Here is a 57,283-nt window from a genome sequence, read left to right on the forward strand (position 1 = left end):
GCGCCGGTGTCCTCGGCGTCCTTCGCGGCGGCCTCGGCGGCATCGTCGAAGGTGTCCCCGACCTGGAGCAGCGTGACATGCTCGCCGCCCAGGGCCACGATCCGCTCCCGCTTCTGGCGGGGCGTGGTGCGCGGGACGTAGATGCGCCCTCGGATGCCGAGGGTCGCGCAGGCCGTGGCGACGCCCTGGGCGTGGTTGCCGGCGCTCGCGGCCACCACCCCGGAGGCCCGCTCGGGCTCGGTCAGGGCCGACAGGAACAGGGAGGCGCCCCGCAGCTTGTACGAGCGCACCGGCTGGAGGTCCTCGCGCTTGACCCACACGGGGACCCCGGCGATGTCCGAGAGCCGTGCGCTGCGGTGCACCGGGGTGCGGGCGGCGATGCCCGCCAGCCGCTCGGCGGCGCGGTCGACATCGGCGGCGGACAGCGGTCTGGGCGCGGTCATGCAGGTTCCTTCACGGCAGGGGGTCCTCGTCCCGGGACGGGGCCGGGTCAGCGGTCGCTCGGATCGAGCTGGTCCAGGTGATGCGCGATCTCCTCGAGGGTGCGATCCGGGGAGGTCTCCAGGACCAGCGGCATCCCCGAGACCACGGGCATCCCCAGGGAGGTGGGCAGCTCGAGGGTGGAGACCGCCACATCGGCGGAGACGTCCGTGGAGAGCAGATCCATCACGGTATACCGGTCGACCCGCACGTCCCGCCCCTGGTCCGCGAAATGGTCGCGGATACGCGCGGCGATCAGGGTCGAGGTCGTGGAGCCGACGGACGTGATCACGGCGATGGTGCGCATCGGACTCCTCGGTCCTCATCGGAGGCCGGGTGGTCGGTCCGGCCGGGGCCGGCACGCCGCAGAGTGATCTGCGACACGTCGGCGCCTGATTGTGGCACGGACCGGGCGGAAACGCCACGCCGGGCCGCCGGGGAAGCGGTGCGTCACCTCCCCGACGACCCCCGGACGCACCGATGCCCGCCGAGCACGGGCTCGGCGGGCATCGGCGGCGTGCGGCCCGGAGGGCCGGACGACGTCAGGAGGCGAGGACCTCGTCGAGGATCGACTCCGCGGAGGTCTCATCGGTCTTCTCCGCGAGGGCGAGCTCCGAGACGAGGATCTGCCGCGCCTTGGCCAGCATCCGCTTCTCGCCGGCCGAGAGGCCGCGATCCTTGTCGCGACGCCACAGGTCGCGCACGACCTCGGCGACCTTCTTCATATCGCCCGAGGCCAGCTTCTCGACGTTCGCCTTGTAGCGACGCGACCAGTTGGTGGGCTCTTCCGTGTACGGCTGGCGGAGGACGTCGAAGACCTCCTCGAGGCCTTCCTTGTCGACCACGTCGCGCACGCCGACCAGGTCGACGTTCTCTGCAGGCACCTCGATGGTGAGGTCGCCCTGCGCCACCTTCAGCTTGAGGTATGTCCGATCCTCTCCCTTGATGGTGCGCGTCTTCACCTCTTCGATAAGAGCTGCACCGTGATGCGGGTAGACGACGGTCTCGCCGATGGCAAAGTTCATGTGAGGGCTCCCCTTTCAGCCGTTATAGTCTATCACCACCCCTGTGTGCTATCCTACGCGGCTGCCCGCGCGGGCGCTCGGGTGCCCACGGGGTGAGCAGGTCGCGGGCAGGCGGTGGGCCCGGCGCGGGGGAGCGCTGCGGGGCCGCGCGGGCGAGGTGCGTCGGCATGCGGGGGGCTCCGCCCGTGCGATAGGCTGGCCCGGCCTGCGCGACCTGTGCGCGGCACCCCAGAAGCACGCAGCATGGCCGTCGCCGGTTCGTCCCCGGAGCGGTACCGAATAGGAGACTTCGTGAACACCGTGCGCCGTCCTCGTCGACTCGCCCTGGCGGTCGCCTCCCTCGGCCTCGCCCTCGCCGCGACGGGCTGCAGCTACATGAACCCGGTGCAGACGCACGACTTCTACCAGGCGGCCGATGGCACCAACGCCACGCTCGAGCGCGACGGCAAGGAGTTCGCCGGGGTGCGCAACGCGATCCTCGTGGAGGAGTCCGAGGGCAGCAGCGTGCTGTACGCGACGGCCGTGAACACGACGACGGAGCCGCTGCAGGTGCGCCTCGAGGGATCCGGCGAGAGCGGCGTGCTGTTCTCCACCTCCGTCACCGTGCCCGCGCAGAGCACCGTGAAGATCGGCCCCGACGAGGCGCAGACGGTCTCGGTCTCCCAGGACATCTCCACCGGCGACATCCTCACGCTCGCCGTGACCGCCGACGGCATCACCGAGGAGATCTCCCTGCCGACCACGGGCGTCTCCCTTGAGCACTACCAGCGCAGCGACGGCGGCGGGGACGCCTGACCCGCTCCGCCGGTCCAGGGCCGCGGCCGTCCCGAGGACCCGCCGCCGGCCCGCGCCCCCCGGGGCGCTCCCTCGACATCGCGAAGGCCCCGTCCCGCAGCCCCTCAGGGCGCGGACGGGGCCTTCGCCGTCGTCCCGGCGAGCTCAGCGGGCGGCGGACTCGAATTTGTAGCCCAGTCCCCGCACGGTCACCAGATGCACCGGATTGCGGGGATCCTCCTCGATCTTCGCGCGCAGGCGTTTGACGTGGACGTCGAGGGTCTTGGTGTCGCCGACGTAGTTGGCGCCCCACACGCGGTCGATGAGCTGGCCGCGGGTGAGGACCCGGTCGACGTTGCGCAGCAGCATCTCCAGCAGCTCGAACTCCTTCAGCGGCAGCGGGACCTCCTCGCCGCGCACGGACACGACGTGCCGCTCCACGTCCATGGTGATCCGGCCCGCCGAGAGGACCGTGTCCTCGGTCGACTCCGCCGAGTCCTGGCCGCGGCGCAGCACGGCCTTGATCCGGGCCAGCAGCTCGCGGGAGGAGTACGGCTTGGTGACGTAGTCGTCGGCGCCCAGCTCGAGGCCGAGCACCTTGTCGAACTCGTCGTCCTTGGCGGTGAGCATGATGACGGGCACGCTCGAGGTGCGCCGGATCTCGCGGCACACATCGGTCCCGCTCATGCCGGGCAGCATCAGGTCCAGCAGCACCAGGTCGGCGCCGTGCGCGGTGAAGATGCGCAGGCCGTCGGTGCCGTTGTCGGCGACCGCCACCTCGTACCCCTCCTTGCGCAGCGAGTACGACAGGGGGTCGGAGAACGACTCCTCGTCCTCGACGATCAGGATGCGGGCCATGGGATCAACCTCTTCCTCGTGCAGTCTCGTCGTCCGCCGGCGGGGCGTCGGAGCCCCGCACGGTGATCGCATCGGTGCGCCCCATCTCCGGGATGCGCAGCGTGAAGGTGGAGCCCTGGCCCTCGAGGGACCAGGCGGACACCTCGCCGCCGTGATCGGTGGCGATGTGCTTGACGATCGCGAGCCCCAGCCCGGAGCCGCCGGTCTCCCGCGAACGGGCGCGGTCCACGCGGAAGAACCGCTCGAAGACCCGCTCCAGGTTCTCCTTGGAGATGCCGATGCCCTCGTCCTTGACGGCGAGCTCGACGAAGCCCTCCTCCCGTCGCACGGAGACCCCCACCCGGGTCTCGGGATCGGAGTAGGAGATCGCGTTGGAGATGAGATTGGACAGCGCCGTGGTCAGCATCGCCTCGGAGCCGAAGACATGCAGGCCCGTGGCCCCGCCGACCTGCACCTCCACCCGCGAGCCGAGGGCGAAGTTGCGGTTCAGGGCGACGGCCTCGGCGACGACGTCGTCGATCTCGACCGGCTCGGCATCGGGCAGGGCGGAGGCTCCCTGGACGCGGGAGAGCTCGATGATCTCCTGCACCAGGTGCGAGAGCCGACGGGACTCCGTCTGCATGCGGTCGGCGAAGCGGCGCACGGCGTCCGGGTCCTCGGCGGCGTCCTGCATGGTCTCGGCCAGCAGGGTGATCGCCCCGACCGGGGTCTTCAGCTCGTGGGAGACGTTCGCGACGAAGTCGCGCCGCGTCTCCTCGACCCGCACGGCGCGCGAGAGGTCATCGGCCAGGAGCAGCACGCCGCGGGAGCCGAGGACGCCCATCCGCACGTCGATGACCGCATCGGACTCCTCGTTGCTGGTGCGGCGCAGGGTCATGCGCCGGTCGCGGTAGCCGCCGTTGCGGGCCACGTCCCCGGCCATCTCCATGAGCTCCTGGCTCGCCAGACGCGGGTACTCGTTGCCCTGGGCGCGGACGATGCCGTAGGAGTACGCGAGCGGGGAGGCGCGCAGCACGTCGCCGGCGGAGTCGAGGACCACATAGGCCTGCGAGAGGATCGCGAGGACCTCGGCCGCGGCCTCGGGGACGACGGGCGGCGGGACAGCGGCGGCGGAGGGCGCGGCGCGCTGGTCGAAGCGGTGCAGGGCGAGTGTTGCAGCGCACCCGATGACCAGGCCGATCGCCCCCGCGAGCAGGAGCAGGGCGGTGGTGGGCACCGTCCAACTCTAGGCCGTCCCGCAGGGCGCTCATGCAATCTTCGCGCGTTCAGGGGACACTGGACCCCAGGAGTTCACCCGGACTCCCACATCCATTCACGATCGGTTGGAAGGATCGTCGACGATCCATCCATACCGAGGAAGCGAGAGACAGCAATGCGCGAGGCTTACCAGAGCGATCTGCGACATGTGGTCGAGGACCTGGTGCACATGGCATCGCTCGTCGAGAACGCCATCCGAGACGCGTCCACGGCGCTCGCCACCGGCGATCTCGCGCTGGCGGAGCGCGTCATCGCTGCCGACATGACCATCGACCAGCGCCAGATCGACCTCGACGAGAAGATCGTCGAGATGCTGGCCCGCCAGTCGCCGGTCGCGACCGATCTGCGTCTGCTGGTCGCCGCGCTGCGCATGAGCTCCTCGCTCGAGCGCATGGGCGATCTCGCCGAGCACGTCGCGCTCTCCGCGCGCCGCCGCTACCCGGACCTCGTGGTCCCCGAGCAGCATCGCGAGGCGCTGGCCACCATGGCCGAGCTCGTCGTCCAAGGAGTCGTCGACGCCGCCACCGTCATCCAGGAGCGCGACCTCGCCCTCGCCGGCCTGGTCGAGCGCCGCGACTCCGACATCGACGCGATCCAGTCGGAGCTGTACCGCGCGGTGACCCGCGCGGACGATCTCGGCACCGAGCAGGTCATGGACCTGATCCTGCTGGGGCGCTACTACGAGCGCCTGGGCGACCACGCGGTCTCCCTGGTGCGCCGTGTGGCGTTCCTGGTGACCGGCGAGGCGATCGACGCCCACAGCCCCGTCACGGACGTCCCGGAGGTCTGAGACGTCCCTGAGGTCTGATCCGCGGCGCCCGGGCCCGCGGCGCCGGGCGCCGCGGGTGCGGGAGCCGCACGGGGACGGGCACATGCGACGAGCCGCGGCACAGTGATCTGTGCCGCGGCTCGTCGCATGCGGTGCGGGTCCCGCTGCGCGGGACCGCCCTGCCCGAGGGCGCCGGTGGGCGGGGCCCCTGCGCGGGGCGGTCAGCCGCGGTTCGCGCGGGGGCGCCGGGAGGTGAGGCGCTCGGCGCCGGAGCGGGCGCCCTTCTTGGCGAGCTCCTGCAGGGCCTTGATGGCCACGCCCGAGATGAGGATCCACAGCAGGCCCTTCCACACGGGCTGGTCCTGCTGCGGGTCGCGGATGTCGAGGATCTCGGCCTTGGAGAGCCCCGCCTTCTTCGCCTCCTTGCGGGCCGCCTTCGTCGCCTTGGCGCTGGCCTTGAGGGCCTTGGCGGTGGGTGCGTCCTCGCCGAACGCGGCATCCCAGCCGCGGGTGATGAGCTTGTTGCCGATCACTCCGGCGGCGATTCCGGCGCCGGTGACGGCGATCTTCACGAGGGGGTTTGCCACGAGGATCCTCCTGGGTGGGATGCGGTTCTCGGCCGGGCCGATCAGTACTTCCCGGCGTTCTCCGCGAAGTACGTGCCCATGGAGTCATTCTTCAGGGCCTCGCGCAGGACGTCCATTCCGTCCTCGTCCGTCGCGACGACGCTGGCGCCTCCGCTGGTCATGAACGGCTCCCCGTGGGGGACCGCCAGGAAGTGGAGGTCGGAGGTGCGCAGGTCCCGCAGGGACAGCCCGAGATCGACGATCGCGCTCGGGGTGAGCGCATCGTCGGTGGTGAGATACGGCGAGATGGACTCGACCGCCTCGGTGATCCTGCCCGGGCTCGAGAGCGTGTTGCTGCTGAGGAGCTCCTTGGCGATCCCGCGCAGCAGCGCCTGCTGGTTCCGGTTGCGCTGGAAGTCGCCGTCGACGAAGTTCTTGCGGGCCCGCACGAAGGCGAGCGCCTCCTCGCCGTTGACGTGCTGGGTGCCCTCGGTGAACTGGTGGCCGTCGATCTCGAAGTCCTGCGGGACCTCGACGTCGACGCCGCCCAGCGTGTCCACCAGGCCCTGGACGCCGTCGAAGTCGATCAGCGCCACATGGTCGATGGGCACGCCCGTGTAGTTCTCCACCGTCGTCACCGCGAGCGGGATCCCGCCGTAGGCCAGGGCCGCGTTGATGCGTCCCTTGCCGTGCCCGGGGATGTCGATGTACAGGTCGCGGGGGAAGGACATGAAGTACACCCCCGAGCGGTCGGCGGGGACGTGCACCAGCATCATCACGTCGGAGCGCTGCCCCGTGATGCCGGAGGCCGCCGCCTCCTCCTCGCTGCGCTTGTCCGACCCCAGCAGCAGGAAGTTCTGGCCCTCGGTGTCCTCCGGACGATCGCCGTCGGAGGGGCCGCGGGTCACCTGCACGACCGTGCGCTTCTCGTAGGCATCGCGCAGGTCGAACATGTACTTCGCCGCGATCACGCCGGCGGCCGCGACGATGGCGGCGAGGACGATCAGCCCGACGAGGGCGATCTTGAATCCCCGTCGCCGGCGCGGCGGTTCGTCGGGGTCGATCTCGCCGGGCAGATCGATGGAGTCGGAAGTCGTCATGGGTGTTCACTCTCATCCGGGGAGGGGGCCACGGACGCTGCGGCCCCCCGGAACGCAATATCCCATACTAGTCGGCCGGCATCGCCGGCCTTCCGCTCGAAGCTGGTCAGCACCCGTCCCTCGTACCGCGGCGCCCAGCCGAGCTCGGGAAGATCCTCCGGGACCTGGTCCGTCGTCGTGCCCGCGGGGCGTGGGGAGTCGTTGTGAAGATTCTGCAGGCGCGGCTCGGCGTCCAGCACGGACCGCATGTGCCCGGCGTACTCCGCCCAGTCCGTGGCCAGGCGCAGCACCCCGCCGGGGGCCAGGAGCGGCAGCACGACCTCCAGCAGCGGCGGGTTCACCAGGCGGCGCTTGTGGTGGCGGGACTTGTGCCAGGGATCGGGGAAGTAGATCCACAGCTCGTGGATCGACCGCTCGGGCAGGAGGGTCGCCAGGGAGTGCAGGGCATCCAGCGGGACGAGGCGCACGTTGTCGGGGCTGCCGGCGCGCTCGATGCGGTCCAGCGTCTGGGCGATGCCGGGGATGTACACCTCGAAGGCGAGGTGGTCGCGCTCGGGGTGGGCCGCCGCGGCGGCGGCGATGTTCTCGCCCTGACCGCTGCCGATCTCCACGACCAGCGGGGCGGTGCGGCCGAATACGGCGGCAGGGTCGATGCGGGCGGCAGGGTCCGGGACCGTGTCGCGCTCTCCGCGCGGGAGGTCCAGCACGTAGCGGCGGGCCAGGCGGTCCCAGGCGTCCTGCCGGCTGCGGCTGAGCCGGGACCCGCGGCGCACGAAGGAGACGATCTCGCGCTGCGGCCGGGAGGCGTCGCTCGGCTCAGGCACGGCGGACGACCCCGTCCTCGACGACGATCTCGACGTCGGGGAGGTTCTCGGTGGCCGGTCCGCTGAGCACGTCGCCGGTGGCGGCGTCGAACCGCGAGCCGTGGCAGGGGCAGTCCAGCTCGGTCTCGGCGAGCTGCACGGCGCACCCGTGGTGGGTGCAGTAGCCGCTGAACGCGGTGAGCTCATCGCCGGTGCCGCGGACGATCGCGACGAAGGGCCGCTGGCCGCCGAAGTTCACCAGGGTGGTGGCGTTCTCGGGGAGGTCCTCGAGGGCGATCGCGCCGTCCTCGGCGGGCAGGGGCGCGGCGGTGCCGAAGCCCTCGTCCTCCGGGCCGCAGGCGGCGAGGGTGCCGACCCCGGCCGCGGAGACGGAGAGCAGGCCGAGGGCATGACGACGGGAGAGGCAGGGGGGAATCACCCCCACAGGATAGACGCGCTCCCTGGCCGCGAGCCCGCGCCGGCCCGGCTCACACCTCCTCCTGCGTGGTCGCCCCGGGATCCCAGCTCAGCAGCCCCTCGGCGCGCCAGCCGCGGGAGGTCACCGCGTCGAGGGCCTCGCGGCGCAGGGCCGGGGAGAGCCGGTCGATGTACAGCATGCCGTCGAGATGGTCGACCTCGTGCTGCAGGGCCCGGGCGAGCACGCCCCCGTCGTCCTCGACGAGGACATCGGCGCCCTCGAGGTCGGTGCCCCGCACCCGGGCGCCCCGGAACCGGGCGGTCGGGAAGCCCTCCCCGGGCACGGAGAGGCATCCCTCGAGCGTCTCCTCGTCGAGCTCGAGTCCGCCGAAGCGCTCCAGGCGGGGGTTGATGACGACGCCGCGGCGCAGGACCCCCGCGGCGTCGGGGCACGAGTAGACGAACAGGCGCCAGCGGGAACCGACCTGCGGTGCGGCCAGGCCCGCCCCATCGGCCGCGTCGTTGGTCTCGAACATGTCGGCGACCAGGGTGCGCAGCTCCGGGGTCACCTCGCGCACCTTCCGGGTGCGCTGCTCGAGGGCACGGTGGCCGATCATCGTGATGGGGCGGATGCTCACGGAGCAGCTCCTTCGTCGGGCGGGGGCGGGGTGTCGGGGCCGGGGGAGCCGACGGAGCGGCGGGAGGGGTTGACGGCCAGGGGATTGCGGGCGTCGACGATCATCACGGACCGCCGGTGACGGACCGGCCGTCCGGTGCGCGCCGCCTCGGCCACCACCCGGCTGATCTCCTCGGTGCGCTCCGCATCGGAGGCCAGGAAGTCCAGCGAGTGCGTCGACTGCGGGGTGAGGTCGATGTGGTTCCACGCCGGCAGGCCCAGGGCGATCTGCCGGGCGCGCAGGAACTCCGCGTCCAGCGCCGCCCCGGCCACGATCACGATGTTCGCCAGCCACAGCAGGAGCAGCAGGCCGATCAGGCCGTTCAGCGTCGTGATCAGCTCCGAGAAGCGCGTCGCGTAGCTCGCGAGGCGCCCGACGGCCAGCGCGGAGCCGAACAGCACCAGCACCGACACGACCGATCCCAGCGTCATCACCCGGTAGCGGGGCAGGCGCACGTTGGGGAAGAGGAAGTAGGCGAGCGAGACGCCGATGATGAGGATCGCCAGGAGGATCGGCCATTTCACGAGGTTCCACGCCTCGAAGGCGATCCGGGGGATGCCGATCAGCTCGCCCAGGCGCTGCGAGGCCTCGCCGCCGAGGATCACCATGAAGATCGCCAGCAGCACGATGGAGACGATCACCGTCGTCTCCCCGAGCACGATGGTGCGGAACCACAGGAAGGGACGGCCCTCGCGGGTGTCGTAGACCCGGTGCATCGCCCGATGGAACGCCGCCACCCCGTTGGAGGCGGAGACGAGCGCCCCCAGCGTGCCCAGCGCCAGGCCCAGGACGCCGCCGCGCGTCCCGGCGGCCGCGAGGATCGCGGACGCGTAAGGGCGCGGGTCCACCGCCGGGAAGATCTCCGTGACCAGACCGGAGAAGGTCTGCACGGTCCGCTCCTCGATGCCCAGCAGGGACACCATGGAGACCATCGCCACCGCCGCCGGGAACACCGACAGCAGCAGGTAGAAGGTCATGGTGCCGGCGACGTCCCACACCTGGATGTCGATCAGTCGGATCCGGACGCGGTTGAGCACGTGCAGGACGCTCAGGCGCGGATGCGCGATCTCGACCTCCGGCGGAGGACGGCGACGGCGGACAGGGTTCATGGTCGGGGAGCGTCGGGGTCGGGGCGGTGCGCGGCGCCGGCCTCAGGAGCCGGGAGCCGGTGCGGGAGCGGACTCCGAGGAGGGATCGGCGACGGGGAACTCCCACGGGGCGTCGGGGATCTGCGGGATCGACGAGGTGATGATGGAGCCGTCGGCCCGCTCGTCGCCCACGCCCTGCGGGGCCCCGAGCACGGCGTCGTCGAGCAGCGGGCCCTGATCGGCCAGCGGCACGGTGACGCCCTCGGCGGTGATCCGCACCCGCTGCCCGCGCACGGAGACCTCGAGCTCCGGGCCCGTCTCCAGGACGAGGGTGATCGCCTCGCGCACGATCCGCACGCGGAAGCGGGAGCCGCGCACCGTCAGCGGGAACACCAGCTCCGGCCACTGCCGCGGCAGCCGCGGGTCGAAGCTGATCTCGCCCTCCTCGTAGCGCATGCCGCCGAAGCCGTGCACCAGGCTCGCCCACACCCCGCCGGCGGAGGCGATGTGCACGCCGTCGGAGGTGTTGTGGTGCAGGTCCGCGAGGTCCACGAACAGGCCCGAGCGGAAGTAGTCCAGCGCGATGCCCTGGTGGCCCACCTCCGCGGCGATGATCGACTGCACCACGGCCGACAGCGAGGAGTCCCCGGTGGTCAGCGGATCGTAGTAGCGGAAGTCGGCCAGCTTCTCCTCGGGGGTGAAGTCCGAGCTGCGCAGGAACAGGGCCAGCACCACATCGGCCTGCTTGAGCACCTGGAAGCGGTAGATCACCAGCGGGTGGAAGTGCAGCAGCAGGGGGAAGGCCTCGTCGGGCGTGCGGGCGAGGTCCCAGACCTCCCGCTCGAGGAAGCGGTCCTCCTGCAGGTGGATGCCCAGCGCGTCGTCCTTGGGGATGAGCATCCCCTGGGCGCAGTCCTCCCACTCCTCCGGCTCGTCCGGGGTGAGCTCGAGATCGGCCACGAGCCGTTCGTAGGCGGCGCGGTCGCGGGCGGCGAGGTCGCGCACCGCCTGGGCGGCGCGACGCAGGTTGTAGCGGGCCATGACGTTCGTGTACAGGTTGTTGTTCACGACGGTCGTGTACTCGTCGGGGCCGGTCACCGCGTGGATGTGGAAGTGCCGCTCGCCCTCCCCGTGCACCCGCCAGAAGCCGAGGTCCGCCCACAGGCGCGCGGTCTCGACCATCACCTCGACGCCGTCGCGGTCGAAGAACTGCTGGTCGCCGGCGATGTCGCGGTAGGTCGCGAAGGCATGGGCGACGTCCGCGTCGATGTGGTACTGCGCCGTGCCCGCCGCGTAGTACGCCGAGGCCTCGTCGCCGTTGATGGTCCGCCACGGGAACAGGGCCCCGCGCTGGTTCATCTCCCGGGCGCGCTCGCGGGCCTTGGGCAGCAGGTTCACCCGGAAGCGCAGGGCGTTGCGCGCCCATGCCGGCGAGGTGAACGTGAGGAACGGCAGGACGTACACCTCGGTGTCCCAGAAGTAGTGCCCCTCGTAGCCGGAGCCGGTCAGGCCCTTGGCGGGGATGCCCCACTGGTCCGACCGGGCGGCGGCCTGCGCCAGCTGGAACAGGCACCAGCGGGTGGCCTGCTGCTCCGCCGGGAGGCCCGGCAGCTCGACGTCGCTGCGCTCCCAGAAGTCCTCGAGGTACTGGCGCTGCTCCTGCTCGAAGTGGGCGAAGCCCAGGTCCCGGACCCGGTCCAGGGTGCGGCGGCAGCGGTCGAACAGCTCGCGGTGCGGCACCGAGCGGGAGGAGTGGTAGGAGACGGACTTGGTCACCGTCAGGGTCTGCCCGGGCTCGAGATGCGCGCGGGAGACGTGGCGGCCCAGGTCGTCGTCGGTGCTGATGAGCTGCTCGACGTGCACGTCGCTGGAGACGGCGTGGTCGGCGCCGACGGCGAGGGTCATGCCCGAGGTCGCGACCCGGTAGCCCAGCAGCATGCGGCGCTCGCTGTGCCAGTTCTGCAGCGGCCGCAGCACGCGGTGCGCGAAGGCGGTGGTGCGCCGCGGATCGTCCTTGTTGGTGTCCGGGCCGACGCCGTGGCCGAAGTCGTCCTTGGCATCCTGGCGGTTGATGATCTGGGAGCTGATCACCACCGGCGCGGAGCCGGAGAGCATCTCGACGCTGAGCGTCATCAGCGCCAGGTGGCGGTCCGTGAAGGAGACCATGCGGGAGCTGATCACCCGCACCCGCTTGCCGGCGGGGGTGCGCCAGATCAGCTCGCGGCGCTGCACGCCGTCGCGGAAGTCGAGGGTGCGGCCGTACTCCTCGAGGTCGGCGATCGACAGCAGCAGCGGCTCGTCGTCCACGTACAGCTTCATCACCGTCGAGTCGGGGACGTTGATGATGGTCTGCCCGGTCTCGGCGAGGCCGTAGGCGTTCTCGGCGTGCTGGATGCGCCAGGTCTCGTGGAAGCCGTTGAGGAAGGTGCCGTGGTCCTGGGCGTCGCGGCCCTCCGGCGGCGTGCCGCGCATGCCCATGAAGCCGTTCGCCGTGGCGAACAGCGTCTCGAGCAGCCCCAGGTCCGCGCCGGGGCGGGACTCGACAAGCCGCCACTCGTCCACGGGCAGGTGCTGGCGATCCACCGGGTCCAACGGGATGTTGCGCAGTCGGGTCATGCCTGGTCCTCCGGGTCGTGCGAGGTCGTGTCCGTGCTCGGGTCCGGGTCGGGGCTCGCGCTCCGGCCCGGGGCCAGGAGCTCTTCGAGGTCGGAGACGACGAGGCTCGCCCCGGCCCCTGCCAAGGTCTCATGCCCCACGCCGCGGTCCACGCCGATCACGAGGCCGAACGCTCCGGCCGCCCCGGCGCTGACCCCGGCGACGGCGTCCTCGTAGACCACCGCCTGCGCGGGCTCGGCGTCCAGCAGCCGTGCGGCATGGACGAAGGTGTCGGGGGCGGGCTTGCCGGGGAGCCCCTCGGCGGCGGCGACGTTCCCGTCCACCACCACCTCGAAGCGGTCGCGCAGCCCGGCGCCGGCGAGCACCTCCTCCGCGTTGCGGGAGCTGGAGACCACGCCGAGCCGCGCGTCGGCGGGCAGGGAGTCGAGGAAGGCGACCGTGCCCGGGTAGGGGTCCACGCCGTCCTCCCGGATCATCGTCATGACCTCGTCGTTCTTCCGGTTCCCCAGGCCGCAGACGGTCTCCTGGCCGGGCTCCTGGTGGGCCGGATCGCCCGGCTCCCCGTAGGGCAGCTCGATGCCGCGGGAGCCGAGGAAGGAGGCGACCCCGTCGTAGCGGGGCTTGCCGTCGACGTAGGCGAAGTAGTCCGCGTCGGTGTACGGCTCCTGCACGCCGCGCGAGGCGAGGAAGGCGCTGAACATCGCCGTCCACGCGCGCATGTGCACGATGGCGGTCGGCGTGATCACGCCGTCGAGGTCGAAGAGGTGCACCGGGAACGACGCGGGCAGGGGCGAGGGCGGGGCGGCGGGCGGGGACTCGGGCAGAGCCGGGGTCCGGGACGTGGGGCGGGGGGATCCGGAATCGCTCACGGGCCCATGCTACGGGCCGGTCCGTCGACGCGTCGGGACCCGGGGGATGGTCACCGTGCCGTGATCCCGCCCGCCCCGGGGCAGGACCGGGGTGACACCGTGCGCAGGCGGCCAGTACTGTGCCTGTGACCCCGACGGTTCCTGGGATCGAGGAGAACGGATGACGATGGACGGGTCCATCCCGGCGATGGACGCGGTGCGCCGCAGCGTCGACATCGAGGCCGACGGCGAGACGGTCCACCTCCGCACGGAGCTCACCAGCAACCTCGCCGAGGCCCCGGCGCAGCTCTGGCCGCGCCTGACGGATCCCGCGGAGCTCTCGCGCTGGTACGGGCCCGTCACCGGGGACCTGCGCGAGGGCGGCCGCTACGCCGCCGCCGGCGGCGCCGGAGGCAGCATCCTCGAGGTGGCCGCGCCGCACAAGCTCTCCCTCACCTGGGAGTACGGGACGAACGTCGACGGCCTGCTGATCCGCCTGGACCCGGAGGACGACGGCACCACCGAGCTGTCCCTCGTCCACACCAGCGAGCTGCCCCGCGAGATCTTCGAGCAGTACGGCCCCGGCGCCTCGGCCCTCGGCTGGGAGATCGCCCTGCTGGGCCTGGCCTCCTACACCGGCGGCTGGGCCCGGAGCTGCCAGGACGAGGTCCCGCAGCCGGGGCCGCTGTGGCTGGCCGGGCCCGACGGCTCGCGCTTCGTCCGCGCCTGGTCGATCCGCTGGGCCGCGGCCTCCGTGGCCGCGGGCACCGACGAGGAGATCGCCCGTCGGGGCGAGCTCGCGACGGCCACCGCCTACGGCGCCGGCCCCGTGGACGCCCCCGTCGCCTGACGGTCCGCGCCGCAGGGCGCGGTCAGGAGCTCTCCGGGGCGTCCTGGTCCTCGGGCGTCGCCTCGGCCGCAGGATCCTCCGCGCCGAAGAGATCGCGGATGTCGGTCGCGGTGAGGTGCTTGCTGAAGGCGTCGCCGCCGTCGGTGAGGGCGTCGAACAGGGCCGCCTTCTTCTCCTGCAGCGCGAGCACCTTCTCCTCGATCGTCCCCTCCGCGACCAGGCGGTAGACCATCACGTTGCTGGTCTGGCCGATGCGGTGGGTGCGGTCGATGGCCTGGGCCTCGGCGGCCGGGTTCCACCACGGATCCAGCAGGAAGACGTAGTCCGCCTCGGTGAGGGTGAGGCCGAACCCGCCGGCCTTGAGCGAGATGAGGAAGACCGGGTCGTCCCCTCCGCGGAAGCCGTCGATCACCTGCGCGCGGTTCCGGGTCGAGCCGTCGAGGTAGGAGAAGGGCACGTCCCGGGAGAGCAGCTCGTCGCCGACGCGGCGCAGGAACGAGGTGAACTGGCTGAAGATCAGCACCCGGTGCCCCTCGGCGAGGACCTCGTCGAGCTTGCCCATCAGGGCGTTCATCTTCGAGGAGGGCACCTCGCCCCACTCGCCCTCGACGATCCGCGGATCCAGCGCCAGCATCCGCAGCAGGGTGAGGGACCGGAAGACGATGAACCGGTTGCGGTCCATGTCGTCGATCAGCCCCAGCACCTTCTTGCGCTCGCGCTGGAGCACCGAGTCGTACAGCTCGCGGTGCTCCGGCTCCAGCGGGATCCGGGCGACCTGCTCCTGCTTGGCCGGAAGGTCCGATGCCACCAGCTCCTTGGTGCGGCGCAGCACGAAGGGGCGGATCCGTCGGCGCAGCCGCGCCATCCGCGCCGGGTCCTCCCCGGACTCGATCGGCCGGACGAACTCGCGGGTGAAGCGCGAGGCGGAGGGGAACAGTCCCGGGACGGTGAGCGCGAGCAGCGACCACAGGTCGGTGAGGGAGTTCTCCAGCGGCGTGCCCGTGACCGCCAGGCGGAAGGGGGCGCGCAGCTTCCGGGCGGTGCGGTGCGCCGCGGTCGCCCGGTTCTTCACGAACTGCGCCTCGTCGAGGATGACGCCGTCCCACTCCTGGGCGATGAACTCCTCGCTGTCGATGCGCAGCAGGGTGTAGCTCGTCACCACGATGTCCGCGTCCTCGACGGCTCCGCGCAGCACGCGCCCGCGCGCCCGGGAGGTGCGGTCCACCACGCGCAGGTCCAGGTCGGGGGCGAAGCGGGCGGCCTCCGCCTCCCACACGCCGAGCACCGAGCTGGGGGCGACGACCAGGAAGGGATGGCGCGGCCCGGGCCCGGCGGCGTCCTGCTCGGCGCGGACGGTGGCGATGAGGGCGAGGGTCTGCAGGGTCTTGCCCAGGCCCATGTCGTCGGCCAGGATCCCGCCCAGGCCCTGGCCGTGCAGGAAGTGCAGCCAGGTCAGCCCGTCGAGCTGGTAGGGCCGCAGCTGCGCCCGGAAGCTCTCGGGCGGCTGCGGGGCCGGGACGTCCTGCAGGGAGCGCAGCGCGCCGACGCCGCGGGTGAAGGACGCGGCCTCGCGGGCCTCGTCGGCGAGGGCGGCGATGTCCTCCCAGAAGTCCAGGTGCACCCGGGAGATGCGCTGGTGGTCCGGCTCCCATTCGGCCAGGGCCTCGCCCTCGGCGATCAGCCGGCGCAGCCCGTCGAGGCTCTCTTGCTCGAGGGAGAAGTAGGTGCGGTCCGGCAGCAGCAGCTTCGAGCGGCCCTCGGCGAGGGCCCGGAACAGCTCCGGGAAGGGGATGGTGCGTCCCTCGATGGTCACCTCGAAGGCGAGGTCGAACCAGTCGTGCTTGCCGGCGCTCTCCTGCTGGGTGACCCGCACCTGCGGGGCGTCCAGCAGCTCGCGGTAGCGGTGGCGCTGCCCGCTCACCTCGACCTGCACATGGCGCAGGGAGCGCAGCGCGTCCAGGACCTGCTCGGTGAACAGGGCCGTGTCCACGCCGTGGAGGACCTCGAGGGGATCATGCGCGGCGGTGGGCCAGGAGGTGCGGACCTCGGCCAGCACCGCGTCCTCGTGGTCGAGGTCGCGGTGCCCGCCGCTGCGGCGGTCCACCGCGACGGTGCGCTCGGGGTCGTGGTAGCGCCAGGACCAGTGCAGCTCGACGGTGTCGTCGGGGGAGTAGACGGCGTCCAGGTGCAGGGAGGGCGGGGGGATCGAGGGCAGAGGGACCGAGGCGTCGGTGCTGGTGACGGTGATGTGCCGGCGCAGGCGGGGGTAGGCCTCGCGGAAGAACTCGGGGGCGTCGGCCCGGGGGACCAGCAGCGGGGCGCCGCGGTCCAGCAGCGAGCGGATCTGCTTGGGCAGCGGGATCTCGGCGGGGGCGAGCACCAGGTCGATCCGCTCGTTCGGGCTGCGACCGGAGCGCGGGCCGCGCGGCAGGCGCACGTCCATCACGGCGCTCTCGCCGATGGGACGGGGCAGCAGGGCGCGCGTGCCGTCGATGCTCACGGCCACGCGCAGCTCGAGGTCGGTGCCGTCCTCGGCCCCGGGCTCGTCGCCGGCCGCCTCGCCGACGGCCTCGAGGTCCAAGGAGACCCGCGCCTGGCCGGCGAGCTCGACCGAGCCGAGGTTCCCCTGGGGGATCAGCTCGACGCCCGCATCCCGGGCGGCGGAGAGGAACTCCCAGATCAGCGGGGTGCGGATCGTCTCCAGCCACAGGTGCTCGACCGGTCCGCGGGTGTAGCTGCGCTCGGACTCGGCGACGGTGAACAGCTGGGTGAGGGCGTCGGCGTGCGCGGAGACGTACTCCTGGTTCATGCCGCGGAACTCGAAGGTCCTCCAGGACAGGCCGGACTTGATCCAGTTCCCGCGCTTCCCGGCGCGCAGCGGCCGGATGCCCAGGTGCAGGGGGCGTCCGGCGTGGATGTGCCCGGGGGTGGCCGGCTCGTTGCCCCAGGCGTAGTGGGTGCGCTGGAGCGGCTCGGCCTGCAGCTCCACGCCGATCGCCAGCGGGAGGCGCGGGGCGTCCTGCGGGGTCTCGACCATCAGGGGGTCCAGCAGCTCGCGCCAGGCGGGGCGGCCGACGGTCGCCTCGGCCAGCTCGCCGCCGGCGCGGATCCGCGAGACGGCGTACAGCACGGCGGCGGCGTGCTCGCAGGAGGTGCCGGAGCTGCAGTCGCAGCGGGAGGCCACGGGGATCCACAGCTCGCCCTCGGGGCCGCGGTCGGCGGGATCCTCGGGGGAGAGCAGCTCGAGCTGGACCTGCACGTGCGCGGCGTCGCCGGGCCGGGGGCCCGAGCTCACCGACCCGGACAGCACGCCGGAGGCGAGGTCCCAGGTGAGGTCGTGGACGTCGCCCTCGCGCAGGTGGATCCGCCCGCTCTGCGCCGCCTCCACGCCGGTGAGACCGGCGATCTGGTGCTCGGGCAGGCGCGGCACGCGGGAGTCATGAGGCATCCCTCCAGCGTAACGCCTGCCGGGCTCGCGCAGAGGGGCCGGGCCCCGCGCCTCTCAGTCCGGGCGGGCGGGCACGACGGCGTAGACCGGCCGGGCCGAGGAGGCCTCGAGGGCCTGGTCGACCAGCGCCCGGGCGAGGTCCTCGAGCGGCAGCGGGGCGGCGACCGCCTCCTCGGGCGCGACGAGGCGGTAGGCCTTGGAGCCGAGCAGGTCGGTGAGGCGGCCGGCGCGCAGCACCGTGGTGGCCAGGCCGCTGGAGTCCAGCAGGTGCTCCATCCGGCGCATGTCCGCCATCGAGCCCTGGTGCAGGGCCGTGCGCAGGGGAGCGAGGGCGGTGCGCACCGCCCGCGGCGCCCGGGCGGGGCCGGCCAGGTCCACGTGGGAGGCGGCGACCAGGCGCGGCAGGCCCAGGGCGCGCATCGCCCGCACCAGCGCGACGGCCGTGTCGGTCCGGATCATCGTCGGCGGCGAGGACAGGCGGGTGCCGATGCCGAGCACGACCGCATCGGCCCCGGAGACCGCCTCCCGCAGGTCCTCCTCCGAGCGCTCCCGGGCGGGGCGGATCGCGAGGTCCGCGGTCACCCGGGCCACCCGCGAGGGATCCGGGGCGGTGGCCGTCACGGCGATGCCGCGCACCAGCGCCTCGCGGACCACCGCCTCGCCCAGCGGATCGTCGGCGCCGATCACGGCCAGTCGCGTCGAAGGAGCGCGTCGCACAGAGGTCATGGCTGAACGCTACCGGGATGCGGACCGCTTTGCCCCCGCGCCGGGGCGGTGGAAGACTGCCGGGAGTGACCACACCCCCGTCCGAGCCCCCGGAGCGCGGACCGGGGAGCACGCCCTCCGGTGCCTCCGGCGGGCGCAGCACGGCGCAGGTCCTGCGGGGCCTGGCCCCCTCGGTGTACATCCCCACCGTCCTCGAGTCCGCGGGGGAGACCGCCCTCCTCCCGGTCGTGCCGCTGATCGCGCTCCAGCTCGGCTTCGACGTGTCGCAGGCGGCGGCCCTCACGGTGATCTTCGGCCTCGCCTCGGTGCTCGGCCCGATCCCCGCAGGCCGCCTGATGGGCCGCGTGGGCGGGCGGCGGGCCATCGTCCTCGCCGGGATCCTGCTGGTCCTGGCCAACCTCATGGCCCTGGTCGTCATCGGCGCCGGCATGTCGGGGGAGCCGGGACCGGTGCATCGGGCCGCCCTGATCGTCCTGCTCGTGGTGATGGCGGGGGCCGGGCAGGTGTGGGCGCTGGGCCGGCAGTCGTACCTCGGCACCGCGCTGCCGGTGTCGATGCGCGCCCGCGGGATGACCCTGTACGGCGGCATGCTGCGCATCGGCCAGGTCGTCGGGCCGCTGCTGGGCGCGCTGGTCATGGCCGTCGGGCACGAGAGCTGGGTGTTCGGGCTGTTCGCGGTGATGACCGCGCTGGCCACCGCGTCGGTGGCCGTGTTCATGATCCCCGGGGAGGACCGCGCGGCCGCGCTCTCGCGCACCGGGGACCTGCCGCGCCGGGACCGGACCCCGGCCCGGACCCGCCTGGACCGGGCCGTGCTGCGACGCATGGTGATGGTCGGGATCGGCATCGCCCCGGTGATGATGGGCCGCGTCAACCGGCCGGTGATCGTCCCCCTGATCGGCGCGGCCCTGCACCTGGACGCGACGACGATCTCCGTGATCTTCGGGGCGACGGCGGTGATCGAGATCGCCCTGGTCGTCCCGGCCGGCGTGCTCATGGACCGCTTCGGCCGGGTCGCGGTGGCGGTGCCGTGCTCCGTGCTCATGGGGCTGGGCTTCGTGCTGCTGTCGGTCCTCGCGGTGACGATCGGGGACGCGGGCAGGGGCTCGGCGATGCTGGCCCTGCTGCTGCCCAGCATCCTCATCGCCGTCGGCAACGGCCTGGGCTCGGGGATCGTGATGACCCTGGGCATCGACACCTCCCCGGTGCACGGCCGCACCCGCTACCTGGCCTGGTGGAACACCCTGCTTGGGGCGGGACGCCTGGTGGCGCCGCTGATGGTCACGGCCATCACCCTGGTCGCGCCGGTCGCCGCGGCGGGCGCCGCCAGCGGCGTGCTGTGCCTGGCCGGCGCGGGCTGGCTGGCGAGGGTCCTGCCGACGATCACGCCGGCCGGCGGGACCCGCCGGCGCTGAGGCCCCGGCCGATGGTCCCGACGGCCTGCCGGTCCCGCGCCCCGGCCCCTACGATGGCGCCGTGGACCGGGCGCGCCGCGCTCGCACCGTCGGAGGGAGACTCCCATGTCCTACGCCCTGCACGCCTATGTCAGCTTTCCCGGCACCGCCCGTGAGGCGCTCGAGTTCTATCGCAGCATCTTCGGCGGCGAGCTGACGTTCACGACCTTCGGCGACTACCGCGCCGTGCCGGAGGGGTCCGATGCCGCGGACAGGATCATGCACGCCTCGCTGATCACCCAGCGCTTCTCGCTGTTCGCCTCCGACGAGGTCGAGGGGATGGCCCCGGTCCGCTACGGCGACAGCGTGAGCCTCGCGTTCATGGGCCGGGGCGTCGACGCCCTCGAGGAGCTCACCGTGGCCTTCGAGAAGCTGGCCGAGGGCGGCACGGTCACCACGGAGCTGGAGAAGCAGATGTGGGGGGACCACTACGGCGCCGTCGTCGACCGCTTCGGGGTGTCCTGGATGGTCGACGTGAGCGAGGTCGGGGACGAGACGGAACCGTCCGCGCGCTCCTGACCGTCCCCGGTCGTCGGGGCAGGATCCGACGGAGGTCGCTTGCGCCGCCCCTGCGCGGTCCGATGGAATCCTCGGGTGCCCCCGCGTCCTGCCGCCCCCGCCGTGTCCTTCGCCGATGTCGCCGTGCTGCGGGACGACGTGCTCATGCTCGACGGGGCCAGCGGCGGCGTGGCGCCGGGCCGCGCCCTCGCGCTGACCGGACGCAACGGCGCCGGGAAGACGACGCTCCTGCGGGTGCTCGCGGGGATGGTCGCGCCGACCGTCGGCAGCGTCTCGGTGATGGGGCGGGTCCCCGATGACCGCGACCGGCGCTTCCGGCGCAGCCTGGCGGCGCTGATCGGCCCGCCGCAGACGGCGCGGGACCTCACGGTGGAGGAGAACCTGCGGTTCGTCGCCGCCACCTGGGGCGCCCGCGCGGACGCGGCACGGGCGCACGGCCGGGCGCTGCTGGCGTCGCTGGCGCTGGAGCCCCTGGCCCGGAGGTACCCGCACGAGCTCTCGAGCGGGCAGGCGCAGCTGGTGGGGATCGCGATGACGCTCTCGCGCCCCTTCGACGTGCTCCTGCTGGACGAGCCGGAGCAGCGCCTGGACCCCGAGCGCCTCGGCCTCGTGATCGATGTGCTCGCCGCCCGGCGCGAGGAGGGCGCCGCGATCGTGCTGGCCAGCCACAGCCCCGTCCTCGTCGACGCCCTCGCCCAGGAGCGCGTGCACCTCGAGGCCGCGGCGTGAGCGCTCCCCGGTCCTCGGGTCCGGGCGCGCACGCCGACCTGTGGGAGCGGGCCGACGGCCGCAGCACCCTGGCCGCCGTGCAGGAGGCCTGGGGAGCCCGCCGCGGCACCCGGGGCGCGGGCGAGAAGGCCTACCTCGTCTACCTCGTGGTGATGAGCGTGCTGATCCTCGGGTACGTGCCCGCGCGCGCCGTGATGCAGGCGCTGGCCGGGCCCGAGCTGCTGCCGCTGATCGCCGCACCGCGCGCCCCGCAGCTGCTCACGACGCTCTGGCTGCTGGCCTGCGCGGGCGCCGCGCTCGCCGGCGGGCTGCGCGGTCCGGTGGTGCTCAGCCCGTTCTTCACCGCGACGATCGCCGCCTCGGCCATGCCCCGGCACATCGCGCTGCGATGGCCGCTGCTGCGCTGCGCGGCCCTGCTCGCCGGGACCGGCGCGACGGCGGGGGCGGTGATCGGCGGCGCCCGGGCGGTCGCCGGGATCGGCTCGGCCGGGGACGCGCTGCTGCTGTCCCTCGCCTGCCTGGGCGCGGGCCTCGTGGTCATCGGCCCGTGGATGCTCGGCGAGGTCCTCGCCCCCGCCGTCCCCGAGCCCGGCAGGCCGCGCCGGCGGATCCTCGGCGGCCCGCAGCTGGCGGCGGCGTTCGCGGCCGCCGCCGGCTGCGCCGCGGCGACCGCGACCCCCTGGGGGATCGGTGCGGTCCTGGACCCGGCCACCACGGCGCCGGAGGCCGCCGCCTGGGCCTTCGCGCTGGTGCTCGCGGGCGCATCCACGGTGGTGCTGTGCCTGACGGCGCTGGACCAGCTGCACGGACGGGTCCTCGCCGAGCAGGCCGCGCGCTGGAGCGCCGCCACCACCAGCGCCCTGACCGGGGACCTGGCGGCCGGCAGCGGAGCGTTCCGGATGCCGCCGCGGGCGGGGCGGCGGCTGCGCGCCGTCGAGCCGGTCCCCGCCGGACCCCTGACCCTCGTGCTGCTCTACCTGCGCCGCGATCTCGTGGCCCTGCTGCGCACGCCCGCCCGCCTGGTCACCGGGATGCTCACGAGCACGGCCGCCGCCGCGCTGCTGCTCGCCTCGGCCGCGCTGCCGGGCGTGCGGGGATGGCTGGGCGTGCTGACCGCCGCGGCGCTCGCCTGGGCCGCCTCGAGCGCGGTCACCGACGGGCTCCGGCATGCGGTCGCCACGCTCGGCGCCCCGCCGCTGCTGGGCCAGGGCGTGCGGGCGCAGCTCGCGCTGCACCTGACGGCGCCGCTGCTGGCCCTGCTGCTGGCGGGCGCCGCCGGCGGCGGGGCGGCGATCCTGGCCGGGGCCGATGCGGGAGGCCTGCTCCCGGTCCTGCTGCTGACGGCGGTGACGGTCCTCGGCCGTGCGCGGGACGCCGCCAAGGGGCCGATGCCGCTGCGCCTCGCGGCGCCGATGCCCACCGCGATGGGCGACGCCTCGGTGATCCCGATGCTGCTGTGGCAGGGCGACGCGCTGCTGCGGGCCCTCGGGGCGGCGGTGCTGGTCGTCCTCGCGAACACCGTGGCACCCTGGGGGAGCGTGCTCGCCGCGCTCGCCGTCCTCGTGCTGCTGACGCTCGAGCTCGCCCATCGGATCAGGGAGGCCACCCCATGACCACGCCCGCCGGCGCTGCGGAGCCCTTCGACCTGCGGACCACCCCGAACCCGCTGATCCGCACGGCAGGGCGCGCCCTGGGGGCCCTGAACGCTCGCCATCCCTGGGACCACAACCACCACTTCCACGGCTGGATCCTGCGCAGCCTCCCGCCCCGGGCCCAGCGCGCCCTGGACGTCGGCTGCGGGCGCGGGGACCTCGTGGCGGCGCTGCGCGGACGCGTCCCCGAGGTCGACGGGATCGACCCGGATCCGACGATGGCGGCCGCGGCCGCGGAGCGCTTCGCGCCCATCGGCCGGGTGCGGATCCGGTCGCTGCGGCTGGACGAGCTCGACCCCTCCCGGGAGCGCTACGACGTCGTCACGATGGTCGCGAGCCTGCACCACATGGACCTGGAGGAGGCGCTGACGCAGGTGCGCGCCCTGCTGCGGCCCGGCGGGCGCCTGCTCGTGGCCGCGCTGGTGCGCCCCGAGACCGCGGCGGACCACGCCTGGGACGTGGCCGGGGCGCTGAGCAACCCGGTGATCGGCCTGATCAAGCATCCCCGTCCGGCCCGCGGCGGGGGCGGGGACCCGCAGATGCCGGTGCGGGATCCCGCCACGGGGATCACCGAGCTGCGCCGCACGGCGCGCCGCATCCTCCCCGGGGCGCGGGTCCGTCGCCGGGAGGGCTTCCGCGTGACCCTGTTCTGGGAGGCGCCGCCCGCCGAGGGACGCTGAGCGCGTCCCCGTCAGCGGTTCGGGCGGGGGAGGGCGGCGAGCACCGCCGGCCACAGCCGGGCGAGGCGCCCCGTCCACGGACCGGCCATCTTGCCGGCCTCCAGCAGCTCGCGCACGCGGTCCGGGCTCGCCCAGGCGGCCTCGGCGACCTCGACCGGATCGATCCTCACGTCCGCATCCGCGGCGACGCGGGCGAGGAACAGGTCCACGTGCGCGTTCTGCTCGGTGTGCCGGCCGATCAGCTCCAGCTGCCCGGTCCCGACCTCCAGGCCGGTCTCCTCGGACAGCTCCCGGCGCGCGCCCTGCACGGCCGTCTCCCCGGCCAGGACGCTGCCGCCGGGAAGCTCCCACATCGAGGGCCAGCCCTCCTTCGCGGCGGAGCGACGGGTGAGCAGCACGGTCCCGTCCGCCCGGGCTGCGACGACGCAGGCCACCTGGTGGAAGCTCCCGGCCGGGAGCGGATCCCCGCGACGGTGCGTCCGGCCCAGCGACGCTCCGGCGCGGTCCACCAGGTCCCAGATCTCGTCGAGGTCCTCGGCCGGGCGCGGCGCGGAGGCCGGGTGCGGGCCGGGGATCAGGTGCGAGCCGGGGGCCGGAGCCGGGGAGGAGGCCGGGGCCGGGGCGGCCAGCGGGATCAGGCGCCGGTCGCCGGTCGCGGTGATCCGGTCGAGGAGGGCGCCGGCGAGCTGCAGGCGCCGGGCCCCGCCCGGGCGGCCCTCGGCGCGGGCCAGCACCGGGCCGAGCTCGCGGGCGAGGGCCGTGATCGCCCTCAGGGGGCGCATGGCCAGGGTGATCCTGTGGATCAGGCCGTCCTCGTCCAGCTCGAGATGCTGGAACTCCTGCAGGTCCACGCCGCGCACGCGAGCCCTCGCGATGAGCAGCGTCTCGCGGCCCTCGGAGATCTCGGTGACATAGCGGAAGCCGCTGACCACGGAGAACACGGAGGCCAGCACGACCTCGACCTGGTCGCGGCCGCGGAAGGCGAAGCGCTCGGTGATCGGGGAGATCAGCTCGACGTCCTTCGCGAGCACGGCCAGCGCCGCCCGATGGTCGCCGCTCTCGCCGGCGCTGCGCCAGGTCCGGATCGCCGTCGTGGTGTCCATGATGTCCTTCCGCTGTCGCCTGGCGGCCCGTGCCGCGACCGGGTGGCCCTGCCGGCCGTGCCGCGCCCGGGCGGCGTGCAGGCTCGCCGCCTACCCTCGCACAGGTGACCTCCTCCCTCGCCGCCATCTCCGCCCTCCTCCGCTCCGGGACCGTCCGCGCGGTGGTCAGCGACCTCGACGGGGTGCTGCGCGTGTTCGACCCGCAGCTGTGGGACGAGCTCGACGCCCGCCTGGGCACCCCGCCCGGCACCGCCTTCGGCGCGATCCTCGGCAGCCCCGTCCTGCACGAGGTGGTGCGCGGCCGGGCCACGCATGCGCAGTGGCGCGAGCGGGCCCGGGACGATCTCCGCACGGCGGGCGCGGAGCCCGGCGCCGCCGCCGCGGCCGTGGCGCGATGGGCCGATGCTCCCGCCGTCGTCGATCCGTCGGTGCGCCGCCTCCTGCGCGAGGCCCGATCCGCCGGGGCGACGGTGATGGTGCTGACCAACGGGACCGACCGGGTGCGCGAGGAGGTGGGCGCCCTGGGGCTGGCCGATGTCGTCTCCGAGGACGGCCGCCACCTGCTCAGCTCCCACGAGACCGGTCACGCCAAGCCCGAGCCGGAGGCCTACGCCGCCGCGCATCGGCGGCTCGAGGAGCTCGCCGGGGCCCGCCTCGCCCCGGCCGAGGTCGCCTTCCTCGACGACTCGCCCCGCAACGTCGCCGCCGCCGGGGTCTTCGGCTGGCGGGCCTTCCACCACCTCGGCTGATGCCCCGGGCGTCTCAGCCGTCCAGGCCGATGAGCCCGTCCGGGCCGACGAGCCCGCGCAGCTCCTGCACCGTGCCCGGGTGCCCCACCAGGACCAGCTCGCCGGTGCGATCGCGCAGGACATCGGCCCCCGCCTCCTCGGCGATGAGGATGCCGCCCAGGAGGTCCCAGATCTCGTTGCGGTAGGCCAGCAGCGCGCCGAGCCGGCCGGTGGCCAGCAGGACCCAGTCCGCCGACGGCGCCCACGTGCGCAGGACCCGCTTGGCCGAGCGCTCCAGGGCCCCGAAGATCGCGTTGCGGCGGGCGTCGTCGTGGCCGACCGCGTAGCCCTGCGTGAAGGAGACCGTGGTGTGCGCGAGGGGATCCGCCGCGTCCAGGCGCAGACGCCGCGGGCCCGATGCGCCGACGGACAGGTAGGCGCCCTCGCCGCGGATCGCCCAGCACGTGCGGCGGCGCGGCGAGTCGTGCACCACCGCGACCAGCGGCCCCTCCCGGTCGCACAGGGTGATGCACACGCCGTACACGTCCAGCCCCAGCACGTAGTTGTTGGTGCCGTCCAGCGGGTCGATGAGCCAGCGCAGCGGCGCATCGGCGCCCGCGCCCTGCTCGCCCTCCTCCTCGCCGAGGATCCCGTGCTCGGGATAGCGCTCGGCGATGCCGGCGGCGATCAGGCGCTCTGCCGCATGGTCGACGTGGGTGACCAGGTCCGCCCCGTCCCCCTTGCTGCGCACGCGGGCCGTCTCCCGCTCGGCGACGGCGAGGTCCCCGGCGCGGCGGGCGAGGGAGATGGCGAGGTCGGCGGCGCTGCGGAGGTCCATCGTCCGAGAGTAGGAGACGGCGGCCCGGAGCCGGCCGCGCCGCGCCGCGGCGGGGGTCAGCGGGCGCCGTGGGCGGCGATGACCTCGCCGAGCCGGGCGACGGCGCTCCCGATCACCTCGGGGGCGTGCGTCACGAAGCTCAGCCGCATGGTGGAGCGGTCGGGGTTGTCGGCGTAGAAGGACCAGCCGGGCAGGTAGGCGACCCCGGCCGCCACGGCGTCGGCCAGCATGGCCTGGGCGTCGTAGCCCTCGCCCAGGGCGGCCCACAGGAACATGCCGCCGTCGGGCAGGGTGACGTGCGCGCCCGGGGGCAGCAGCGGGGTCAGCGCCGCGGACAGGGCGTCGCGCCGGGTGCGGTACACGGCGCTGACCCGCGCGACGTGCGCGTCGAGGTCGCACACCTCGAGGTACCGGGCCACGGTGAGCTGGTCCACCACGGAGGACTGCATGGAGATCGCAGCCTTCGCCACGGCGAGGGTGTCCAGCACGCGGCCCTCCGCGCGGATCCAGCCGATGCGGACCCCCGGGCTCATCAGCTTGCTCATCGAGTTCATGAGCAGGGTCCGCTCGGACATGCCCGGCAGGGACGCGATCGGCGGGAAGGTGGTGCCGGTGAAGCTGAGCTCGCCGTACGGGTCGTCCTCCACGAGCGCCGTGCCGGTGCGCAGCAGCACCTCGGCGACCTCGCGGCGACGGTCCGTCCCCATCGTCCGGCCGGTCGGGTTCTGGAAGGTGGGGATGAGGTAGACGAACTTCGGGTGATGCTCGCGGATCGATCGCTCCAGGGCCTCGGGGATCACCCCGTGGTCGTCGGTCTCTACCCCGATCATGCGCGCGCCGTGCACCGCGAAGGCCTGCACGGCCGCGAGGTACGTCGGCGATTCGACGAGGACGACGTCACCGGGCTCGAGCATCGCCTGCGCGGCGACGAACAGCCCCTCCTGCGAGCCGGAGGTGATGCGGATCTGCCCGGCCGAGGTCGGCAGGTGCCGCGAGACCCGGCGGGCCGCCTGCTCGCGCAGCTCCGGCTCGCCCTCGCTCACGCCGTACTGGAGGGAGCGTGCGCCCTGATGGGTGAGCACCCAGTCGTAGGCGGCGCGGACGTCCTCGAGCTCGAACAGCGCCGGATCCGGGATCCCGCCCGCGAAGGACACCACATCGGGCCGTGCGGCGAGCGCGAAGATGTCCTTGAGCGGGGAGGACTCCATCCCGGCGTAGCGGGCGGCGACGGGGAAGCGGAACGGCTCGGGCGCGGTCATCCCCATATGGTGGCACGCACGGCCCGCCGTGCACGGTCAGGCCGAGGCCGCAGCGGCCGGTCGCGGCCAGGATCACGCCGCGGATCCGCGTGCGGGCGCCGCCGCCCCGGGGACGGGGCGCCCCGTCACTGCGGGAGCACGCCCTCCAGGGCCAGCAGCGCGCGCTTGGTCTCCACGCCGCCCGCATAGCCGGTCAGGGATCCGTCCGAGGCGAGCACCCGATGGCACGGCACCATGATCGAGATCGGGTTGGTGCCCACCGCCCGGCCCACCGCCTGCGCCGCGCGCGGGCGGCCGATGGCGCGGGCGATGGTGCCGTAGGTGGTGGTGCTGCCGCGCTCGATGGCGCGCAGCTGCTCCCACACCAGGTGCTGGAAGGCGGTGCCGCGGGGCGCCATGGGCAGGTCGAAGCGCTCGCGCTCGCCGGCGACGTAGGCCAGCAGCTGGTCGCGGGCCCGGCACAGGAGCGCGTCCTCGGGCGCCGCGGGGGAGCCCAGGCGCGGGGCCGCCGGGAAGTGCGCCTGCTCTTCGCGCCACACGCCGGTGACGGCATCGCCCTCCGCGGCGATGAGGTAGGTGCCCAGGGCCGTCGGGACCCGCAGGTGCCGGGCGGGGCCCGTCCCGGGGGCGACGGGCGTCGCGGGGTGGGTGTGGGGGCTCATGATGCGGTGTCCTTCCGTCGGGGCGACCGGGCGGGGAGCCCGGCCTGGTGGTGCCACAGGTGCAGGGTCGCGTAGGACCGCCAGGGGGAGGCGGCGTCCAGGAGCGCGGTGAGGGAGGGGTGGTCCTCGGCCAGGCCCAGATCGCGGGCCGCGGCGAGCAGGGCGACGTCGCGGGCGGGAGCGACATCGATCGCCCGCACCCCGCGCAGCAGCGCGTAGTCCGCGGTCCACGGGCCGACGCCGCGCAGCGCCAGGAGCTGCGCGCGCACCGCGCTCACCTCCGCCGCGGGATCGAGGTCCGCCTGCAGCGCGCCGATGAGGGCGGCACGCCGGGCGCCGGGGCCGCGGTACCACTGCTCCGCCGTCGCGGCGGCCTCGCGCGGGCGCAGGGGCAGGCGGTGCACGCCGCCGGTGCGCAGATGCTCCGGCAGCGGCTCCTCGCGGAGGTCGGTGGCGCGGGTGATCTGGTCGCGGGCCTGCACGGTGGTGATCTGCTGGCCGACGATCGCCCACAGCAGCGCCTCGGACAGGCTCGGGGTGCCCGGGATCCGCAGGCCCGGGCGGCGGGCCACCAGGTCGGCGAGCACGGGCTGGGCGGCCACGAGACCGGCATCGATCCCGTGCGGATCCGCGTCCAGGTCCAGCAGGCGGCGCACCAGGCCGATGGCCGCGGAGTAGTCGCGCAGGTCCGCCAGGCGCAGCACCAGCGTCAGCGGCCCGTCCTCGGCGCCGAGGTCGACCTGGAGCACGCCCGGGCCGTGGGCCAGGCGGACCGCGCGGGTCCAGACGGTGCCGACGACCTCCTCGACCCCCGGCACGGCGCGCACCGCGAACCACGCCGCGAGTCCGGCGCCGTCGAAGGGGCGCCGCACCGCCAGGCGCGCGGTGAGCACGGCGGCGCTCCCGTCGGCGCCATGGCCGGCGTCCTCGGGGCCGGCGGCTGCCGGCCCGGCCCCCTCGGGGGCGGCCCCGGGGCGACCGGCGCCGCGGCGCCGGGGGACGGCGCGCTCGCGCACCACCGACGGGGCGTGCCCGAAGATCTGCGTGAACGTCTCGTGGAACTGCCGTTCGCTGCCGAACCCCGCGGCATGGGCGATCTGCGCGAGCGGGAGCTGCGAGCCGGCGACCAGGTCGTGGGCGCGGCGCGCCCGTCGGATCCGGGCGTGGGCCAGGGCTCCGGCGCCGGTGCGGCGCACCAGGGCGCGGTGCAGGGTCCGCTCCGAGACCGCCAGGCGCGCGGCGAGGGCGGGGACGCTGCCCCCGTCGTCCAGCGCCCCCTCGTCGATGAGGCGCAGGGCGCGCTCGGCGAGGCTCCCGGCGGGGTCGTCGTCGGGGCTGCCGGGCGGGGCCATCGGCCCGCACCGCTTGCAGGCGCGATAGCCGGCCGCGACCGCGGCCGCGGCGGAGGGCGCGAACTCCACCCCGGTGCGCTGCGGGGTGCGCGCAGGACAGGAGGGGCGGCAGAAGATCCCCGTCGACCGGACGCAGGTGAAGAACATGCCGTCGAACCGCGTGTCGCGGCTGCGGATCGCGGCGTAGCGTTCGTCATCGGTCATCGGGTGCATGGCACCAGTGAACCCCGCTGCGGCCTCCGGCACCAGCGGGATTCGGACAGGGTGGCCGGTCACCCTCGATACGGGCGACCGGGGCGCGGATCAGCGGCGGGCGGCCTGCGCGTCCTCGACGACCTGCAGCGCGAGCTCGCAGAACATCGAGTCCGCCCACGAGAACCAGGGGCGGGAGAACTTCGTGGGGTCCGAGGCGTGGAAGGACTCGTGGATGTTGCCGGTGCCGGCATCGGTCGCGGCGATCAGCTCGAGCGTGCGCGGCCGCTCCTCGGGCGCCCCGGTGAGCGCCTCGATCGCCAGGGCGATCGGCCAGACGTAGCCGGGCAGGGTGTGCGGGCTGCCGACGCCCGAGGCGACGGTGCCCTCGACGTAGAACGGGTTCGCCGGGCTGAGGATGAAGCGGCGCGTGGCCTCCCACACCGGTGCATCCATCACGTCGGGCGCGAACAGGGGCAGCGCCAGCAGCGAGGGCGTGTTGGCGTCGTCCATCAGCAGCGTGCCGCCCAGGCCGTCGACCTCGTAGGCGTAGATCCGCTCCCCGGCCGGGCCCCCGACCACGCCGTGCTGCGCGACGCCGTCGACCAGCTCCTGCGAGAGGGCGCGGGCATCGGCCGCCAGGGCGGCATCGGCCAGGGCCTCCTCGGCGATCTCCGCGATCCCGCGCAGCGCCTGCGCGGCCAGGAGGTTGCCGGGGATGTTGTAGTGGAAGGTGCAGGCGTCGTCCGAGGGCCGGAAGCCGCTCCAGGTCATGCCGGTGAAGGCCGTCGGCGTGCCCCGGCCCTCGCGGGTGAGGGACTCGGTGGGCAGCGGGGAGGGGCGCACGAAGCGGTAGGAGGAGTCCTCGTGCCGCTGCTCCCGGCGCAGCTGCGCGACGATCCGGGCCAGCACCTCGTGCACGGGGCCCTCGAGCACGTCGGTGCGGCCCGTGGCGCGCCAGATCCCATGGGCCAGGACCACCGGGTAGGCGAGGGAGTCGATCTCGTACTTCTGCTCCCACACGTGCGGGTCGGTGCACAGGTCCCGCGGCTCGTGGTGCCCGCCGGTGGGCCCGTCGTTGAAGGCGTTCGCGTAGGTGTCGTGGGACAGGCACGCGAACTGGCGGCGCACCACCGCGGCGACCAGGTCGGCCAGCGGCGCGCAGCCCTCCAGCAGGCGCAGGTACGGGGTGAGCTGGGTGGTCGAGTCGCGCAGCCACATCGCCGGGATGTCACCGGTGATCACGAAGGCGCTGCCGTCCTCGCCGAGGGTGATGGTGTCGGTGAGGGTGCGCAGCAGGGCGCGCTCGACCATGTCGCCGATCCGCTGCCCGCTCACCTCCCGGACCTGCGCGGCGGCCTCGCGGACCACCTCGAGGATCTGCGGATCGACGGAATACGGGGTGCGCGGGGCGGCGGTGCTCTGCGAGGTCACGGAAGACATCCTGGAAGTCGGGGCTGGATGCGAAAAACGCCCTGTGACCAGGGCGTTCGCAGAGCGGATGACGGGAATCGAACCCGCGTAATCAGTTTGGAAGACTGAGGCTCTACCATTGAGCTACATCCGCGCGGGCGCTTCGGACCGGTCGATGCCCCACGGGCGGGACTTCTCGCGGCGAGGACGCCAGCGACCATTCAACCAGATCATCGGCGGGAAGGCACCTCCGCGCGGCGCCGATGGACATGGTGCCTGTCACACGGGGCGGACTGTCCTGCGTGCCCCCGAGCCGGTGCGGGTAAGCTCTGGTGGGTTGCCCTACGGGGTGTAGCTCAGTTTGGTAGAGCACCCGCTTTGGGAGCGGGAAGTCGCAGGTTCAAATCCTGTCACCCCGACTCGCGACCGGGACCGCGTGCCCGTCTCCCCCCTCGCGACAACTGACCATCCGACAATCAACGTCACTCAGGAGACTTGCCAGTGAAGACCGCTGTCGAGAAGCTCAGCCCGACCCGCGTCAAGCTCAACGTCGAGGTCCCCTTCGACGAGCTGAAGCCGGCCATCGAGGCTGCCACCAAGAAGATCGCAGGCCAGGTGCAGATCCCGGGCTTCCGCAAGGGCAAGATCCCCGCCGCTGTCGTCGAGCAGCGCTTCGGCCGCCCGGCGATCCTGCAGGAGGCGGTCAACGACTCGCTGCCGACCTTCTACCAGCAGGCCGCCGCCGAGGCCGAGATCAAGCCCGCCGGCCGCCCCGAGGTCGAGGTCACCGAGGTTCCCGGCCTGGACGGCTCCGAGGACGGCAACCTCGTCTTCGTCGTCGAGCAGGACGTGCGCCCCAAGATCAGCCTCCCCGATTTCACCGACTACACCGTCGAGATCGAGGAGCCCGCGGTCGACGACGACGCCGTGCAGGTCCGTCTCGACCAGCTCCGCGAGCGCTTCGGCACCCTCGTGGGCGTGGACCGTCCGGCCGAGGACGGCGACTTCGTGTCCCTGGACATGAAGGCCGTCATCGGCGAGGAGGAGATCGAGTCCGTCGAGGGCGTCTCCTACCGCATCGGCGAGGGCAACATGCTCGAGGGCCTGGACGAGGCGCTCATCGGCCTCTCCGCCGGCGAGACCACCACCTTCGTCTCGAAGCTCGCCGGCGGCGAGCACCAGGGCGAGGAGGCCGACGTCACCGTCACGCCCCAGTCCGTGAAGGTCCGCGAGCTGCCCGAGGCCGACGACGAGTTCGCCGAGCTCGCCTCCGAGTTCGACACCATCGACGAGCTCAAGGCCGATCTGCGCGCCCAGGCCGAGAAGGACGCCGCGGGCAACCGCGTCTCCCTCGCCCGCAACGCCCTGCTCGAGAAGCTCCTCGAGGAGCTCGACGTGCCGGTGCCCGAGTCCCTCATCGAGGACGAGGTCAACTCCCACCTGGAGAACGAGGGCAAGGAGCCCGGCGATCCCCACGGCGAGGAGATCCGCGAGGACACCACCAAGGCGATCCGCGCGCAGTTCGTGCTCGACGCCCTGAACGAGACCCGCGAGGTCCAGGTCGGCCAGGACGACCTCATGAGCTACCTGAGCCAGCTCTCCGCGCAGTACGGCGTCGAGCCCAACCAGTTCATCCAGATGCTCGCGCAGTCCGGCCAGATCGAGCAGATCTTCGGCGAGGTGCAGCGCTCCAAGGCCCTCGAGGTCGCGCTCGCCGACGTCACCGTCAAGAACACCGACGGCGAGGTCCTCGACCTCGGCCTGACGACCGCGTCCGAGGAGTCCGAGGACGAGGACGCCGCGTCCGAGGCTCCCGCGGCCGATGAGGCCCCCGAGGCCGAGGCGGAGACCGCCGAGGTCGCCGAGGAGAAGCCGGCCGCCAAGAAGGCTCCGGCCAAGAAGTCGCCCGCCAAGAAGGCTCCGGCGAAGAAGGCCCCCGCCAAGAAGGCTCCGGCCAAGAAGACGGCTGCGGCGTCCGAGGACGCCCCGGCCGAGGAGACCCCCGAGGCCTGATCCCTCGAGCCGTTCCCGGGCCTCGCCCCGAGAACCCTCCGCGCGACGGCGCGGCGACCCCCGGGTCGCCGCGCCGTTCTGCATGGTCGGCCGGGTCGGGAGCGCGGGAGCGCGAGACCGCAGGTGCGGGAGCACGGGTGCGGGAGCGCGGGCGGCCGGGGCGCGGGCGGCCGGGGCGCGGCGGGCCGCACCATGGGCGGCCGCCCCGGCGGTGTGCGGGGGGACGGGGCTCCGAGGGCGGGACGCACGAAGGGCGCCCCTCCTGGAGGAGGGACGCCCTGTGCGTCGTGCTGGCGGTGCTGCGCCGGGGCGGCGACCGATCAGCGGTAGGTCACGAAGGAGGGGCTGCCCCAGATGGTGCGCTCGGAGACGGAGCCCTTGGAGGAGCCCGCGTCGACGACCTTGTTGTCGCCGGCGTAGATGCCCACGTGCCCGGACCACACCACGAGGTCGCCGGGGCGCGCCTCGGACTTCGAGATGCGGGTGCCGCCCGCGGCCTGGGCGCTGGAGGTGCGCGGCAGGTCGATGCCGACCTTGGAGTAGACGTAGCTGGTCAGGCCCGAGCAGTCGAAGCCGCTGGGGGAGCTGCCGGCGTAGCTGTAGTTCACGCCGATGTACTGGCGGGCGATGTTCACGATCGAGGAGCCGGAGGTGCTCGAGGAGGAGCTGGAGCTCGAGGTGGAGCCGGAGTCCGAGGAGCCGCCGTTGAGGGAGGCGCGGGTCTGGGGGCCGACGCGGCCGTCGACCTGCAGGCCGTTGTCGCGCTGGTAGTCGACGACGGCGGCGTGGGTGCGGGGGCCGAACTTGCCGTCGACCGCGAGGCCGGCGCCGTGGTCGTTGAGCAGCTGCTGCAGGTCCTCGACGCGATCGCCGCGCGAGCCCTGGTACAGGGTGCTGCCGGAGGAGAGGGAGGCCGTCGCGACCGGGGTCACGGGGGCGGCCGGGGTCACGGCGGTGACGTCCGCGGGAGCGGCGGGGGCCGCCGGGGCGGCGGAGGCGCCCTGCGCGGCGAAGGCGGAGCCGACGACCACGGTGCCCAGCATCGCCGCGCCGCCGATGCCCTTGTAGGCGAGGCGCGCGGCCCCGTTCACGGGCCGACCGGGAGCGCGGTGGGAGTTGTGCTTGGCCATGTTCGGATTCCTTCCATACCGTCCGCCGAGACGAACGGCGGTACCTCTTCACGATCTGTGTCCAGGGGGTCTGCGGCGCGGCCATCTGGTCCTGTGCGGCACCGGCTTACGCTCGACAACGCTAGGGGGAGGGGTGGGGACGGCCAATGGTCCTGAACAGAGACGGCAGGGATCTTGACCCTGTCTTGACCGCGTCGGGCAATCCCTTACCCAACGGCGGAGAGGCTTCACGTCACCTCGACCCTTTCGAGTGACCTGGGTCACGCCGTAGGCCCGCCGATGGGGGTGCCGCGGTGTGCGCCTGCGGCGAACAGGGCACCGGTGCGGTGCGCCGACCCCCTAGAGTCGAGGCATCGAGACACCTTCACTGAGGAGTGATCCATGACCTCGCAGCCTCGCAGCGCCTCCGGCGACACGCCGATGGGCCTCGACGACAACGTCTACCAGCGCCTGCTCAAGGAGCGCATCATCTGGCTCGGGTCGGAGGTCCGCGACGACAACGCCAACGCCATCTGCGCGAAGATGCTGCTGCTCGCGGCCGAGGACCCCGAGAAGGACATCTACCTCTACATCAACAGCCCCGGCGGCTCCATCACCGCGGGCATGGCCATCTACGACACGATGCAGTACATCCAGCCGGACGTCGTGACCGTGGCGATGGGCATGGCCGCCTCGATGGGCCAGTTCCTGCTGTCCTCGGGCACCAAGGGCAAGCGCTACGCCACCGCCAACGCGCGGGTGCTCATGCACCAGCCGCTGGGCGGCCTGGGCGGCACCGCGAGCGAGATCAAGATCCAGGCGGACCTGATCCTCTCCATGAAGCGCCAGCTGGCGAGCCTGATCGCGGAGCAGACGGGCAAGAGCGTCGAGCAGATCACCGCGGACTCGGACCGCGACAACTGGTTCACCGCGCAGGAGGCCCTCGAGTACGGCTTCATCGACAAGATCGTCGACACCGCCCACGACGTCACCGGCGGCGGCGGCACCGAGGACGGGCCGTCCGGCAGCGCCGGGTCCGGCGACGACGCATCCGGCAACTGAGCACGAAGCAGACCTGAGGAGACCTTCCATGACCTTCGACCCCCGCTTCGCCGCCGGATACGGCATGGCCGACCGCGCCATCGCCCCGTCGGCCCGCTACGTGCTCCCGCAGTACGAGGAGCGCACCGCCTACGGCTTCAAGCGCCAGGACCCCTACACCAAGCTGTTCGAGGACCGCATCATCTTCCTGGGCGTCCAGGTGGACGACGCCTCGGCCGACGATGTGATGGCCCAGCTGCTCGTGCTCGAGTCCCAGGACCCCGACCGCGACATCACGCTGTACATCAACAGCCCCGGCGGCTCCTTCACGGCGCTGACCGCCATCTACGACACGATGCAGTACATCAAGCCGGACATCACCACGGTGTGCCTGGGCCAGGCGGCCTCCGCCGCCGCCGTGCTGCTCGCGGCCGGCACCCCGGGCAAGCGCCTGGCGCTGCCCAACGCCCGCATCCTTATCCACCAGCCCGCCATGGGCGGCCAGGGCGGCGGCCAGGCCTCGGACATCGAGATCCAGGCCAACGAGATCATGCGCATGCGCGACTGGCTCGAGAGCACGCTCGCCTTCCACACCAGCCGCAGCAAGGAGGAGATCAGCCGCGACATCGAGCGCGACAAGATCCTCACCGCGAGCGCCGCGCTCGACTACGGGCTGGTCGACCAGGTGCTCGATTCCCGCAAGGGCGTCCGTCCCCAGCTGAACGGCTGATCCGCCGGTCGGCGGCGGTCCGGGATCCTGGGCCGCCGCCGCCCTGCGCTCCTGCCGGGACGGGCCTGCGCCGCGGCCGATGCTCATCGGTCCGGCGCAGGCCCGGTTCCGGTCCGGACCACGGCGAGGGTCCCCCATCGGCGGACCGGCTCGGGGTACCGTGAACGGTGCGGCCGCCGGTCGCCCGGCCCGCACCCGCACGACGACGAAGGATGGTCATGGCGCGCACGAACGACGGTTCCGACGTGTTCAAGTGCTCCTTCTGCGGCAAGTCGCAGAAGCAGGTCGAACGGCTGATCTCCGGCCCCGGTGTGTTCATCTGCGAGGAATGCATCGAGCTGTGCAACGAGATCATCGCGGAGGAGAACCAGGCGGCCCAGTCCACGGAGGACGAGCAGGTCGAGCTGCCCCGCCCGCAGGAGATCTACGAGCACCTCGAGCAGTACGTGATCGGCCAGGACGCCGCCAAGCGGGCGCTCTCGGTGGCCGTCTACAACCATTACAAGCGCGTGCGGGCGCGCGAGGAGGCCGAGCGCGGCCCCGTCGCCGCCGCCCCCGCCTCCCGCGGCTCCTCGGCGTCCCGCTCCGCCGAGGTCGCGGAGGCCGTCGCCTCCGTGGAGGACGTCGAGGTCTCCAAGTCCAACGTGATGATCGTGGGGCCCACCGGCTGCGGCAAGACCTACCTCGCCCAGACCCTGGCCCGCCTGCTGGACGTGCCCTTCGCCATGGCCGATGCCACCGCCCTGACCGAGGCCGGGTATGTCGGCGAGGACGTCGAGAACATCCTGCTCAAGCTGCTGCAGGCCGCGGACTACGACGTCAAGAAGGCCGAGCGCGGCATCATCTACATCGACGAGGTCGACAAGATCGGCCGCAAGGCGGAGAACCCGTCGATCACCCGCGACGTCTCCGGCGAGGGCGTGCAGCAGGCGCTGCTGAAGATCCTCGAGGGGACGGTCGCCGCGGTCCCTCCGCAGGGCGGGCGCAAGCATCCGCACCAGGAGTTCATCCAGATCGACACGACGAACGTCCTGTTCATCGTGGCCGGCGCCTTCGCCGGCATCGAGGACATCATCGGCTCGCGGATCGGCAAGCGCGGCATCGGCTTCGGCGCGGAGCTGCACACCCCCCTCGAGCAGGCCGAGATCTACTCCGAGCTGGTCCCCGAGGACCTGCTCAAGTTCGGGCTGATCCCGGAGTTCATCGGCCGCCTGCCCGTGCTGACCAACGTCGTGAACCTCGACCGCCCCGCGCTCATCCAGATCCTCACCGAGCCGCGCAACGCGCTGGTCAAGCAGTACCAGAAGATGTTCGCGCTGGACGGCGTCGAGCTCGACTTCGAGCGCAGCGCCCTCGAGGCGATCGCCGACCGCGCGATCGATCGCGGCACCGGCGCGCGCGGGCTGCGGGCCATCCTCGAGGACACCCTGCAGCCGGTCATGTTCGAGGTCCCCTCGCGAGAGGACATCGCCAAGGTCGTCATCACCGAGGGCGTGGTGCGCGAGGGCCGGGCCCCGCTGATGGTCACCCGCGAGTCCCCGTCCGCGGGGCGCCGCGAGCAGAGCGCCTGAGGCCGGGACGATGGACGACGTGGAGCGCGCGCGGCAGATCCTCGCCGAGGAGCGCCAGAGCATCGACAACATCGATGCGGCCCTGGTGAACCTCCTCGCCGAGCGCTTCCGGCACACCCAGCGGGTGGGCCGGCTGAAGGCGGAGCACGGGCTGCCGCCGGCGGATCCCGCCCGCGAGCAGGACCAGGTGGCGCGGCTGAAGGCGCTCGCGAAGGAATCGGGCCTGGACCCGGTCTTCGCCGAGGCCTTCCTGCGCTTCATCGTCACCGAGGTGATCCGCCATCATGAGCAGCTGCGCCGCGACGACGGGGCCTGAGCGCCTGCGCGCGGCCGGTCCCGGCGCGTAGGATCAGGGCATGTCCCGCTTCAGTCCCCTCGAGTGGCCCGTGCTGCGCCAGCTGCGCGGCGCGGATCCGCTGGGACGCGGCTCCGCGGTGACCTCGGCGAGGACCCGCGCGACCACCCCGCGCACCGCCACCGCGGATCGGGTCGTCCGCAGCATCTGCCCGTACTGCGCGGTGGGCTGCGGCCAGCGCATCTTCGTCAAGGACGACAAGGTCGTCCAGATCGAGGGGGACCCGGACTCGCCGATCTCCCGCGGCCGGCTCTGCCCGAAGGGCGCCGCCAGCGAGCAGCTCGTGAACTTCCCGAACCGCGTGACGACGGTGCGCTACCGCGCGCCCCACGCGACGGACTGGCAGGACCTCGACCTCGACACCGCGCTGGACATGATCGCCGACCGCTTCCTGGAGGCGCGCCGCGCCCACTGGGAGGATCTCGACGAGAAGGGCCACCCGCTGCGGCGGACGATGGGCATCGCCAGCCTCGGCGGGGCGACCATCGACAACGAGGAGAACTACCTCGCCAAGAAGCTGTTCACCGCCGCGGGCGCGATCCAGATGGAGAACCAGGCCCGCATATGACACTCCGCCACGGTTCCCAGTCTGGGAGCCTCGTTCGGACGCGGCGGCGCCACCCAGTCCCTCCAGGACATGGCCAATGCCGATTGCATCATCGTCCAGGGCTCGAACATGGCCGAGGCGCACCCCGTGGGCTTCCAGTGGGTGATGGAGGCGAAGGCGCGCGGTGCACGGATCATCCATGTGGACCCGCGCTTCACCCGCACCACCGCCAATGCGGACAAGCACGTGCCCATCCGCGCCGGCAGCGACGTGGTGCTGCTGGGCGCGCTGATCAACCATGTGCTGACCGAGGAGCTGTGGTTCCGGGAGTACGTCCAGGCGTTCACGAACGCCTCGACGATCATCGATGAGCGGTATCAGGACCCGGAGGATCTGGACGGGCTGTTCTCCGGCTTCGACCCGGAGACCGGCCGCTACGACCCGGCCTCCTGGGCGTATCGCACGGCCCAGCCTGCGGACCCCTCGCACGCCCATGACGACGCCTCCCGCGGGGAGACCGCCGGCGCCGGCGGACCGCCGCTGGAGCGCGAGCCCGTCCAGCGCGACGAGACCCTGCAGGATCCGCGCTGCGTGCTGCAGATCCTGCGGCGCCACTACGCCCGCTACACCCCCGAGATGGTCGAGGAGGCCTGCGGGATCTCCCGGGAGGACTTCGCGTACCTGGCGCGCTCGATCGTGGAGAACTCCGGCCGCGAGCGCACCACCTGCTTCGCCTACGCGGTGGGCTGGACCCAGCACACCGGAGGGGCGCAGTTCATCCGCGCCGCCGCGATCCTGCAGCTGCTGATGGGCAACATGGGCCGGCCCGGCGGGGGCGTGATGGCGCTGCGCGGCCACGCCACCATCCAGGGATCCACGGACATCCCGACCCTGTTCAACCTGCTGCCCGGCTACCTGCCGATGCCGATGGCCGGCACCCACGACCGCTTCGAGGACTACGTGGAGAGCATCGGCACGAAGACCCAGAAGGGCTTCTGGGCCGATGCCGAGACCTACGCCGTCAACCTGCTGAAGGCCTGGTGGGGCGATGCCGCCACGCCGGAGAACGACTGGGCCTTCGACTACCTGCCGCGCCTGACCGGCGCCCACGGCACCTATCAGACGATGATGGCGATGCTCGAGGGGAAGGTCGACGGGTTCTTCCTGCTGGGCCAGAACCCGGCGGTCGGCTCCGCCGACGGTCGCCTGCAGCGCCTCGCGATGAGCCACCTGAAGTGGATGGTCGTCCGCGACTTCTCGATGATCGAGTCGGCCACCTGGTGGAAGGAGGGGCCGGAGATCGAGAGCGGGGAGCTGCGCACCGAGGACATCGGCACCGAGGTCTTCTTCCTGCCCGCGGCCAACCACACGGAGAAGGCCGGCTCCTTCACGCAGACGCAGCGCCTGGTCCAATGGCGCCACCAGGCGGTGCCGCCGCCCGGGGACGCGGTCAGCGAGCTGCAGTTCCTCGTCGAGCTGGGGAACCGGATCCGCGAGCGCCTGGCCGGGTCCACCGATCCGCGGGATCGGCCGCTGCTGGATCTCACCTGGGACTACCCGATCGACGAGCACGGCGAGCCCGACCCCGAGTCGGTGCTGCGCGAGATCAACGGCTTCCACGTGAGCGGGCCCGACGCCGGCCGGCCGCTGAGCTCCTTCGCGCAGATGCGCCCGGACGGCTCGACCGCCGGCGGATGCTGGATCTACGCCGGCGTGTACGCCGACGGCGTCAACCAGGCCGCCCGGCGCCGGCCGGGGCAGGAGCAGGACGAGACCGCGGCCGAATGGGCGTGGGCATGGCCCGCCAACCGGCGGATCCTCTACAACCGGGCATCGGCCGATGCCGACGGCAGGCCCTGGTCCGAGCGCAAGAAGTACGTCTGGTGGGATGCGGAGCAGGGGCGCTGGACCGGCCGCGACGTGCCCGACTTCCCGGTGACGAAGGAGCCGCACGACGAGGGCGATCCCGAGGCGGGCGGCGCCGCGGGCCTCTCGGGCAGCGACGCGTTCATCATGCAGTCCGACGGTCGCGGCTGGCTGTTCGCGCCCTCCGGCCTGGTCGACGGCCCGCTGCCCACGCACTACGAGCCCGTCGAGTCCTCGATCCCGAACCCGCTCTACGACCAGCAGGCCAACCCCACCCGCGTCTCCTTCCGCAGCGACCTCGCGATGAACGCCCCGGGGGTGGACGGCCTGGGTGGGGCCGCGGAGGTGTACCCGTACGTGTTCACCACCTACCGCGTGACCGAGCACCACACCGCCGGAGGCATGAGCCGCTTCCTGCCCTACCTCTCCGAGCTGCAGCCCGAGCTGTTCTGCGAGGTCTCGCCGGAGCTCGCCGAGATCGTGGGCCTGGAGCCCTACGGCTGGGCGACCATCGTCTCGCCGCGCTCGGCGATCGAGGCGAGGGTGCTGGTCACCCGGCGCATGCGGCCGCTGCCGATCGCCGGGCGGACGGTCCACCAGATCGGCCTGCCCTACCACTGGGCCCGCGGCAGCGAGGCCGTGGTCGAGGGGGACAGCGTCAACGACCTGATCGGCCTGAACCTCGACGCGAACACGCAGATCCAGAACTCCAAGGTCACCGCGTGCGCGATCCGTCCCGGTCGCCGCCCGCGCGGCCCGGCGCTCGCCGAGCTCGTCGCCGAGCACCAGCGGCGCGCCGGGATCGATGCGGACACCGGAGATGAGAAGGTGACCATCCCGCCGCCCGCGCAGCGACGGGTGCACGTGCCGGGGGAGGCCCCGGCGCCGCCCACCGAAGACCCCACCGAGGAGGAGGACCGCTGATGGGACTGCCCTCCGAGCACGAGGACACCGGAGCCGGCGCCGGCTGGGGCCACAGCCACGAGCGCAAGGGCTTCTTCACCGACACGTCGATCTGCATCGGCTGCAAGGCCTGCGAGGTCGCCTGCAAGGAGTGGAACCGCAATCCCCAGGACGGCGACCTCGAGATCCTCGGCTCGTCGTACGACAACACCGGCTCCCTCGGCGCGAACACCTGGCGGCACGTGGCCTTCATCGAGCAGGACCAGGAGCGCATCGAGCAGGCCCGCGAATCCGGTCGCCGTCTGGTGGGCCTGGGCATGCCCGGCATCGGACCGAGGTCCGGGGCCGATGCCCCCGCCGGCGCAGGGGGCTGCGGGTCCGGCTGCGGCTCCCGCCCCGGGGCCGACGGCGAGCCGGGCGCGGCGGACCGCACCCCGCCGGACACCCCGGAGTTCCGCTGGCTCATGTCCTCGGACGTGTGCAAGCACTGCACCCGCGCCGGCTGCCTGGACGTCTGCCCCACCGGCGCGCTGATGCGCACCGAGTTCGGGACCGTGGTGGTGCAGTCGGACATCTGCAACGGGTGCGGGACCTGCGTGGGCGGCTGCCCCTTCGGCGTGATCGAGCGGCGCGACGACGGCACCATCTCCGCGAAGGGAGACCGCGGCCGCGTCGAGCAGGACGTCCCCCACCACGGCACCGCCAACAAGTGCACGCTCTGCTACGACCGTCTCGTGGACGGGCAGACCCCGGCCTGCGCGCAGACCTGCCCCACCACGTCCATCCGGTTCGGAGACCGCGCGGACATGGTCGACGAGGCCGCATCGCGGGTGCGCCAGCTGCACGATCGCGGCATGACCGAGGCCCGCCTGTACGGCGCCAACGGGAACGACGGCGTGGGCGGCACCGGGTCGGTGTTCCTGCTGCTGGACGAGCCGGAGGTCTACGGCCTCCCGCCGGACCCGCAGGTCCCCACCGCCCAGCTGCCGGCCATGTTCCGCACCGCGGGCATCGCCGCCGCCGGGATGATCGCCGCCACCGCCCTCGCCTTCCTCGGAGGACGCCGATGACCCACTCCGCCTTCGACGGCTACCGGCCGCCCGAGCCCCCGCGGGGCCGGCGCCGCCGCCGGCGCGACGGCGACCGGTCTCCGGCGCGCCGCCGCGGCCTCGGCGCCCTCGGAACCGGCGACGGCGGCCGCGAGATGCCGATGGTCGAGGACGTCGAGTTCTCCTCCTACTACGGCCGGCCCGTCGTCAAGGCCCCGCCGTGGGGCGCGCCCATCGGGCTGTACCTGTTCGTCGGCGGCGTCGCCGGGGCATCGGCCCTGCTGGGCGCCGGGGCGGCGCTCACCGATCGCCCGGCGCTGCGCCGCAACGCCCGCCTGACGGCGCTGGCGGCCGTCGCCGTGGGCACTCCCGCGCTCATCGAGGACCTCGGGCGTCCCGAGCGCTTCCTGCACATGCTGCGGGTGATCAAGCCGACCTCGCCGATGAGCCTGGGCACCTGGATCCTGTCCGGGTTCGCCTCCGGGGCCGGGGTCGCGGCCGCCGCGGAGATCGATCGTCTGCTGGGGGAGCGGCTGCCGCTGGGCCCCCTGCGCCCGGTGCTGCGCCGCGCCGAGGGCCCCGCGGCAGCGGTCTCCACCGTGCTCGGGGCGCCGCTGGCCGCGTACACCGCCGTGCTGCTGGGCGACACCGCCGTGCCCACCTGGCAGGGCGCCCGCCGAGGCCTGCCCTTCGTGTTCGTCTCCTCTGCGGCCCTCGCCGCGAGCGGGATCGCGATGATCACGACCCCTGTCGCGCAGGCGGGCCCGGCGCGCGTGCTCGCGGTCCTCGGGGTCGCCGGAGACGTCGTCGCCATGCACAGGACCAAGGAATCGATGCACCCGCTGGAGGCGGAGCCGCTGGAGACGGGCGCCGCGGGCCGCAAGCTGCGCTGGGCCGAGCGCCTGGCGGTCGCCGGCGGCGTCGCGACCCTCCTGGGCGGCCGCAACCGGTGGATCGCCGCGGCCGGCGGCGCCGCCGTCGCGACGGCCTCGGCCCTGACCCGCTTCGGCGTGCTCGAGGCCGGCATCGAATCGGTCAAGGATCCGCGCCGCGTCATGATCCCGCAGCGCGAGCGCCTCGAGAAGCGCCGCGCGGAGGGCATCACCGACGACTCCATCACCACCGGCCCCGAGAGCTGACCGCCGGGCGTCGGTGCCGGGCGGGGCTTCCGGAGCGTTGGGCCGGAATCGTCAGAACTCCATCGATCAGATCGTTCCTGCAGGGATAGTCAGCCACGCCCACCATCGCGGTCAGCGGCTGGAAGGAACGAGGCTTCGCCTCGTCGAGAACGGGCCGGAACGCACAAGGTACTGCAGTGCGCAGGATTCTCCCTGGCGGGCGTAGCAGGTGTCTCTTGGGAAATAACTCCAGGTTAAAGGCGAATTATCGCGGTCCGCCACGGACGGCATTACTCGGGGTGGTCTAGGGAATCGAAGTGCCCACCAACAACTCGCACGGAAAGCGCATAATTCGTCGAGCGCGTGGAACCCCTCATGACAGCGTCGATCTCGCCATGTGCATCACACCTGGGGGCAGTCCAGGACTAGACTCTCGAGCCCGGGGGCTGTAACGTGGGTCACGCCATCCCTCCGGTCCCTCCTCCATGAAAGGCGCAACTCTCATGTCTCACGCACTTCCTCGCCCCCGAGTACTAACGGCATTCACTGCTGCGTTGGCGTCAATAGTTCTTGTCTCGTCCGGCATGGCCGCACCGAATGCCGCGGCGGACCCCAGTAGCCCTGAGGACCCCAACTCGTCAAGGGCGGGAATACCTACTGCGGGTCTCGGAAAACAGTCTACCAAGGCCATTGAAGCCATTAGCATTGTTCCAGGGATCGGCGAGAACGTATCCGCGAACGCCGACAATGTTAAAGTGGATTCACAAGAGCAGAAGGTAACTATTAAGGCTTCCGACGCAAGCGTCGTGACACTGGATCGTCGCGGGGGGTCGGCAAGTCGGGTAGAGAGCTCGGATGGGAATCACATACTCCTCGGTTCCGGCGAAAATGCCGATACGGTAATTCAGTCTCTCGACGGTGGCGGGAGAATTATAGAGGTGATGCATTCGGCCGATTCTCCAACGAGTTTTGAGTACGATCTTAGAGTAGATCCTACACTAGATGTCATTCCTCAAAGTGATGGATCGCTCGTTATCGGCACAGAGAACGACGGTATCCTGGAAATCGAGGCTGTGATCGGCGCGCCGTGGGCGGTGGATGCTGACGCCCATCCGATCCCTGTGTCCTATAAGTACTCGGACGGGTTGCTGGTCATGGAAGTCTCGGTCCCAGACGGGGCTGCGTTCCCGATCGTAGCAGATCCCACCGTCTCGGCTGGCGGCTTTAAGGCGGTGATGCCCTCGGGGAATTCGATGTACCCGCTGTATGTCTATCTAAACAAGGCGCGGACTGCCGACGCCGAGGATGTTGGTGCGGCCATTTGCATTGGAATTGCGTTCGTTCCGGTTGTGGGAGCCGTTGCGGCGGCAGTGTGTGGGCTTCACAACGCCGCAATCAGGGCAACGTCGCGATACGGGTACTGTCAGCTCTGGAAGATCGACCCCGTTAACCGGCGCATGATTGTCAGCCTCCATAAAACGAGCTGGTGCAAGTGATGGCATTCATGCTCATGGGGGTTGGAGTTGCAATATCTTCTGCCGTGGCTATGGGGGTTTCGGGTCGCAGGATTGGCCTAGCGACGTTTATGCTCCTCGGGGCAATCGCTGCAACCGTAGGATTGATGATCGATGGCCGAGCCGCCTTGGGGGAGATGGCACTCGGTCTGCTGGTGGGATTGCCCGCCCTGATTGGTGTCGGGGTGCACCAGCTGTACGCGTCCCAGCGCACCCGATCCGCTGCTCCGCCCCACGTGGACCGCGCATAGTCTCGAGAGGCTTCGTCTCGAGAGGCTTCCCGGCCGCGAACCTCGGCTGAGGCCAGGACCGGGCCGGGCGGCGCAGTCAGCGGATGCTGATCCCGGAGCCCGCGACGATCTCGCCGATCACCGGATAGCCGGGGACCTCCCCGACCACGAGCAGGCCGCCGGAGGTCTGGGCGTCGGCCAGGACCAGCAGATCGTCGTCGTCGATGCCCGGCCCCGGCGTCAGGTGCGGCCGCACCCAGTCGAGGTTCCGGCGGGTGCCGCCGGAGACGTAGCCCGCCGCGAGGGCATCGGCCGCCCCGTCGACCAGAGGCACGGCCGCGCGGTCGATCACCGCCCCGACGCCGGAGGCGCGGGCCATCTTGTGCAGGTGCCCCAGCAGGCCGAACCCGGTGACGTCCGTGGCGGCACGGGCGCCGGCGGCGAGGGCCGCCTGCGCGGCATCGCGGTTCAGCGCCGTCATCGTCGCGATCGCGGCGGGGAAGACCTCGCCGGTGGCCTTGTGCCGGTTGTTCAGCAGGCCCACGCCGATCGGCTTGGTGAGGGTCAGCGGCAGGCCCGGCCGCGCGGCGTCGTTGCGCAGCAGACGGTCCGGATGGGCGGTGCCGGTGACGGCCATGCCGTACTTCGGCTCGGGATCGTCCACCGAGTGCCCGCCGATGACGGGGACGCCGGCCTCCTGCGCGACGGCGAGCCCGCCGCGCAGCACCTCCTGCAGCAGCGCGTACGGGAGCACGTCGCGTGGCCAGCCGACCAGGTTGATCGCGACCACCGGGGTCCCGCCCATCGCGTACACGTCGGACAGGGCGTTGGCCGCGGCGATGCGGCCCCAGTCGAAGGGGTCGTCGACCACGGGGGTGAAGAAGTCGGCGGTGGACAGCACGGCGAGGTCCTCGCGCACCCGCACCGCCGCGGCGTCGTCCCCGTCCTCCAGGCCGACGACCACGGAGTCGAAGCGCTGGCCGGACAGCGCCGCGACCGCCTCCTCGAGCTCGCCCGGCGGGATCTTGCAGGCGCAGCCGCCGCCGTGGGCCATGCCCGTCAGCCGCACCGGCGGCGCGCCGCCGGGCATCGGGTCCGAGGGCGGGACGGGAGCCGAGGGGGAGGAGGGCGACGTGGATTCCGGGGCCATGGCCGCGAGTCTAGGCCAGCGACCTGGCCCGGGTCGCCAGGTCAGCGCGGGGCGCGGTAGCCTCAGCGGTGCATGGAGGCGTCCGGGTCCTGGTGGGCCCCCCGGTCTTCAAAACCGGTGAAGCCGAGCATCTCGGCTTGGCGGGTTCGATTCCCGTCCGCCTCCGCCACATCCGATGAGGCCGCCGCACCCGACGAGGAGGACGTGAGCGTGCAGGACCCCCGCCGCCGGATCCCGCGCACCGACCGCCTGCTCGAGCTGCCGTCCGTGCGCGCGGCCGCCGCGGCCGTGGGAACGCGCGTGGTGAGGGACCTCGCCCGCGCCGTCCAGGACCGCGCCCGCCGCGGCGAGATCGCCCCCGAGCAGGTCGAGCCCCAGCTGGTGGAGGCCCTCGCGAGCCGCCGGCCGGGGTCCCTGCGCCCCGTCCTGAACGCCACCGGGGTGATCGTCCACACCAACCTCGGACGGGCGCCGCTGTCCGCGGCGGCCCGGACCGCGCTCGAGCGGGCCTCCGGCTACGCCGATGTCGAGTTCGATCTGGCCACGGGCGCGCGCTCGCGGCGCGGCGCCGGGGCCCGCGCCGCGCTGCTCGCCGCCTGCCCGGCCCGGCTCCCCTCCGGAGAGGACCTGGAAGCGCTCGTGGTCAACAACGGCGCCGCCGCCCTGCTGCTGGCGGCGACGGCGCTGGCCGGCGGCCGCGAGGTGATCCTCTCGCGCGGGGAGATGATCGAGATCGGCGCCGGGTTCCGCCTGGCCGAGCTCATCGCCTCCGCCGGGGCGAGCATCCGCGAGGTCGGCGCCACCAATCGCACCCACCGCGAGGACTACGCCGCCGCCATCGGCCCCGCGACGGGGGCGCTGCTCAGCGTCCACCCCAGCAACTACCGCATCCGCGGGTTCACCGCCGCCGTCGGCATCGCCGAGCTCGCCGATCTCGCCCACGAGCACGCCCTGCCGCTGGTCGCGGACCTCGGCAGCGGGCTGCTGGTCCCCGAACCCTCGCTGCCGGAGGAGCCCGATGCGACCGGCGCCCTCGAGGCCGGCGCCGACGTCGTCATCACCAGCGGCGACAAGCTCCTCGGCGGCCCCCAGGCCGGGATCATCCTGGGGCGGGCACCGATCATCGCCCGACTGGCCCGCCACCCCATGGCCCGCGCGGTGCGGGCCGACAAGCTCGCCCTCGCCGCGCTCGAGGCCACCCTCACCGGCCCCGTCCCGCCGGTCCTCGCCGCCCTGCGGCTCGATCCCGAGCAGCTGCGCGGGCGCACCGAGGCCCTCGCGCAGGCGCTGCGCGCCGAGGGCATCGAGGCGGGCGTCGTCCCGCACGACGGGCGCGTCGGCGGGGGAGGGGGCGCCGAGGTGCCCCTGCCCGGATGGGCGCTGCGCCTGCCGGAGGCGTGGGCCGCGCCCCTGCGCGAGGGGGACCCCGCCATCGTGGGCACCGTCCGCGACGGCGCCTGCCTGCTGGACCTGCGCTGCGTGCCCGAGGAGTCCGATCCGCTGCTCCTCGACGCCCTGACGGCGGTCCGCCGGTGAGATCGCATGTCGTCGCGACCGCGGGGCACGTCGACCACGGCAAGTCCGCGCTGGTGCGGGCCCTGACCGGCATCGAACCGGACCGCTGGGAGGAGGAGCGTCGCCGCGGCCTGACCATCGACCTCGGCTTCGCCTGGACGACCCTGCCCAGCGGCCGCGAGGTCTCCTTCGTCGACGTCCCCGGCCATGAGCGGTTCCTCGGGAACATGCTCGCCGGCCTCGGACCGGCGCCGGTGGTCTGCTTCGTCGTCGCGGCCGATGCCGGCTGGCAGCCGCAGTCCTCCGACCATCGGGACGCGGTCGCGGCGCTCGGCATCGACCGCGGGCTGCTCCTGATCACCCGCGCCGACCTCGCCCTGGGCGGCACCGAGGCGGTGATCGCGCAGGCGCGGCGCGAGCTCGCGGGCACGGGGCTCGGCGAGGCCCCGGCGGTGGTCACCAGCGCCGTGCACGGCACCGGCCTGGAGGAGCTCGCCCAGGTGCTGGACCGCGTGCTGGCCGAGGCCGAGGCCTCCGACATCGACCTCGACGACATCGACCCCGCCGAGACCGACCGGGAGCCGGTCCCGCTGCGGCTGTGGATCGACCGTGCCTTCAGCATATCCGGGGCCGGGACGGTGGCGACCGGGACGCTGGGCGCCGGGAGCATCGGCCGCGGGGACCGCCTCACCCTGCACACGGCCGATGGCCCCCGCGAGGTGCAGGTCCGCGGCGTCCAGGGCCACGGCGCGTCGCAGGAGCGGATGGGCCCGGTCAGCCGCGTCGCGGTGAACCTGCGCGGCATCCCCGCCGACGCGGTGCGCCGGGGGGACGCCCTCGCCGCACCTGGCAGCTGGCACCTCCCACGTCACGTCGACGTGCGCCGATGCTCCGGAGCGTCCTTCGACGAGGCGCCGCGGGAAGTGACCGCGCATGTCGGCACCGCCGCCGTCCCCGCCCGCCTCCGGGTCTTCGACGCCGACCATGCGCGCCTGCAGCTGGACCGGCCGCTGCCGCTGCGCGTGGCCGACCGGATCGTGCTGCGCGCCGGTGGCCGCGCCGTCCTCGCCGGCGCGCAGGTCCTCGACGCCGATCCGCCCGCGCTGTCCCGCCGCGGGGACGGCGCCCGCCGGGCCCGGGCCCTTGCGGCCGCCCCGGCGGAGGGGGACCTGCTCGCGGAGGTGCTCCGGCGCCGCGCGGTGCAGGAGGCGCACCTGCGCCGGCTCGGTCTCACGGTTCCCGCGGCGCTGCCGGAGCCGCTGCGGGGCCACCGGGGGTGGCTCGTGGACGCGGCCGCCCTCGACGCCTGGGCGGCCCGGGTGCTCGAGTCCGTGATGGCGGGCCACCGGCAGGACCCGCTGTGGGAGGGGATGAGCCCGAAGGCCGCCGAGGACCTGCTGGGGCTGCCGGACGCCGCCCTGCTGCCGGCCGTCCTCGACGAGGCCCGGCGCCGCGACCCGCAGCTGCGCACAGAGGGCGGCAGGATCCGCCGCGGCGAGGAGGGACTGGGACCGGCGGAGCCGGCCGTCGCCGCTCTCGAGCTGCGGCTGGGGCGCGAGCCCTTCCGGGCACCTGAGGCGGAGGAGCTCTCCGCCGCGGGCCTGCACGACCCGCAGATCGCCGCGGCCGTGCGCCAGGGGAGGCTGCTGCGCCTGGACGGCGGGGTGGTCCTGCTGCCCTCCGCCCCGGCGCTCGCCATGCGCGAGCTCGCCGCCCTGGACCAGCCCTTCACCCTCAGTGCGGCGCGTCAGTCCCTCGGCACCACCCGCCGGGTCGCTGTGCCACTGCTCGAGCACCTCGATGCCCGCGGCTGGACGCGGCGGGTGGACGGGAGCCTGCGCGAGGTGGTGCGCTGAGCAGGTCTCTCCGCGGCGCCTGCCTCGGAGGACGCGGGTCAGCGGCGCCTGTCCTGGAGGACGCGGTTCAGCGGCGCCCCGCGAGCCACTGCCGATGCGCGGCGATCAGGGCGTTCTGCACGGCGGTGTGATCGGGACCGCCGCTGCTCAGGGAGGACGCCAGCGTCGCCGGCTCCCAGACGGCGCGCACGGGCACGGTCGTCCCGTCGTGCAGCTGGGCGAGCGCGACCAGCCGGGGGTCGCCGGGGGAGGGCGGGGCGATCCGCAGCAGCCTCTCCCACGGCACGGACCGCTCGGGTCCGAAGAAGCCCGCCCAGCGGAAGCCCTGCGCATCGATGCGCAGACGGGAGCGGAGCGCCCCGCGGAGCACGAGGGCCCCGCCGCCGAGGGCGAGCACGGCCGGGACGAGCAGGCCGAGGAATCCCGCGTGCCCGAGGGCGAACGTCAGCACCACGGCGGCGACGGCCGCGGCGACGCCGATGAGCATGACCATCGGCCCCACGATCTGGTTGATACGGGACCCGGCAGATCGGAAGGTCGTGTCCATGCCCGCCATCCTATGGGGACTTGTCCCCATGGCCGCATCGGCCCGAGCGCCCTACCGTCGGATGCAGGACAGGTCGGGCAGGTCGAGGACGGGACAGGACGGTGGCACCATGGCGGGCTTCTGCGGTGCGGACACGGATCAGCTGCGCGCGCAGGCGGAGGCCTGCCAGCGCGGGTCCGGGCAGCTGCGCGACCTGATCGGCGCCACCTCGGCGATGGTCGCGTCCGTGGAGTGGATCGGCCCGGACGCGGACGCCTTCCGCGACCGCTGGCAGTCCGAGGTGTCGCCCCGCCTCTCCGCGCGGGCCGAGGACCTGCGCGCCTGGGCGGACGAGCTCATCGCCCAGGCCGACGACCAGGACGCGACCTCCGCGGGCGACGGGGACGGCCCTTTCGGCCTGCCGATGCCGTTCCCCTTCCCGCTGCCGTTCCCGATGCCGGGGCCGTTGGGGGCGGGCGGCAGCCCCGGGACGCCGGGGATGCCTTTCTTCTACGGCGACTCCGGCTACGGCACGGGGAACGTGGCGAAGGACCCGCGGGCCGTCGGCTCCCATGAGGCGGGAGGCTCGCACTGGGACGGGCGCGAGATCGAGAACGAGCGCGGCTACATCGACGGCTACGCGAACACCCGCGCGAGCGCCGGCGTCACCACGACCGTCGACGCCTACGGGAACACCACGCATACGGCCGGAGCCCGCGCCGGTGCGGAGATCGGCTACACCGAGCAGCTGAACCTGCCCTTCGGGGGCGCGCTGTCCTCCCAGGGGCGCGTCGGAGCGGAGGCGTATGCCGAGGCGGGCGTCACCTACGGGGACGGCTTCAGCGCGGGCGCCTCGGCGGGCGCCGGCGTCTACGGGGACATCAGCGCCACCGCGACAGGGCCGTTCGGGTCGAGCAACATGGTGGGCCTGAGCGGCTACGCCGGGGCCGAGGCCCACGCGAACGTGTACTCCCACGCCACGCGCAACGAAGACGGCACCATCAACGGGTGGAGCGCCGGCTTCGATGCGGGGGCCTTCGCCGGAGCCAAGGGGAACGTCAACTTCTCCTCCACGTCACCGGGCGGCTGGTTCACCAGCTCCGCCTCGTTCGGCGGGGACGCCGGAGTGGGCATCGGCGGCGGGGCGGGCGCCGTCCTCTCCACGGACCAGGTGGGCTTCAGCCTCGGCGGCGACATCGCCGCCGAGCTCGGGATCAACGCCGACGTGTCCTTCGCGGTGAGCCCCAACAACATCGTCAACACCTTCACCCCGGGGGACTACGACATCGACGATGCGATCTCCGATGCGTCCGGCGCCTTCGAGGGGGCGAAGGACGTGGCCGGCGACGCCTTCAGCGCCGTCAACCCCTTCGACTGACGTGGAGGACCGGGTCCGCGAGCCCGCCGGCCCCGGAGCCGCCGCGAGGCAGACAAAACCCCGGGCGCGCGAGAGTGCGCGCCCGGGGTCCTGTCGGCCCGCAGCTCGCGGCCTCAGCCGCGCGGCTGCTTGACGGGCGGCTCGCCCAGCTCGACCGCGCTCGCGGCCGCGTCCTCGACCTCGCCGCCGATGATCTCGAGAGCCTCGACGCGGCCCAGCGCCATCAGGTCGGCGCGCCCGGCCTCGGCCTGCGCGGCGCGAGCGGCCGGGACCGTCAGGGTCAGGGAGAGGATCGGGGTCTTCTGCGAGACCTTGGCGTCGGACTTGATCCGGCGCACCACGATGACCAGGTCGGAGAGCGTCTCCAGCACGGAGGCGTCCTCCCCGGCGGCGGCCTCGCGCAGCGGCGCGGCCTCGGGCCAGGGCTGGGTGTGCACGCTGCCCTCGCGCCACCACGACCAGACCTCCTCGGTCGCGAAGACGATCACGGGGGCGAACAGGCGCAGCAGCACGTCCAGGGCGATGGCGAGCGCCGCCCGTGCCGACGCGGCCCCGGACTCGCCGGCGCTGCCGTGGGCACGGTCCTTGATCAGCTCGATGTAGTCGTCGCAGAAGGTCCAGAAGAACGGCTCGGTCACCTCGAGGGCGCGGGCGTAGTCCATCTCGTCCATCGCGGCGGTCGCCGCGTCGACGACCCGGGCCAGGGATGCGAGCAGCGCCCGGTCCAGGGCCTCGGTGACGGCCGCCGGGTCCGCGGCGAGACGGCCCGCGGGATCGGCGGGGGCCTGGCCGAATCCGAGCGCGAACTTGGAGGCGTTGAGGATCTTGATCGCCAGGCGGCGGCCGATCTTCATCTGCCCCTCGTCGAAGGCGGTGTCCACGCCCTGGCGGGCGCGGCCGGCCCAGTAGCGCACGCCGTCGGAGCCGTGCTGGTGCAGCAGGCCGATGGGGGTGACCACGTTGCCCTTGGACTTGGACATCTTCTTGCGGTCCGGGTCCAGGATCCAGCCGTTGATCGAGGCATGCTTCCACGGCAGCGAGTCCTGCTGCAGGTGGGAGCGGACGATCGTCGCGAACAGCCAGGTGCGGATGATGTCGTGGCCCTGGGGGCGCAGGTCCATCGGGTAGACCTTGGAGAACAGCTCCGGGTCCTCGTTCCAGCCGCCCGCCAGCTGCGGGGTCAGGGAGCTGGTGGCCCAGGTGTCCAGGATGTCGGGGTCGGCGACGAAGCCGCCGGCCCGGCCGCGCTGCTCCTCGGTGTAGCCGGCGGGGACGTCGATGGTCGGGTCGATGGGCAGGTCGGCGATCTCGGGGGTGAGGACCTGGTCGTAGGCGACCTCGCCGTCCTCGCCGACGGCGTACCAGACGGGGAAGGGCACGCCGAAGAAGCGCTGGCGGGAGATCAGCCAGTCGCCGGTGAGGCCCTCGACCCAGTTGCGGTAGCGCGACTCCATGTAGGCGGGGTGCCAGGTGACCTGGCGGCCGCGCTCGATGAGCTCGCGTCGCAGGCCGTCCTCGGACTGGTCGCGGCCGCCGTTGGTGAGGTACCACTGGCGGGAGGTGACGAACTCCAGCGGCTTGTCGCCGTTCTCGTAGAACTTCACCGGGTGGGTGATCCGCTTCGGCTCGCCGACGAGGTCACCGGTCTCGGCGGCCATCTCCACGACCGTCTTCTGCGCGCTGAACACGGTCAGGCCCGCGAGCTTCGCGTAGCGCTCCTGGCCCTCGGGGGAGGTGATCCAGGGGGCGTCGGCCACGAAGCGGCCGTCGCGGCCGATCACGCTGCGGGTGGGCAGCTCCAGCTCGCGCCACCAGGTGACGTCGTTGGCGTCGCCGAAGGTGCAGATCATGGCGATGCCCGCGCCCTTGTCGGCCTGGGCCAGGGGGTGCGGGTGCACGGGGACCTCGACGCCGAACAGGGGCGAGATCACGGTGGTGCCGAACAGGCCCTGGTAGCGCGGGTCGTCGGGGTGGGCGACGAGGGCCACGCAGGCGGGCAGCAGCTCGGGGCGGGTGGTCTCGATGTAGACCTTCTCGCCGGAGCCGTCGGCGCGCGTGAAGCCCAGACGGTGGTACGCGCCGTCCCGCTCGCGGTCCTCCTGCTCGGCCTGCGCGACCGCCGTGCGATAGGTGACGTCCCACATGGTGGGGGCCTCGGCCTGGTAGGCCTGGCCGGCGGCGAGGTTCTCCAGGAACGCGCGCTGGCTGGTCGCGCGCGAGCGCGCGTTGATGGTCTGGTAGCTGTGGTTCCAGTCGACGGACAGGCCCAGGGTGCGGAAGACCTCCTCGAAGGACTTCTCGTCGATCTCGGTGAGGCGCTCGCACAGCTCGATGAAGTTGCGGCGCGAGATCGGCAGCTGGTTCGCGGCCTTGGCGGACTTGTTGTCGCCGCCCTCCTGCGGGGGCGTGAAGTCCGGGTCGTAGGGCAGCGAGGGATCGCAGCGCACGCCGAAGTAGTTCTGCACCCGGCGCTCGGTGGGCAGGCCGTTGTCGTCCCAGCCCAGCGGGTAGAACACGTTCTTGCCGCGCATGCGCTGGTAGCGCACGATCATGTCGGCCTGCGAGTATCCGAACACATGGCCGATGTGCAGGGACCCCGAGGCCGTCGGCGGCGGGGTGTCCACGCTGAAGACCTCCTCGCGGGTGGTGTCCGCGTCGAAGGCGTATACCTGGGCATCGCTCCATACGCGATCCCACCGGGCCTCGAGGCCCTCGAGGGTGGGGCGGTCGGGGATGGTGGAGCCTGCATCGGGGCGCGCAGAGGTATCGGTCATGGCCGCCATTGTTCCAGGCGCGGCACGACGGTGCCCAATCCGTCCCCGTGATGGTGGGCATACCCGCGCCCCCGCCTCACGGGCGGCGGGCGAAGATCTCGCGGACCAGGTCCTCGATGGCCGGTTCTGCCATGGACAGGTCCGCGACCTCGGCCTGGGCGGTGATCCGGGCCAGCAGCGCGGCGGCAGAATGCTCGGCGGCGTGGAAGCGGATCCGGTGGCGGATCCCGCCGGCCTCGACCGCGACCGTCTGTGCGCCCTCGGGCAGCTCGAGCACGCCGAGGGGCGCAGCGAGGTCGACCACGAGCTCGCGGGGGGTGCGCAGGCTGTCCCGCAGCCCCGCGAGGGTGCCGTCATAGGCGGTGCGGCCGTCGCTGACCACGACGATCCGCTCGCACAGCCGCTCGACATCGGCCATGTCGTGGGTGGTCAGCAGCAGCGTGGTGCCGCGCTCGGCACGGTCCTCGACGAGGAAGCGGCGCAGCCCCTCCTTGGAGATCATGTCCAGGCCGATGGTCGGCTCGTCCAGCACGACCAGGCGCGGGGAGTGCAGCAGCGCCGCGGCGACCTCGCCGCGCATCCGCTGGCCCAGCGACAGCTGCCGCACCGGCTGGTCCAGGAAGGGTGCGAGGTCCAGGCCCTCGACCAGGCGCGCGAGCCGTGCCGCCTGCGCCGAGGGGGCCAGGCGGTGCATCGACCCGAGGATCGCGAAGGAGTCCCGTAGCGGCAGGTCCCACCACAGCTGGGAGCGCTGGCCGAACACGACCCCGATCTCCCGGGCCAGGTGGCGGCGCTCGGGCACGGGGCGCCGGCCCAGCACCCGTACCGTGCCGCGGGTCGGCATGAGGATCCCGGTGAGCATCTTGATGGTGGTCGACTTCCCCGCGCCGTTGGCGCCCACGAAGCCGACCGCCTCGCCGTCGGCGACCTGCAGGGTCAGGTCGTCCACGGCGCGCACCACCCGGCGCGGCCGGCGCACCGTGAACTCGCGGGTGATGTTCTGCAGGTCGATCGCCCAGGTCATGGCCGATGTCCTCTCGGGAGGGGGAGCGGGTGCGGGGGTCGGGGGCGGCGCGGGGGACCGGGGAGGGCGCTCATCCGCCGGCCCCCGTGTAGCGGCGCACGCCCGCGCGCCACAGCAGCAGCGCGAGCATCCAGGCCAGCAGCGCGACCGGCAGCCCCAGCCAGCCGGCCCACGTCGGCACGAGCATCGGCCCCGGCAGGTCCAGCAGGACCAGGGTCGGGGCGTAGGCGACCAGGGAGGCGGGGATGACGAAGGTGAACAGCGCCCGCATCGGCAGCGCGAACACCGCGGCGGGGTTCTGGGCGACGTAGTTGCCGCCGTAGGTGAAGGCGTTGGCGAACTCCCGGCCGTCGATCAGCCAGAACTGCAGCGCCCCGGCCATCACGAACAGGGCGGAGAAGATCCCGCCGCCGATCACCGGCGCGAGGATCGCGAGCACCATCGTCGCGGGGGTCGGGTCGAACCCCGCGAGGACCAGCGCCGTGATGTACATGGCGATGCCGACCACGAAGCGGCCCAGGCGGCGCAGGGACAGGTCCAGGCTCGAGATCTGCAGCAGCAGCGGCACCGGGCGCACCAGCAGCGTCTCCAGCTTCCCGGAGCGGATGTAGGTCGAGAGGCCGTCGATCTCCCCGAAGGCCAGGTCCGCGATGGCGAACGCGGCGGAGGCCAGCCCGAAGACCACCATCACCTGCACCAGTGTGAGCCCGCCGAAAGTGTCCACGTGCCCGAGGATCACCCACAGCTCGAGGAACTCGATGATCGACAGGAGCGCCTGGCTGCCGGCATCGGCCGCGAAGCTCGCGCGGTAGGAGAGCTGGGCGCGGATCCGCGAGCCGTACAGGGTGCGGACCATCGCCAGGGTGCTCGGCCGGAGGTCGTCGGCGGCCGCGGGGACGGGGGGAGCCGGACGCGGATCAGCCACCCTGCACCTCCAGCGAACGGGTGCCGGCCCGGACCATGGCCTGCGCGACGAGGGCGAGGATCCCGGCCCACAGGATCTGCAGGCCGATCCCGACCAGGGCCTCGGCCGGGGTGATGCGCCCCGAGAGCGCGTCGATCGGCGTCTGCACCATCGAGGGGAACGGGGTGATGCGGGCCAGGGACTCGAGCCAGGACGGGAACCAGGTGATGGGGATGAGGAAGCCCGACAGCAGGTTCATCACGACCATGTAGAGGGTCTGGAAGCCGCGCATCTCGACCAGCCAGAAGGCGGAGAGGTTCACGATCGCATCGGCCAGGAAGGACACCAGGATCGCCAGCGCCACCGAGAGGATCCCCAGCGGGTAGGACCATGGCGACTCCGGCAGGGCCAGCCCGGTCACGAGCACGCCCACCAGCAGCGGCGGCAGCCCCCGCCCGAGCAGCAGGAAGCCGGCGCGCCCGACCTTCTGGGCCAGGTGCACCGCCAGCAGGGGAGCGGGGCGCAGCAGGTCCACGGCGATCTCTCCGGTGCGCACGCGCTCGCCGATGGTGCGGGTCCCGAACGCCTCGATGGGGGCCAGCAGCGCCTGGCCCAGCCACACGTAGGTGGCGGCCTGCAGGGCGGTGTACCCGCCGATCTCCTGCCCGGACGCGTCCAGCGCGGCCAGCAGGATCGAGACGCGGATCAGCCCGAAGACGGAGTTCGTGAACACTCCCGCGGCGGTCGCGACGCGGTAGGTGGAGTACTGCCGGAAGGTCGCGGCGGCGAGGGTTCCGTAAGCAGGCACTCGTGCGACAGTACCGGCCGGGGAGGGGGCGCACAAGAGATGCGACGAATCCGTGCGACCTGGCCGCCCGGGAGGTCCGATGCGTCCTGATCGTCCTGTTCCGGGACCCGGCGCGCGGACCGGCGGCGCCCCGGGGCGGCCGGCGGCTCAGGGCACGCGGGCAGTCCATTCCGGGGTCGAGAACTTCGTGCGCACGAGCTCTTCGGCCCTCTCGAGCTCGGCGGCCGTGTACGCGGACTCGCGGGTGGCGTAGCGGGAGCGGAAATGGTCCAGGAACCCGGCGATGATCGCGTCCCGCGGCAGGCCCGTCTGCGAGCGCATCGGGTCGACCCGCTTGACGGCGCTGCGGGTGCCCTTGTCCGAGAGCTTCTCCTTGCCGGTGCGCAGCACCTCGCCCATCTTCTCCGCGTCGATGTCGT

General features: G+C 73.0%; 50 protein-coding genes and 3 tRNA genes (2 of these 53 running past the window's edge). 23 read left to right on the top strand and 30 right to left on the bottom strand.

Translation table 11 applies throughout. The features are described from left to right. From ilvA to BF93_RS09940, 3 genes are all read right to left on the bottom strand, one after another. Nucleotides 1–443, bottom strand: the beginning of a protein-coding gene (gene ilvA, locus BF93_RS09930) for a threonine ammonia-lyase IlvA (protein WP_038372353.1). Its footprint begins 826 nt before the window's first position; 443 of the gene's 1,269 nt are visible here — the first part of the coding sequence; the start codon lies at nt 441–443; the stop codon falls past the left edge of the window. 47 nt (nt 444–490) lie between these two features. Further along, nucleotides 491–787 carry a PTS sugar transporter subunit IIB gene (locus BF93_RS09935; protein ID WP_038372355.1) on the bottom strand — a complete coding sequence of 99 codons (297 nt, stop codon included), beginning with the start codon at nt 785–787 and terminating at the stop codon, nt 491–493. Nucleotides 788–1,022: 235 nt separating this feature from the next. Further along, nucleotides 1,023–1,505, bottom strand: a complete 483-nt coding sequence (locus BF93_RS09940) for a CarD family transcriptional regulator (protein WP_038372356.1) — start codon at nt 1,503–1,505, stop codon at nt 1,023–1,025. A 291-nt stretch (nt 1,506–1,796) separates the two neighbouring features. On the opposite strand from BF93_RS09940, the gene BF93_RS09945 reads away from it, so the two are divergent. Further along, entirely contained in the window at nt 1,797–2,300 is a 504-nt protein-coding gene (locus tag BF93_RS09945) for a hypothetical protein (RefSeq protein ID WP_232226309.1), read from the top strand. A gap of 144 nt (nt 2,301–2,444) precedes the next feature. Here the strand turns inward: BF93_RS09945 and BF93_RS09950 are convergent, their stop codons facing one another. Beyond that, entirely contained in the window at nt 2,445–3,137 is a 693-nt protein-coding gene (locus BF93_RS09950) for a response regulator transcription factor (RefSeq protein WP_038372357.1), read from the bottom strand. A 4-nt stretch (nt 3,138–3,141) separates the two neighbouring features. Then, nucleotides 3,142–4,353 carry a sensor histidine kinase gene (locus BF93_RS09955; RefSeq protein WP_038372358.1) on the bottom strand — a complete coding sequence of 404 codons (1,212 nt, stop codon included), beginning with the start codon at nt 4,351–4,353 and terminating at the stop codon, nt 3,142–3,144. 156 nt (nt 4,354–4,509) lie between these two features. Here BF93_RS09955 and phoU point away from each other — a divergent pair, with 156 nt between their 5' ends. After that, nucleotides 4,510–5,184: a phosphate signaling complex protein PhoU gene (gene phoU / locus BF93_RS09960; protein ID WP_038372359.1), complete on the top strand. Its 675-nt coding sequence runs from the start codon at nt 4,510–4,512 to the stop codon at nt 5,182–5,184. Nucleotides 5,185–5,384: 200 nt separating this feature from the next. On the opposite strand, the gene BF93_RS09965 is transcribed toward phoU, so the two are convergent. Genes BF93_RS09965 through BF93_RS10000 form a run of 8 tightly spaced genes read right to left on the bottom strand, consistent with a single transcriptional unit; the run spans nt 5,385 to nt 13,254 of the window. Beyond that, nucleotides 5,385–5,750, bottom strand: coding sequence for a DUF4235 domain-containing protein (locus BF93_RS09965; protein ID WP_038372360.1), 366 nt, complete (start codon nt 5,748–5,750; stop codon nt 5,385–5,387). Between the two features lie 41 nt (nt 5,751–5,791). Beyond that, nucleotides 5,792–6,829: an LCP family protein gene (locus tag BF93_RS09970; RefSeq protein WP_038372361.1), complete on the bottom strand. Its 1,038-nt coding sequence runs from the start codon at nt 6,827–6,829 to the stop codon at nt 5,792–5,794. Continuing rightward, on the bottom strand, nt 6,826–7,653 hold the full coding sequence (trmB, locus tag BF93_RS09975; RefSeq protein ID WP_051486814.1) for a tRNA (guanosine(46)-N7)-methyltransferase TrmB: 828 nt from the start codon (nt 7,651–7,653) through the stop codon (nt 6,826–6,828). The genes BF93_RS09970 and trmB overlap by 4 nt, the downstream gene beginning before the upstream one ends. After that, a complete protein-coding gene (locus tag BF93_RS20050; protein WP_038372569.1) occupies nt 7,646–8,071 on the bottom strand; it encodes a QcrA and Rieske domain-containing protein in 426 nt (141 codons plus the stop codon). Before BF93_RS20050 ends, trmB begins: the two co-directional genes overlap by 8 nt. Before the next feature lie 49 nt (nt 8,072–8,120). Then, complete coding sequence (def, locus tag BF93_RS09985; protein WP_038372362.1) at nt 8,121–8,687, bottom strand: peptide deformylase; 567 nt, start codon at nt 8,685–8,687, stop codon at nt 8,121–8,123. After that, on the bottom strand, nt 8,684–9,835 hold the full coding sequence (locus BF93_RS09990; protein ID WP_051486815.1) for a YihY/virulence factor BrkB family protein: 1,152 nt from the start codon (nt 9,833–9,835) through the stop codon (nt 8,684–8,686). The genes def and BF93_RS09990 overlap by 4 nt, the downstream gene beginning before the upstream one ends. A 42-nt stretch (nt 9,836–9,877) precedes the next feature. Further along, nucleotides 9,878–12,430, bottom strand: coding sequence for a glycoside hydrolase family 65 protein (locus BF93_RS09995; protein ID WP_038372363.1), 2,553 nt, complete (start codon nt 12,428–12,430; stop codon nt 9,878–9,880). Beyond that, nucleotides 12,427–13,254: an HAD-IA family hydrolase gene (locus tag BF93_RS10000; RefSeq protein WP_415749460.1), complete on the bottom strand. Its 828-nt coding sequence runs from the start codon at nt 13,252–13,254 to the stop codon at nt 12,427–12,429. The genes BF93_RS09995 and BF93_RS10000 overlap by 4 nt, the downstream gene beginning before the upstream one ends. A 205-nt stretch (nt 13,255–13,459) precedes the next feature. Here BF93_RS10000 and BF93_RS10005 point away from each other — a divergent pair, with 205 nt between their 5' ends. Then, on the top strand, nt 13,460–14,128 hold the full coding sequence (locus tag BF93_RS10005; protein WP_038372364.1) for an SRPBCC domain-containing protein: 669 nt from the start codon (nt 13,460–13,462) through the stop codon (nt 14,126–14,128). Between the two features lie 22 nt (nt 14,129–14,150). Here the strand turns inward: BF93_RS10005 and BF93_RS10010 are convergent, their stop codons facing one another. Together BF93_RS10010 and BF93_RS10015 are read right to left on the bottom strand one after the other, a co-directional pair. Then, nucleotides 14,151–17,576: a DEAD/DEAH box helicase gene (locus BF93_RS10010; RefSeq protein ID WP_084148443.1), complete on the bottom strand. Its 3,426-nt coding sequence runs from the start codon at nt 17,574–17,576 to the stop codon at nt 14,151–14,153. A gap of 54 nt (nt 17,577–17,630) precedes the next feature. Continuing rightward, nucleotides 17,631–18,302, bottom strand: a complete 672-nt coding sequence (locus tag BF93_RS10015; RefSeq protein WP_084148444.1) for an NAD(P)-dependent oxidoreductase — start codon at nt 18,300–18,302, stop codon at nt 17,631–17,633. A 65-nt stretch (nt 18,303–18,367) separates the two neighbouring features. Here BF93_RS10015 and BF93_RS10020 point away from each other — a divergent pair, with 65 nt between their 5' ends. From BF93_RS10020 to BF93_RS10040, 5 genes are all read left to right on the top strand, one after another. After that, on the top strand, nt 18,368–19,717 hold the full coding sequence (locus BF93_RS10020) for an MFS transporter (RefSeq protein WP_232226310.1): 1,350 nt from the start codon (nt 18,368–18,370) through the stop codon (nt 19,715–19,717). Between the two features lie 105 nt (nt 19,718–19,822). After that, nucleotides 19,823–20,275, top strand: a complete 453-nt coding sequence (locus BF93_RS10025) for a VOC family protein (protein ID WP_038372366.1) — start codon at nt 19,823–19,825, stop codon at nt 20,273–20,275. A gap of 75 nt (nt 20,276–20,350) precedes the next feature. Then, nucleotides 20,351–21,004, top strand: a complete 654-nt coding sequence (locus tag BF93_RS10030) for an ABC transporter ATP-binding protein (protein WP_038372367.1) — start codon at nt 20,351–20,353, stop codon at nt 21,002–21,004. Next, nucleotides 21,001–22,617 (top strand): hypothetical protein, encoded by a 1,617-nt coding sequence (locus BF93_RS10035; protein WP_051486816.1) that lies wholly within the window; start codon nt 21,001–21,003, stop codon nt 22,615–22,617. Before BF93_RS10030 ends, BF93_RS10035 begins: the two co-directional genes overlap by 4 nt. Continuing rightward, nucleotides 22,614–23,336 carry a class I SAM-dependent methyltransferase gene (locus BF93_RS10040; RefSeq protein WP_051486817.1) on the top strand — a complete coding sequence of 241 codons (723 nt, stop codon included), beginning with the start codon at nt 22,614–22,616 and terminating at the stop codon, nt 23,334–23,336. The genes BF93_RS10035 and BF93_RS10040 overlap by 4 nt, the downstream gene beginning before the upstream one ends. Before the next feature lie 11 nt (nt 23,337–23,347). On the opposite strand, the gene BF93_RS20055 is transcribed toward BF93_RS10040, so the two are convergent. After that, the gene (locus tag BF93_RS20055; RefSeq protein WP_051486818.1) at nt 23,348–24,439 is read right to left on the bottom strand and encodes an NUDIX hydrolase; all 1,092 of its coding nucleotides are present in this window, start codon (nt 24,437–24,439) and stop codon (nt 23,348–23,350) included. A gap of 104 nt (nt 24,440–24,543) precedes the next feature. On the opposite strand from BF93_RS20055, the gene BF93_RS10050 reads away from it, so the two are divergent. Then, nucleotides 24,544–25,188 carry an HAD-IA family hydrolase gene (locus tag BF93_RS10050; RefSeq protein WP_038372368.1) on the top strand — a complete coding sequence of 215 codons (645 nt, stop codon included), beginning with the start codon at nt 24,544–24,546 and terminating at the stop codon, nt 25,186–25,188. 13 nt (nt 25,189–25,201) lie between these two features. Here the strand turns inward: BF93_RS10050 and BF93_RS10055 are convergent, their stop codons facing one another. The 6 genes from BF93_RS10055 to BF93_RS10080 form a co-directional block, all read right to left on the bottom strand. Further along, a complete protein-coding gene (locus tag BF93_RS10055) occupies nt 25,202–26,005 on the bottom strand; it encodes an inositol monophosphatase family protein (RefSeq protein ID WP_051486819.1) in 804 nt (267 codons plus the stop codon). Between the two features lie 56 nt (nt 26,006–26,061). Beyond that, nucleotides 26,062–27,264, bottom strand: coding sequence for an aminotransferase-like domain-containing protein (locus tag BF93_RS10060; protein WP_038372369.1), 1,203 nt, complete (start codon nt 27,262–27,264; stop codon nt 26,062–26,064). A gap of 125 nt (nt 27,265–27,389) precedes the next feature. After that, on the bottom strand, nt 27,390–27,926 hold the full coding sequence (locus BF93_RS10065; RefSeq protein WP_038372370.1) for a methylated-DNA--[protein]-cysteine S-methyltransferase: 537 nt from the start codon (nt 27,924–27,926) through the stop codon (nt 27,390–27,392). Continuing rightward, on the bottom strand, nt 27,923–29,482 hold the full coding sequence (locus BF93_RS10070; RefSeq protein ID WP_232226311.1) for an AlkA N-terminal domain-containing protein: 1,560 nt from the start codon (nt 29,480–29,482) through the stop codon (nt 27,923–27,925). Before BF93_RS10070 ends, BF93_RS10065 begins: the two co-directional genes overlap by 4 nt. A gap of 99 nt (nt 29,483–29,581) precedes the next feature. Beyond that, nucleotides 29,582–30,904: a glycoside hydrolase family 125 protein gene (locus BF93_RS10075; RefSeq protein ID WP_232226312.1), complete on the bottom strand. Its 1,323-nt coding sequence runs from the start codon at nt 30,902–30,904 to the stop codon at nt 29,582–29,584. A 62-nt stretch (nt 30,905–30,966) separates the two neighbouring features. Further along, nucleotides 30,967–31,037: transfer RNA gene (locus BF93_RS10080), tRNA-Gly, on the bottom strand. A gap of 191 nt (nt 31,038–31,228) precedes the next feature. Here BF93_RS10080 and BF93_RS10085 point away from each other — a divergent pair. Then, nucleotides 31,229–31,302: transfer RNA gene (locus BF93_RS10085), tRNA-Pro, on the top strand. A gap of 82 nt (nt 31,303–31,384) precedes the next feature. Further along, nucleotides 31,385–32,896 (top strand): trigger factor, encoded by a 1,512-nt coding sequence (tig, locus tag BF93_RS10090; protein WP_038372373.1) that lies wholly within the window; start codon nt 31,385–31,387, stop codon nt 32,894–32,896. Between the two features lie 320 nt (nt 32,897–33,216). Here the strand turns inward: tig and BF93_RS10095 are convergent, their stop codons facing one another. After that, nucleotides 33,217–34,026 carry a C40 family peptidase gene (locus BF93_RS10095; RefSeq protein WP_038372374.1) on the bottom strand — a complete coding sequence of 270 codons (810 nt, stop codon included), beginning with the start codon at nt 34,024–34,026 and terminating at the stop codon, nt 33,217–33,219. Nucleotides 34,027–34,407: 381 nt separating this feature from the next. Here BF93_RS10095 and BF93_RS10100 point away from each other — a divergent pair, with 381 nt between their 5' ends. The 8 genes from BF93_RS10100 (at nt 34,408) to BF93_RS19595 (ending at nt 44,681) form a co-directional block, all read left to right on the top strand. Further along, nucleotides 34,408–35,067 carry an ATP-dependent Clp protease proteolytic subunit gene (locus BF93_RS10100; RefSeq protein ID WP_051486820.1) on the top strand — a complete coding sequence of 220 codons (660 nt, stop codon included), beginning with the start codon at nt 34,408–34,410 and terminating at the stop codon, nt 35,065–35,067. Between the two features lie 28 nt (nt 35,068–35,095). Beyond that, a complete protein-coding gene (locus BF93_RS10105; RefSeq protein WP_038372376.1) occupies nt 35,096–35,776 on the top strand; it encodes an ATP-dependent Clp protease proteolytic subunit in 681 nt (226 codons plus the stop codon). Nucleotides 35,777–35,994: 218 nt separating this feature from the next. Further along, nucleotides 35,995–37,347, top strand: coding sequence for an ATP-dependent Clp protease ATP-binding subunit ClpX (gene clpX, locus BF93_RS10110; RefSeq protein ID WP_038372377.1), 1,353 nt, complete (start codon nt 35,995–35,997; stop codon nt 37,345–37,347). A gap of 10 nt (nt 37,348–37,357) precedes the next feature. After that, entirely contained in the window at nt 37,358–37,663 is a 306-nt protein-coding gene (locus BF93_RS10115; protein WP_038372378.1) for a chorismate mutase, read from the top strand. A gap of 40 nt (nt 37,664–37,703) precedes the next feature. After that, nucleotides 37,704–41,039 (top strand): formate dehydrogenase, encoded by a 3,336-nt coding sequence (fdh, locus tag BF93_RS10125; RefSeq protein ID WP_232226315.1) that lies wholly within the window; start codon nt 37,704–37,706, stop codon nt 41,037–41,039. After that, complete coding sequence (locus BF93_RS10130; RefSeq protein ID WP_038372381.1) at nt 41,039–42,088, top strand: 4Fe-4S dicluster domain-containing protein; 1,050 nt, start codon at nt 41,039–41,041, stop codon at nt 42,086–42,088. Before fdh ends, BF93_RS10130 begins: the two co-directional genes overlap by 1 nt. Next, complete coding sequence (gene nrfD, locus BF93_RS10135; RefSeq protein WP_038372382.1) at nt 42,085–43,206, top strand: NrfD/PsrC family molybdoenzyme membrane anchor subunit; 1,122 nt, start codon at nt 42,085–42,087, stop codon at nt 43,204–43,206. Before BF93_RS10130 ends, nrfD begins: the two co-directional genes overlap by 4 nt. A 563-nt stretch (nt 43,207–43,769) precedes the next feature. Beyond that, a complete protein-coding gene (locus BF93_RS19595) occupies nt 43,770–44,681 on the top strand; it encodes a hypothetical protein (protein WP_156954117.1) in 912 nt (303 codons plus the stop codon). 345 nt (nt 44,682–45,026) lie between these two features. On the opposite strand, the gene selD is transcribed toward BF93_RS19595, so the two are convergent. After that, nucleotides 45,027–46,019 (bottom strand): selenide, water dikinase SelD, encoded by a 993-nt coding sequence (selD, locus tag BF93_RS10145; RefSeq protein WP_038372385.1) that lies wholly within the window; start codon nt 46,017–46,019, stop codon nt 45,027–45,029. A gap of 134 nt (nt 46,020–46,153) precedes the next feature. On the opposite strand from selD, the gene BF93_RS10150 reads away from it, so the two are divergent. The 3 genes from BF93_RS10150 (at nt 46,154) to selB (ending at nt 49,450) form a co-directional block, all read left to right on the top strand. Further along, nucleotides 46,154–46,248, top strand: a tRNA-Sec gene (locus BF93_RS10150). Nucleotides 46,249–46,283: 35 nt separating this feature from the next. Continuing rightward, nucleotides 46,284–47,615, top strand: coding sequence for an L-seryl-tRNA(Sec) selenium transferase (selA, locus tag BF93_RS10155; protein WP_038372387.1), 1,332 nt, complete (start codon nt 46,284–46,286; stop codon nt 47,613–47,615). Then, nucleotides 47,612–49,450: a selenocysteine-specific translation elongation factor gene (gene selB / locus BF93_RS10160; protein ID WP_038372388.1), complete on the top strand. Its 1,839-nt coding sequence runs from the start codon at nt 47,612–47,614 to the stop codon at nt 49,448–49,450. The genes selA and selB overlap by 4 nt, the downstream gene beginning before the upstream one ends. 67 nt (nt 49,451–49,517) lie before the next feature. On the opposite strand, the gene BF93_RS10165 is transcribed toward selB, so the two are convergent. Beyond that, nucleotides 49,518–49,997 (bottom strand): hypothetical protein, encoded by a 480-nt coding sequence (locus BF93_RS10165; protein WP_038372389.1) that lies wholly within the window; start codon nt 49,995–49,997, stop codon nt 49,518–49,520. 109 nt (nt 49,998–50,106) lie between these two features. Between BF93_RS10165 and BF93_RS19010 the strand changes: the two genes are divergently transcribed. Then, nucleotides 50,107–51,354 (top strand): hypothetical protein, encoded by a 1,248-nt coding sequence (locus tag BF93_RS19010; RefSeq protein ID WP_051486821.1) that lies wholly within the window; start codon nt 50,107–50,109, stop codon nt 51,352–51,354. Nucleotides 51,355–51,467: 113 nt separating this feature from the next. Here BF93_RS19010 and valS read toward each other — a convergent pair whose 3' ends face one another. From valS to BF93_RS10195, 5 genes are all read right to left on the bottom strand, one after another. Beyond that, complete coding sequence (valS, locus tag BF93_RS10175; protein ID WP_038372584.1) at nt 51,468–54,128, bottom strand: valine--tRNA ligase; 2,661 nt, start codon at nt 54,126–54,128, stop codon at nt 51,468–51,470. Nucleotides 54,129–54,204: 76 nt separating this feature from the next. Beyond that, entirely contained in the window at nt 54,205–55,152 is a 948-nt protein-coding gene (locus BF93_RS10180; RefSeq protein ID WP_038372390.1) for an ABC transporter ATP-binding protein, read from the bottom strand. 70 nt (nt 55,153–55,222) lie between these two features. After that, a complete protein-coding gene (locus tag BF93_RS10185) occupies nt 55,223–56,077 on the bottom strand; it encodes an ABC transporter permease (RefSeq protein ID WP_232226318.1) in 855 nt (284 codons plus the stop codon). After that, nucleotides 56,070–56,864: an ABC transporter permease gene (locus tag BF93_RS10190; protein ID WP_038372392.1), complete on the bottom strand. Its 795-nt coding sequence runs from the start codon at nt 56,862–56,864 to the stop codon at nt 56,070–56,072. The genes BF93_RS10185 and BF93_RS10190 overlap by 8 nt, the downstream gene beginning before the upstream one ends. 147 nt (nt 56,865–57,011) lie before the next feature. Beyond that, nucleotides 57,012–57,283, bottom strand: the end of a protein-coding gene (locus tag BF93_RS10195) for a lipoate--protein ligase family protein (protein WP_038372586.1). Its footprint extends 787 nt past the window's final position; the window shows 272 of its 1,059 coding nt (coding positions 788–1,059); its start codon lies off the right edge, out of view; it ends in the stop codon at nt 57,012–57,014.

It is taken from the genome of Brachybacterium phenoliresistens, from assembly GCF_000576425.1.
Taxonomy (GTDB): Bacteria; Actinomycetota; Actinomycetes; order Actinomycetales; family Dermabacteraceae; genus Brachybacterium; species Brachybacterium phenoliresistens.

Bases quoted from the DNA above. Each gene is read 5' to 3' on its own strand.
- BF93_RS10180 (WP_038372390.1), bottom strand. From the start codon at position 55,152: ATGACCTGGGCGATCGACCTGCAGAACATCACCCGCGAGTTCACGGTG.
- selD (WP_038372385.1), bottom strand. From the start codon at position 46,019: ATGCCCGGCGGCGCGCCGCCGGTGCGGCTGACGGGCATGGCCCACGGC.
- BF93_RS10065 (WP_038372370.1), bottom strand. From the start codon at position 27,926: ATGAGCCCCCACACCCACCCCGCGACGCCCGTCGCCCCCGGGACGGGC.
- BF93_RS10055 (WP_051486819.1), bottom strand. From the start codon at position 26,005: ATGGACCTCCGCAGCGCCGCCGACCTCGCCATCTCCCTCGCCCGCCGC.
- BF93_RS09990 (WP_051486815.1), bottom strand. From the start codon at position 9,835: ATGAACCCTGTCCGCCGTCGCCGTCCTCCGCCGGAGGTCGAGATCGCG.
- valS (WP_038372584.1), bottom strand. From the start codon at position 54,128: ATGACCGATACCTCTGCGCGCCCCGATGCAGGCTCCACCATCCCCGAC.
- BF93_RS10070 (WP_232226311.1), bottom strand. From the start codon at position 29,482: ATGACCGATGACGAACGCTACGCCGCGATCCGCAGCCGCGACACGCGG.
- BF93_RS20055 (WP_051486818.1), bottom strand. From the start codon at position 24,439: ATGGACACCACGACGGCGATCCGGACCTGGCGCAGCGCCGGCGAGAGC.
- clpX (WP_038372377.1), top strand. From the start codon at position 35,995: ATGGCGCGCACGAACGACGGTTCCGACGTGTTCAAGTGCTCCTTCTGC.
- BF93_RS10060 (WP_038372369.1), bottom strand. From the start codon at position 27,264: ATGACCGCGCCCGAGCCGTTCCGCTTCCCCGTCGCCGCCCGCTACGCC.
- phoU (WP_038372359.1), top strand. From the start codon at position 4,510: ATGCGCGAGGCTTACCAGAGCGATCTGCGACATGTGGTCGAGGACCTG.
- BF93_RS10100 (WP_051486820.1), top strand. From the start codon at position 34,408: ATGACCTCGCAGCCTCGCAGCGCCTCCGGCGACACGCCGATGGGCCTC.
- BF93_RS10025 (WP_038372366.1), top strand. From the start codon at position 19,823: ATGTCCTACGCCCTGCACGCCTATGTCAGCTTTCCCGGCACCGCCCGT.
- BF93_RS10105 (WP_038372376.1), top strand. From the start codon at position 35,096: ATGACCTTCGACCCCCGCTTCGCCGCCGGATACGGCATGGCCGACCGC.
- BF93_RS10130 (WP_038372381.1), top strand. From the start codon at position 41,039: ATGGGACTGCCCTCCGAGCACGAGGACACCGGAGCCGGCGCCGGCTGG.
- BF93_RS19010 (WP_051486821.1), top strand. From the start codon at position 50,107: ATGGCGGGCTTCTGCGGTGCGGACACGGATCAGCTGCGCGCGCAGGCG.
- BF93_RS10015 (WP_084148444.1), bottom strand. From the start codon at position 18,302: ATGACCTCTGTGCGACGCGCTCCTTCGACGCGACTGGCCGTGATCGGC.
- BF93_RS09970 (WP_038372361.1), bottom strand. From the start codon at position 6,829: ATGACGACTTCCGACTCCATCGATCTGCCCGGCGAGATCGACCCCGAC.
- BF93_RS09935 (WP_038372355.1), bottom strand. From the start codon at position 787: ATGCGCACCATCGCCGTGATCACGTCCGTCGGCTCCACGACCTCGACC.
- BF93_RS10010 (WP_084148443.1), bottom strand. From the start codon at position 17,576: ATGCCTCATGACTCCCGCGTGCCGCGCCTGCCCGAGCACCAGATCGCC.
- BF93_RS09950 (WP_038372357.1), bottom strand. From the start codon at position 3,137: ATGGCCCGCATCCTGATCGTCGAGGACGAGGAGTCGTTCTCCGACCCC.
- BF93_RS10040 (WP_051486817.1), top strand. From the start codon at position 22,614: ATGACCACGCCCGCCGGCGCTGCGGAGCCCTTCGACCTGCGGACCACC.
- BF93_RS10165 (WP_038372389.1), bottom strand. From the start codon at position 49,997: ATGGACACGACCTTCCGATCTGCCGGGTCCCGTATCAACCAGATCGTG.
- BF93_RS10005 (WP_038372364.1), top strand. From the start codon at position 13,460: ATGACGATGGACGGGTCCATCCCGGCGATGGACGCGGTGCGCCGCAGC.
- BF93_RS09995 (WP_038372363.1), bottom strand. From the start codon at position 12,430: ATGACCCGACTGCGCAACATCCCGTTGGACCCGGTGGATCGCCAGCAC.
- BF93_RS09940 (WP_038372356.1), bottom strand. From the start codon at position 1,505: ATGAACTTTGCCATCGGCGAGACCGTCGTCTACCCGCATCACGGTGCA.
- BF93_RS10115 (WP_038372378.1), top strand. From the start codon at position 37,358: ATGGACGACGTGGAGCGCGCGCGGCAGATCCTCGCCGAGGAGCGCCAG.
- BF93_RS19595 (WP_156954117.1), top strand. From the start codon at position 43,770: ATGGCCGCACCGAATGCCGCGGCGGACCCCAGTAGCCCTGAGGACCCC.
- BF93_RS10095 (WP_038372374.1), bottom strand. From the start codon at position 34,026: ATGGCCAAGCACAACTCCCACCGCGCTCCCGGTCGGCCCGTGAACGGG.
- nrfD (WP_038372382.1), top strand. From the start codon at position 42,085: ATGACCCACTCCGCCTTCGACGGCTACCGGCCGCCCGAGCCCCCGCGG.